The sequence below is a fragment of the Sphingorhabdus sp. genome (assembly GCF_040079335.1).
Classification (GTDB): domain Bacteria; phylum Pseudomonadota; class Alphaproteobacteria; order Sphingomonadales; family Sphingomonadaceae; genus Sphingorhabdus_B.
In genome coordinates this window covers 1-51,702 of sequence record NZ_JBEBKL010000016.1, presented here as the reverse complement: position 1 = coordinate 51,702, position 51,702 = coordinate 1, and the positions used below count along the sequence as shown (strand labels likewise).

42 protein-coding genes and 2 tRNA genes are annotated in these 51,702 nt (G+C 59.9%); 24 read left to right on the top strand and 20 right to left on the bottom strand.

The features are described from left to right. Window positions 1-731: hypothetical protein (locus tag ABL922_RS06755; protein WP_349023445.1), on the top strand; the 731-nt coding region annotated here is incomplete at its 5' end. A gap of 9 nt (window positions 732-740) precedes the next feature. Here the strand turns inward: ABL922_RS06755 and ABL922_RS06750 are convergent. Next, window positions 741-947, bottom strand: coding sequence for a hypothetical protein (locus tag ABL922_RS06750; protein ID WP_349023444.1), 207 nt, complete (start codon window positions 945-947; stop codon window positions 741-743). Between the two features lie 210 nt (window positions 948-1,157). Between ABL922_RS06750 and ABL922_RS06745 the strand changes: the two genes are divergently transcribed. After that, a tRNA-Leu gene (locus ABL922_RS06745) sits at window positions 1,158-1,244 on the top strand. A 54-nt stretch (window positions 1,245-1,298) separates the two neighbouring features. On the opposite strand, the gene ribB is transcribed toward ABL922_RS06745, so the two are convergent. From ribB to ABL922_RS06715, 6 genes are all read right to left on the bottom strand, one after another. Continuing rightward, complete coding sequence (gene ribB, locus ABL922_RS06740; RefSeq protein WP_349023443.1) at window positions 1,299-1,910, bottom strand: 3,4-dihydroxy-2-butanone-4-phosphate synthase; 612 nt, start codon at window positions 1,908-1,910, stop codon at window positions 1,299-1,301. After that, the gene (locus ABL922_RS06735) at window positions 1,907-2,485 is read right to left on the bottom strand and encodes an NAD(P)H-dependent oxidoreductase (protein ID WP_349023442.1); all 579 of its coding nucleotides are present in this window, start codon (window positions 2,483-2,485) and stop codon (window positions 1,907-1,909) included. The genes ribB and ABL922_RS06735 overlap by 4 nt, the downstream gene beginning before the upstream one ends. Further along, window positions 2,482-3,963: a glycerol-3-phosphate dehydrogenase gene (glpD, locus tag ABL922_RS06730; RefSeq protein ID WP_349023441.1), complete on the bottom strand. Its 1,482-nt coding sequence runs from the start codon at window positions 3,961-3,963 to the stop codon at window positions 2,482-2,484. Before glpD ends, ABL922_RS06735 begins: the two co-directional genes overlap by 4 nt. 23 nt (window positions 3,964-3,986) lie before the next feature. Continuing rightward, window positions 3,987-5,075, bottom strand: a complete 1,089-nt coding sequence (locus tag ABL922_RS06725) for an LLM class flavin-dependent oxidoreductase (protein WP_349023440.1) — start codon at window positions 5,073-5,075, stop codon at window positions 3,987-3,989. Window positions 5,076-5,102: 27 nt separating this feature from the next. After that, entirely contained in the window at window positions 5,103-5,990 is an 888-nt protein-coding gene (locus tag ABL922_RS06720; RefSeq protein ID WP_349023447.1) for an aldo/keto reductase, read from the bottom strand. A gap of 108 nt (window positions 5,991-6,098) precedes the next feature. Then, window positions 6,099-7,103, bottom strand: a complete 1,005-nt coding sequence (locus tag ABL922_RS06715; RefSeq protein ID WP_349023439.1) for a LacI family DNA-binding transcriptional regulator — start codon at window positions 7,101-7,103, stop codon at window positions 6,099-6,101. Window positions 7,104-7,224: 121 nt separating this feature from the next. Here ABL922_RS06715 and ABL922_RS06710 point away from each other — a divergent pair, with 121 nt between their 5' ends. From ABL922_RS06710 to ABL922_RS06690, 5 genes are all read left to right on the top strand, one after another. Then, window positions 7,225-8,328, top strand: a complete 1,104-nt coding sequence (locus ABL922_RS06710; protein ID WP_349023438.1) for a Gfo/Idh/MocA family oxidoreductase — start codon at window positions 7,225-7,227, stop codon at window positions 8,326-8,328. A 36-nt stretch (window positions 8,329-8,364) separates the two neighbouring features. Beyond that, window positions 8,365-10,722, top strand: a complete 2,358-nt coding sequence (locus tag ABL922_RS06705; protein WP_349023437.1) for a TonB-dependent receptor — start codon at window positions 8,365-8,367, stop codon at window positions 10,720-10,722. Between the two features lie 112 nt (window positions 10,723-10,834). Beyond that, complete coding sequence (locus ABL922_RS06700) at window positions 10,835-12,058, top strand: MFS transporter (protein WP_349023436.1); 1,224 nt, start codon at window positions 10,835-10,837, stop codon at window positions 12,056-12,058. A 13-nt stretch (window positions 12,059-12,071) separates the two neighbouring features. Further along, window positions 12,072-13,190, top strand: coding sequence for a putative sulfate exporter family transporter (locus tag ABL922_RS06695; protein WP_349023435.1), 1,119 nt, complete (start codon window positions 12,072-12,074; stop codon window positions 13,188-13,190). A gap of 81 nt (window positions 13,191-13,271) precedes the next feature. Next, a complete protein-coding gene (locus ABL922_RS06690; RefSeq protein WP_349023434.1) occupies window positions 13,272-14,183 on the top strand; it encodes a glutathione S-transferase family protein in 912 nt (303 codons plus the stop codon). 22 nt (window positions 14,184-14,205) lie between these two features. Here ABL922_RS06690 and ABL922_RS06685 read toward each other — a convergent pair. The 4 genes from ABL922_RS06685 to ABL922_RS06670 form a co-directional block, all read right to left on the bottom strand. Then, window positions 14,206-14,281 (bottom strand) — tRNA-Thr (locus tag ABL922_RS06685). Between the two features lie 73 nt (window positions 14,282-14,354). Beyond that, window positions 14,355-15,128 (bottom strand): enoyl-CoA hydratase, encoded by a 774-nt coding sequence (locus ABL922_RS06680; RefSeq protein WP_349023433.1) that lies wholly within the window; start codon window positions 15,126-15,128, stop codon window positions 14,355-14,357. After that, window positions 15,125-16,174: an enoyl-CoA hydratase/isomerase family protein gene (locus tag ABL922_RS06675; protein ID WP_349023432.1), complete on the bottom strand. Its 1,050-nt coding sequence runs from the start codon at window positions 16,172-16,174 to the stop codon at window positions 15,125-15,127. Before ABL922_RS06675 ends, ABL922_RS06680 begins: the two co-directional genes overlap by 4 nt. A gap of 46 nt (window positions 16,175-16,220) precedes the next feature. After that, window positions 16,221-17,708, bottom strand: coding sequence for a serine hydrolase domain-containing protein (locus ABL922_RS06670; RefSeq protein ID WP_349023431.1), 1,488 nt, complete (start codon window positions 17,706-17,708; stop codon window positions 16,221-16,223). A 101-nt stretch (window positions 17,709-17,809) separates the two neighbouring features. Between ABL922_RS06670 and ABL922_RS06665 the strand changes: the two genes are divergently transcribed. Beyond that, window positions 17,810-18,796, top strand: coding sequence for a quinone oxidoreductase (locus ABL922_RS06665; protein WP_349023430.1), 987 nt, complete (start codon window positions 17,810-17,812; stop codon window positions 18,794-18,796). Window positions 18,797-18,819: 23 nt separating this feature from the next. Here the strand turns inward: ABL922_RS06665 and ABL922_RS06660 are convergent, their stop codons facing one another. Both ABL922_RS06660 and ABL922_RS06655 read right to left on the bottom strand, forming a co-directional pair. Beyond that, entirely contained in the window at window positions 18,820-20,511 is a 1,692-nt protein-coding gene (locus ABL922_RS06660) for a class I adenylate-forming enzyme family protein (RefSeq protein ID WP_349023429.1), read from the bottom strand. A gap of 80 nt (window positions 20,512-20,591) precedes the next feature. Continuing rightward, window positions 20,592-20,756 (bottom strand): DUF1674 domain-containing protein, encoded by a 165-nt coding sequence (locus ABL922_RS06655; protein ID WP_349023428.1) that lies wholly within the window; start codon window positions 20,754-20,756, stop codon window positions 20,592-20,594. Window positions 20,757-20,831: 75 nt separating this feature from the next. On the opposite strand from ABL922_RS06655, the gene htpX reads away from it, so the two are divergent. From htpX to purH, 6 genes are all read left to right on the top strand, one after another. Then, window positions 20,832-21,692, top strand: coding sequence for a zinc metalloprotease HtpX (htpX, locus tag ABL922_RS06650; RefSeq protein WP_349023427.1), 861 nt, complete (start codon window positions 20,832-20,834; stop codon window positions 21,690-21,692). Between the two features lie 46 nt (window positions 21,693-21,738). Then, entirely contained in the window at window positions 21,739-23,013 is a 1,275-nt protein-coding gene (locus ABL922_RS06645; RefSeq protein ID WP_349023426.1) for an RsmB/NOP family class I SAM-dependent RNA methyltransferase, read from the top strand. 9 nt (window positions 23,014-23,022) lie between these two features. Then, the gene (locus ABL922_RS06640; RefSeq protein ID WP_349023425.1) at window positions 23,023-23,547 is read left to right on the top strand and encodes a GNAT family N-acetyltransferase; all 525 of its coding nucleotides are present in this window, start codon (window positions 23,023-23,025) and stop codon (window positions 23,545-23,547) included. Window positions 23,548-23,618: 71 nt separating this feature from the next. Continuing rightward, window positions 23,619-24,278 (top strand): ribulose-phosphate 3-epimerase, encoded by a 660-nt coding sequence (gene rpe / locus ABL922_RS06635; protein ID WP_349023424.1) that lies wholly within the window; start codon window positions 23,619-23,621, stop codon window positions 24,276-24,278. After that, window positions 24,278-26,002, top strand: a complete 1,725-nt coding sequence (locus ABL922_RS06630) for a heparinase II/III family protein (protein WP_349023423.1) — start codon at window positions 24,278-24,280, stop codon at window positions 26,000-26,002. The genes rpe and ABL922_RS06630 overlap by 1 nt, the downstream gene beginning before the upstream one ends. Before the next feature lie 7 nt (window positions 26,003-26,009). Beyond that, a complete protein-coding gene (purH, locus tag ABL922_RS06625; protein ID WP_349023422.1) occupies window positions 26,010-27,599 on the top strand; it encodes a bifunctional phosphoribosylaminoimidazolecarboxamide formyltransferase/IMP cyclohydrolase in 1,590 nt (529 codons plus the stop codon). 172 nt (window positions 27,600-27,771) lie between these two features. Here the strand turns inward: purH and ABL922_RS06620 are convergent, their stop codons facing one another. After that, window positions 27,772-29,292, bottom strand: a complete 1,521-nt coding sequence (locus ABL922_RS06620; protein ID WP_349023421.1) for a DEAD/DEAH box helicase — start codon at window positions 29,290-29,292, stop codon at window positions 27,772-27,774. Between the two features lie 380 nt (window positions 29,293-29,672). Between ABL922_RS06620 and ABL922_RS06615 the strand changes: the two genes are divergently transcribed. The 4 genes from ABL922_RS06615 to ABL922_RS06600 are packed head-to-tail and all read left to right on the top strand — an operon-like array spanning window position 29,673 to window position 34,834. Beyond that, window positions 29,673-31,259, top strand: a complete 1,587-nt coding sequence (locus tag ABL922_RS06615; RefSeq protein WP_349023420.1) for an NAD(P)/FAD-dependent oxidoreductase — start codon at window positions 29,673-29,675, stop codon at window positions 31,257-31,259. Window positions 31,260-31,264: 5 nt separating this feature from the next. Further along, complete coding sequence (locus tag ABL922_RS06610; protein ID WP_349023419.1) at window positions 31,265-31,675, top strand: GtrA family protein; 411 nt, start codon at window positions 31,265-31,267, stop codon at window positions 31,673-31,675. After that, on the top strand, window positions 31,672-33,048 hold the full coding sequence (locus tag ABL922_RS06605) for a sulfatase-like hydrolase/transferase (RefSeq protein ID WP_349023418.1): 1,377 nt from the start codon (window positions 31,672-31,674) through the stop codon (window positions 33,046-33,048). The genes ABL922_RS06610 and ABL922_RS06605 overlap by 4 nt, the downstream gene beginning before the upstream one ends. A gap of 4 nt (window positions 33,049-33,052) precedes the next feature. After that, on the top strand, window positions 33,053-34,834 hold the full coding sequence (locus tag ABL922_RS06600; protein WP_349023417.1) for a hypothetical protein: 1,782 nt from the start codon (window positions 33,053-33,055) through the stop codon (window positions 34,832-34,834). On the opposite strand, the gene ABL922_RS06595 is transcribed toward ABL922_RS06600, so the two are convergent. From ABL922_RS06595 to thrC, 4 genes are read right to left on the bottom strand one after another with little or no spacing between them, the layout of a single operon-like run. Next, a complete protein-coding gene (locus ABL922_RS06595; RefSeq protein WP_349023416.1) occupies window positions 34,831-35,586 on the bottom strand; it encodes an SDR family oxidoreductase in 756 nt (251 codons plus the stop codon). The two genes, ABL922_RS06600 and ABL922_RS06595, sit on opposite strands and share 4 nt — an antisense overlap. Beyond that, window positions 35,583-35,951 (bottom strand): dihydroneopterin aldolase, encoded by a 369-nt coding sequence (locus ABL922_RS06590; RefSeq protein WP_349023415.1) that lies wholly within the window; start codon window positions 35,949-35,951, stop codon window positions 35,583-35,585. Before ABL922_RS06590 ends, ABL922_RS06595 begins: the two co-directional genes overlap by 4 nt. Before the next feature lies 1 nt (window position 35,952). Beyond that, entirely contained in the window at window positions 35,953-36,843 is an 891-nt protein-coding gene (locus tag ABL922_RS06585) for a class I SAM-dependent methyltransferase (protein WP_349023414.1), read from the bottom strand. After that, window positions 36,827-38,221 carry a threonine synthase gene (thrC, locus tag ABL922_RS06580; RefSeq protein ID WP_349023413.1) on the bottom strand — a complete coding sequence of 465 codons (1,395 nt, stop codon included), beginning with the start codon at window positions 38,219-38,221 and terminating at the stop codon, window positions 36,827-36,829. The genes ABL922_RS06585 and thrC overlap by 17 nt, the downstream gene beginning before the upstream one ends. 98 nt (window positions 38,222-38,319) lie before the next feature. Between thrC and ABL922_RS06575 the strand changes: the two genes are divergently transcribed. From ABL922_RS06575 to ABL922_RS06555, 5 genes are all read left to right on the top strand, one after another. After that, window positions 38,320-41,148 (top strand): valine--tRNA ligase, encoded by a 2,829-nt coding sequence (locus tag ABL922_RS06575; protein ID WP_349023412.1) that lies wholly within the window; start codon window positions 38,320-38,322, stop codon window positions 41,146-41,148. A gap of 291 nt (window positions 41,149-41,439) precedes the next feature. Next, complete coding sequence (locus tag ABL922_RS06570) at window positions 41,440-42,354, top strand: sulfite exporter TauE/SafE family protein (protein ID WP_349023411.1); 915 nt, start codon at window positions 41,440-41,442, stop codon at window positions 42,352-42,354. Continuing rightward, entirely contained in the window at window positions 42,354-43,124 is a 771-nt protein-coding gene (locus ABL922_RS06565; RefSeq protein ID WP_349023446.1) for a TIGR02186 family protein, read from the top strand. Before ABL922_RS06570 ends, ABL922_RS06565 begins: the two co-directional genes overlap by 1 nt. Window positions 43,125-43,211: 87 nt before the next feature. Continuing rightward, the gene (locus tag ABL922_RS06560; protein WP_349023410.1) at window positions 43,212-45,125 is read left to right on the top strand and encodes a DUF87 domain-containing protein; all 1,914 of its coding nucleotides are present in this window, start codon (window positions 43,212-43,214) and stop codon (window positions 45,123-45,125) included. 29 nt (window positions 45,126-45,154) lie between these two features. Further along, window positions 45,155-45,574: a hypothetical protein gene (locus tag ABL922_RS06555; protein ID WP_349023409.1), complete on the top strand. Its 420-nt coding sequence runs from the start codon at window positions 45,155-45,157 to the stop codon at window positions 45,572-45,574. Window positions 45,575-45,591: 17 nt separating this feature from the next. Here the strand turns inward: ABL922_RS06555 and ABL922_RS06550 are convergent, their stop codons facing one another. Further along, on the bottom strand, window positions 45,592-46,536 hold the full coding sequence (locus tag ABL922_RS06550; RefSeq protein ID WP_349023408.1) for a right-handed parallel beta-helix repeat-containing protein: 945 nt from the start codon (window positions 46,534-46,536) through the stop codon (window positions 45,592-45,594). A 179-nt stretch (window positions 46,537-46,715) separates the two neighbouring features. Here ABL922_RS06550 and ABL922_RS06545 point away from each other — a divergent pair, with 179 nt between their 5' ends. Then, window positions 46,716-47,927: a cation:proton antiporter gene (locus ABL922_RS06545; RefSeq protein WP_349023407.1), complete on the top strand. Its 1,212-nt coding sequence runs from the start codon at window positions 46,716-46,718 to the stop codon at window positions 47,925-47,927. A 1,128-nt stretch (window positions 47,928-49,055) separates the two neighbouring features. Here ABL922_RS06545 and metH read toward each other — a convergent pair. Next, window positions 49,056-51,692, bottom strand: a complete 2,637-nt coding sequence (gene metH / locus ABL922_RS06540) for a methionine synthase (protein WP_349023406.1) — start codon at window positions 51,690-51,692, stop codon at window positions 49,056-49,058. Between the last annotated feature and the right edge of the window lie 10 nt (window positions 51,693-51,702).

Below are 51,702 nucleotides of genomic sequence, written 5' to 3'. Positions count from 1 at the left end.
CCGCCCCGGCCATTGTTGCGCCACCGGTAGCGCCCCCGGCTGCGACCGACGTGGAACCGAACCCCCCTGCGCCAGAGAATTCCGAGGCCGATCAAGATTCCGTGGAAGAACATGCGGCCCCCGGCTTTGCCTCATTCGATACAGTCGAACAAACCGAAATGGATGACGATGAGCCGGTCATAGAAAAGCCTGACCTGCCACCCCGGTTCGAACCAAGCGTGGCCGCTCCGGCGCCCGAGCCTGCTGTATATGCCGAACCCGCACCCATTTCCGAATCGCGGAGCCAGTTTGCGCATGAGCCGCCATTCCGCCCGCGCCGCAATCCGGCCAAGCTCTGGACCTATGCGGCGATAGGCTTTGCAATCCTGATCGCGGCACTGGGGGCTGCCACTTGGTATTATGGCTGGCTGGATAACAGTTTTGGCGCGGCGGTTGCCGAACCCGACCTGAAAATCGTGCTCCACGATAATCTGGAACTGGGCCGCGATGCCGATGGCTCGCCCTATTTCATCGCCAGCGGGTCGATCGTGAATCCGACAGCGCAAACGCAGAAGGTGCCGGAAATGCTGGTGACGCTGAAAGATGCCAGCGGCCGACCGGTATATAGCTGGACGATGAAGGCACCGGTGCGCACATTGGCGCCCGGCGCAAAATCCGATTTCAGCCAGCTACGCCGCGACGTGCCGCTGGCCGCTTCGCGCATCAGCGTTGGCTGGGCGTTGGGCAGCTAAGCCAGTATTTCAGTAAAAATCGATTTGCGGCGCACCATCGCGTGTGCCTGACTGCCGCGCTGCGCCTTCCTTTTTGCGTTCCGCAGGCTTCGAAAAATCGATCCGTTCCAATTGCACGATAGTTACCGTCGCCGTACCGATCGCCTGCACGCGTGCGGGCGGCGGGGTCGGGGTGCTGCTGGCGGCAGCGGCAAGGGCGAGTATCCATCCGGTCACCCGACAGCTTTAACGATTTGTTAACCCTTGGGCGCAAGCCGCAAAGAGGGTTAATGGCGGACCGGTGCATGCCTAAAGAGCATTTTCTGATCCGGCAGCGAAAAACCGCCCCAGAACGCGACAGGTCAGGCGGCAGATATTATCGTGCAATTGCGGTTGCGTCTCCCAAAGCCATTTGCTAGGGGCCCGCTCCTACCTGTCAGGGCAAGTGCGGTCATGGCGGAATTGGTAGACGCGCAACGTTGAGGTCGTTGTGGGCGAAAGCCCGTGGAAGTTCGAGTCTTCTTGACCGCACCAGACAAGTCCCTGACCTGGAACTCCCTATTTTCATACTGGAACGGCCCGCAACGGTCAGGCTGTTGTTGGTGCTCTCAGGCGCAGTAGCAGATCGTCAATATCCGCAATCTTTAGGCCATGACTTTCGATCAGCTCACCAATGTCATTCAGCCGGGCCATTTCGCCGTCGTCGCGCATGATCGAACAGATAACCGCCGCATCCCCGCATCCGGCGAGGCGGCACAAGTCGATCGAGGCTTCTGCGGCTGCCGGTCGCTCCGCTGTGCCGCCGTCTGCTGCGATCAGCGGGAAGACATGCCCGGGGGAGACGAGATCATCGCTATTGGCGCCCTCGGCCACGGCCACTTCCACCGTTTTCGCACGATCCGCTGCGGATATGCCCGTGGTCACGTCAACACGCGCTTCGATCGATCGGCCGAAGGGACGGCCTGACTGGCGTTCGCTGCCTGGATTGATCAGGCTGATACCCAGTTTGACGGCGCGGGCCGGGGTAAGCGACAGGCAGATCAGGCCACGGCCATGCCGCGCCATGAAATTGATCGCGTCGGGGGTGATGTGCCTGGCGGCAATAGCGAAATCGATATCGCCCCGGCGGAACTGGTCGCCAGTGATGACGATGATTTCTCCCTTGGCGAGAGCATTGATGGCCGCGTCCAGATTGCTCATGCGGCGTCTCCGGCGGTCGCGGCGAAACTGCGCGCGCCTTGGACAACCTGTTTGCCGACAATATCGAGCTGCATCGAAATGCGGTCGTCGAGGCATTCGCCGTCCGGCGAGAACAGGTCGGGATAGGTGCGGACGGTGGCGCCCATCGGCGTCGGCCAGCCCCGCAGGGCGTGGACGATGCTGCGCAAGGTCTGCATCGTGCTCATGCTCGCCTGATCGCCAAAGGCAGTCGCAATCAGGCCCACGGCGCGGCCATCAAGATAGGGCCGATCATCTTTTGAGAGATCCTCAAGATAATCGAGCGCATTCTTGACCAGCCCCGAAATCGTGCCGTGATAGCCGGGGGCTGCAATGATGATGCCGTCTGCTGCGCGGACCGCCTCAACCATTTCCGATCCGTCTGCCGCGCTGTGCGCTGAACTTCGATAATGGGGGAGGGCCGCCAGATATTCGCCGCCGAAAAGCTTGACCTCGGCACCCTGGCCTTCGGCCACATCCAAGGCCGTGCGCAGCGCCATTTCGGTCGAGCTGCCGGGATTGATCGTTCCGCCGATGGCGACAATTTTGGGGCTCATGCGGCCACCGCCTTTCGTAAATGGTTTTCGATCTGCAATTGCTCTTCCTGTGTCATCCGGAGGCCCAGCTTGGTGCGCCGCCACAATATATCCTGCGCATCGTGCGCCCATTCGTTGCGGATCAAATGTTCGACTTCGCGTTCGGTGAGGCCATGGCCGAAATGCTGGCCGCAATCGGTAATCGACTTTGCGTCACCGAGTATAGCATAGCTGTCGAGGCCATAGTTTTTGAACAAGCGGTCTGCCCAATCGGGTTCGAGGAACGGGTAGCGGTCTTGCAACTTCCGCCTTTCCGCCGCCACCGTGTCGACGTCGAAATCGCCGCCGGGCAGTGGCTTGGTCGCAGTCCAATGGCTGTTCGCCGGCATAGGCAAACGCGCGGCGAGCAGATCAACTGCTTCTTCAGCCAGATGTCGGTAAGTGGTGATCTTGCCGCCATAAATGTTGAGGATCGGCGCGCCGTCTGCAGCATCGCTCAAGTCGAGGCGATAGCCGCGCGTCGCTGCCTCGGGTTTGCCGGAACCGTCGTCAACCAGCGGACGCACTCCTGAATAGGACCAGACGACATCTTCGGGGCGCACCGGCGTGCGGAAGAAGTGACTTGCGCCTTCGCACAGATAAGCGATCTCTTCACGGCTGGCTTCGATATGGTCGAGGCCACTCTTGTGGTCGGCATCGGTGGTGCCGATCAGGGTGAAATCATGCTCATAGGGGATCGCGAAAAAAATCCGGCCATCGGGAAGCTGGAAGAAATAAGGATAGGGATGATCGAACAATTTGGGCACGACAATATGCGACCCGCGCACCAGCCGCATGGCGTAATCCGCCTTGTCCGGGCTGTGGCTCAGCACCTGCAGCACCGATGGACCGGCGGCGTTGACGATCGCGCGCGCCTGAAACGCCCGCCCGCCTGCGTCGATAAGCCAGACACCATCCTTGCGTTCCAGCCGGGTGACCGGACAGCGCGTTACAACATGCGCGCCATGATTGGCAGCGTCGCGGGCGTTGAGCACAACCAGCCGCGCATCATCGACCCAGCAATCGGAATAGATGAAGCCGTTGGTGAATTCAGGCTTCAGCGGTACGCCTGCGGGGTGCTGTGACAGCTTGACACTTTGCGTTGCAGGCAGGCGTTTGCGCGCGCCCAGATGGTCGTATAGGAACAGCCCCAACCGCAGCAGCCAGCGCGGGCGCAGGCCCTTCACATGTGGCAGTACGAAACGCATCGGCCAGATGATATGCGGGGCAATCGCCCACAAAGCCTCGCGCTCGGTCAGCGATTCGCGCACCAGCGCGAATTCATAATGCTCCAGATAGCGCAGGCCGCCGTGGATCAGCTTGCTCGATGCAGAGGAGGTGCCGCTCGCCAAGTCTTTGGCCTCGAGCAGCAGTACGCTTGCACCCCGTCCTGCTGCATCACGCGCGATGCCGCATCCATTGACCCCACCGCCAATGACCGCGACATCATAAATCTCCATCCCTGCTCCCAATCTTGGCTGCGCTACAGCACCAGCGACCCGTGCTCGATATGCGGCAGGACGTGGCGCGCGAACATGTCAGCTTCCTGCATATGCGGATAGCCGGAGAGGATGAAGGCCTCAATGCCTTCTGCCTGATAGGCGCGCAATTTGGCGAGCACCTGATCGGGTGTGCCGACGATGGCAGCGCCACAGCCCGAACGCGCACGACCGATCCCGGTCCACAGATTGTCCTCGACGAAGCCGTCACCGCCCGCTGCTCCGCGCAGTTCCTGCTGACGCTGCACGCCGAAATTTTTGGCATCGAGTGACTTTTCGCGGATCGCCTTGCCTGTCTCCTCGTCCAGCTTGGACAGCAGTCTGTCAGCATAGGCGCGGGCTTCCTCTTCGGTCTCGCGCACCACGACATGGACGCGATAGCCGAATTTGAGGGCGCGGCCCTTGGCGGCGGCGCGCTGCTTCATATCGGTGATCGTTTCGCGCACCTTGTCCATAGTGTCGGGCCACATCAGATAGACGTCGCAACCTTCGGCAGCACATTCGCGGGCTTCATGGCTGAGGCCGCCGAAATAGAAGGCCGGGCAAGTGCCGGAAAGGGTCGTGATCCGTGCCGGATCGAGCTGGAGGTTGTAGAATTCCCCCTGAAAATCGAGATGCTCGCCATTCAGAAGCGTGCGGACGATCTTCATGATTTCGGTTGCACGGCGGTAGCGCGGGCCGCTCTCGATTTTCTCCCCCGGCATGTCGGATGAAATGATGTTGACGTTCAGCCGCCCGCCGGTTCCGGCTGCATTGGGGCCAAGGATGCGGTCGAGCGTAGCAATGCGGCGCGCGAGTTGCGGCGGCCAGTCTTCGCCCATGCGCGTCGCCCAGAGCAGCTTCATCCGCTTGACCTGCGTCGCAACCGCAGCGGCAAAGGCCGTGGTGTCGAGGCCCAGCTGATAGCCGGAGGGGAGGAGGATATTGTCGAACCCGCCTTCTTCCGCACGCATCACGATGTTGCGGCAATGCTCCCAGCTTGATTGCAGATAGGGGTCAGGCACGCCCAGAAATTCATAATCGTCGTCGCATAGCGCCGAAAACCAAGCGATTTCGCATTGTTGGCTGCTCATACATACTCTCCTTTGTCGACCGGCGCCTCAGGGCAGCCTTTCTCCACGTGCCGCGACGAGCACGGTATACCAGTCCTGCCTTGACCAGCGGACCTTGTAAGCATCGACAGCTTCGGCGATACGCGCCGGCTGCTGCGAACCGACAATAGGAATGATGCCGGCCGGATGCGCCATCAGCCAGCTATAGGCAGCGACGCTGCGCGACACGCCTTGCTCGCCGGCAACCCGGTCAAGTTCTGCTGCCACAGCCTTGTCGCGCGCGCTTTCCGGATTGGCGAGGCGCCCGCCGCCCAAGGGCGACCATGCGAGCGGAGTGAGGCCCATCATCATCGCCTGATCGAGCTCGCCACTTTCGAAACAGGTGATGCGCAGCGGGCTGATTTCCGGCTGCGTCGCCACCAGCTTGTGCCCCAGAAACTGGTTGAGGGCGGCAATCTGGTGCGTGGTGCAATTGGAGGCGCCCAAAGTGCGGATTTTGCCTGCCTGCACGGCATCGTCGAGTGTGCGGGCAACCTCTTGCGGGTGCGCGAGGATATCGGGGCGGTGGATCTGGTAGAGGTCGATCGTCCCGGTCTTGAGCCGTTGGAGCGACGCGTCAATTGCCGAAGATAGATAGGCGGCGCTCTGGTCATAGGGCAAAGGCGGCATGATTCCGCCCTTGCTGGCGAGCACCATGCGTGATCGAAGCGTGGGTTCGGCGGCCAACACTTCGCCCAACAGGGCTTCGGCATCGCCGAACCCGCCCACACCATTGAAGCCGTAAATATCTGCAGTATCGAGAAAATTTATCCCCGCATCGAGTGCTGCACGGACCAGTTTGGCCGCATCGGACCCAGTGCGGCCATTCTCCGCAAGGCGCCACATGCCCCAAGCAATGCCACTGACCTCAATCTCGCTATTTCCCAAACGCCGCATCTTTGCGGGCGCTGGCAATGTCAGGTTTGCGCTCATGGACGCTCCGTCTCCCATATGACAACGGTGTCTTATTGGACCCTGAAATGCCGCATCGTCAAGCCGGTAAAATCAGGATTTGCGCAAGGGCGCGGTCGACCCACGCACCATTACTTCGTGCTGCAGCCGCTGGTGCACGATGGCTGGATCGGCACAAAACAACTGGTTGGTCGCGGCATAAGCCAGCTCGCGCACGGGCTGGCGAACCGTCGTCAAAGGTGGCCATACCAATTGGGCCAAAGGTGTATCGTCAAAGCCCGCCACCGACAAATCCTGCGGCACATCAAGTCCGACACGGTGCGCATAGGACAGTACGCCTGCCGCCATATCATCATTGCTGGCAAAGATAGCGCTGGGCTTGTTGGCAAGCTTCAGAAGCGCTTCGGCAGCTGCCATACCGCTTTCGAAATCAAAGGTTCCCGGGCGCACCAATTCCGGTTCATAAGCGATTCCGGCCCGGTCGAGCGCGCGGCGATAGCCGAAATGGCGCTGGTCGCTCGCCATATGGTTTGGGTGACCGACAACGAAGCCGATCCGCCTGTGCCCCTGATTGATCAAGTGGGTGGTCATATCGTCCGCCGCCTGCACATCATCCATGAAAACCGAGCTTGTCAGCGCATGATTGGTGCCGGGCGAGATGCGGACGAAGCGGATGCGGCGCCGTTCCAGCTCGGCCAATGCGGCAGGAGCATCAGTCACCGGCGACGACAAAATCACCCCGTCGACATGGGTCTCATCGATCAAGCCGCCTATTTCCAGTGCCAGTGTCGGCGAGTCGATATCAACCGGCTGGGCGAGCATCCGTACACCCTCTTCGCGGCACCGGTTCCACACGCCCTCTTGCACGGCATGGATATAATAGGGGCTGTGATTGTCATAGATCAGTGCGATCTGGAACGAGCGTGAACCGGCGAGCGTGCGTGCCGCGAGGCTCGGGCTGAAGTTGAGCGCGGTGACCGCTTCTTCCACCTTGCGGCGGGTTATGTCGCTGACATATTTTTCCTTGTTGAGGACGCGCGACACCGTCTTGATCGAAACACCCGCAATTCGGGAAACATCCTTGATCGTTACGCGCATGGCATTTGGGTAACAGTCGGGCGAAAATCTGCAAGCGTCGAATCTGCCCTCTTGCCAAGCTGTCTATATTTTGTGACAAGGCTGTCATAGACACCGTTGTCAGACGGGATGGAGAGGAAATTTGACACAAACGGTTCGCTACGGCCTTGTCGGCTCTGGCATGATGGGTGTGGAGCATATCCAGAATCTGGCGATTACGCCGGGGGCCGTTGTCACGGCATTGGCCGATCCGACCGAAGGCTCGCTGGGCTGGGCCAAAAATTCGCTGGGCGCTGCGGCGGATGACGTGCAGACCTTTTCAAGCTCGGCGGAGCTGGCAGCTTCTGGTCTGTGCGATGCGGTCATCGTCGCCAGCCCAAATTACACCCATCGTGACGTCCTCGTGCCGCTGTTCGATGCCGGATTGCACATTTTGTGCGAAAAGCCGCTCGCCACAAAGATCGAGGACGCCCGATGGATTGTCGAGCGTGCAGCGCAATCGCCGGGCGTTTTCTGGACCGCGATGGAATATCGCTACATGCCACCTGCTGCCGAATTCATCCGGCAGGTGCATGCTGGCCGCACCGGCAGACTTCAGATGCTGTCTATCCGCGAACACCGCTTTCCCTTCCTGCCCAAGGTTGCCGACTGGAACCGTTTTGCGGAGAACACCGGCGGCACGATGGTCGAAAAATGCTGCCACTTTTTCGATTTGATGCGATTAATCACACAGTCAGAGGCGGTGCGCGTCTATTGTTCGGGCGCGATGGACGTGAACCATCTCGACGAAAGCTATGATGGCCGCCGCCCTGACATCATCGACAACAGCTACACCACGGTTGATTTCGCCTCAAAAGACGGAAATGGGGGCGTGCGCGCGATGCTTGATCTTTCGATGTTTGCCGACGGCGCCGAAAATCAGGAAGAAATCACCGCTGTGGGCGACAAGGCTCGGCTCGATTGTCTGATCCCCGACGGAACTCTGGTTTATTCACCGCGTGTCGGCTTTCGCCAACCCAAGGCGGTTGAGCGCAGCCATGTGGCCGTCGATGAAACCGCGCTCAAGGCAGGCAGCCATCACGGCTCGACCTATTACGAGCATCAGAGATTCAATGCCGCCGTGCGCGGAGAAGGCCCGGTCGAAGTGACCGCCGAAGACGGCATGCGCGCCGTCGCCATAGGCATGGCCGCAGAGATCAGCGCGCGCGAGAAGCGTGTCGTGGAAATGAGCGAATTGGGATTTTGAACGCCCGGTAACAGGGCGAATTAGGAGGACGTGGACATGAAGACATTATTATTGGCCAGCAGCGCGCTCGCGCTGATCGCAACATCCGCCCCCGCTTTTGCGCAAGAGGCAGAAGACGAAGGCGGCAAGGGTGCAGAAATCATCGTCACCGCGCAGAAGCGTGAGGAAAATCTGCAAGAGGTTCCGCTCGCAATCTCTGTCATCGGCGGTGATGCGATTGCCAATTCGGGCTCAGTAACGCTCGAAAATGCCCAATATCTGGTCCCCAGCCTGAACTTCCGCAAATCGGGCACGACGCTGAACCAAGCGCTGTTCCTGCGCGGCGTCGGCACAATCAACTTCTCGATTGCTGCCGAACCTTCGGTTGCCGCCGTTCTTGACGGCGTAGTTCTCAGCCGCGCAGGCGAAGGCTTTACCGATTTGGCCGATGTCGAGCGTATCGAAGTATTACGTGGGCCGCAGGGCACATTGTTCGGGAAGAATGCATCAGCCGGCGTGGTCTCGATTGTAACCAAACGACCCACAAACGACTTTGAAGGCACCGTCGAAGCATCCTACTTCACCAAGGAAGAATATCGCGGTCGTGCGACGATCAACCTGCCACTGGGTGAAAATATCCGTTCGCGGTTCACCGGCTATTATAGCGAATATGATGGCAACATCCAGAACATCACGCTGAATCGCAAGGTCAACGGCTATAAGCATTATGGCTTTCGTGGCGCTATCGAAGCTGATTTAGGCGATACGGTAACACTGCTGCTGCGCGGTGACTGGCGGAAGGCTAAGGATGATTGTTGCGCCGAAATCATCGGAACGACGCCGACAAACTCTGCCGCCACCGCGCTTGTAGCCACCGGAATTGCTGGCGACCGTACCCGCCGCGTCGCGCAAAATCTGATGACCGCTACAAATGAAGAAAGCTGGGGCGTATCGCTGCAAGCAGATATCGAACTGGGCGAGCATGTGCTGACGTCAATCACCAGCTATCGCGGCTGGGATAATCAGGAAATCCGTGACGGTGACTGGCTCGACCGCCCCTATGTCGGTTTGAACCAATTGCATGACGATGGCCCGCAGACCTCGAACACCTTGTCGCAGGAACTACGCATCGCATCGCCGACCGGCAACTTTCTCGAATATGTGCTCGGAGCCTATTATTCGAAGGCAGAATCTGACCGGACTTTCGCGCGTTCGGTTGTCACCTGTTCGGCCTCGACCCTCCCCGCAGTAGCCCCGGGTCTGACGCCATGCTCGACCGCGCCGGGTGTTTCGACGATCACAACGCCCTACGGCATCGCCGACTTTGGTTCGGTCTTCAAGAATTTCGCGGTGTTCGGGCAGGCGACGCTCAACATTTCGGATGACCTGCGCTTCATTGGCGGTCTGCGCTGGACGCAGGACAAGTTGAACATCTATCACATCCGTCGCACGACCTTGTCGGGTCCGGGCGTAGGTGCAAGCTTCGACTCAGGTGTTTACAATAATGGTGCTTTGGTCCCCTCGCCGGGGACCGGCTTCCTCGCCGGCGCGCCTAACGGCATTCCGTTCACCGCCAATACGAAGAATGACAATTTCTCCGGCAAGGCCGCCGTTCAGGTTGACCTGACCGACGACAATATGGCTTATCTGAGCTATACCCGCGGCTATAAGGGCCCCGCCTATAATGTGTTTTACAATATGGCGACGGTGCACACCAATGTGATCGAACCCGAAACGGTGAACGCGTTTGAAGCTGGCCTGAAGAACAGCTTCCTTGACGGAGCCTTGATCGTCAATCTGGCGGCTTATTATGCGAAGTATAAAAATTATCAGGCCAACAGCCCAGACTTTGTCAACGGCGTTCGCACCACTCGCCTGATCAACGCAGGCTCGGTTTCCACGCAGGGCTTTGAGCTTGAACTTGTTGCCACACCAGCCGACAATTTCTCGGTCAATGCAGGGCTTGCCTATAACAAAGCGAAAGTCGAACAGTTCCGCCTTCCTCCTGGAGCAAACGCCGCTGACCTGATCCCTTCAGGCACGCCACTGGCCAATGCACCCGAGTGGAAATTCGCGACTGGTTTTGACTGGACCATCGAAGCCGGTGGTTTCGCCAATGTTGAACTGAATGGCCAGCTGGCGATGCAATCCGACCAGATCTACGAACTGTCCCCCAGCGCTGCTGTGCGTCGTGGTTCGACCGTAGATGGTTATGCGATCGTCGATCTGTCTGCTGCTCTGGTCGATCAGAATGACGGCTGGCGCGTCGCGCTTCAGGTGAAGAACCTGTTCGACAAGAGCTTTGCCTCGTCGATCGTCTCGGGCGGACCAGGTGGCGCATTCCGCTACATCATCCCGCGCGAGGCCGACCGTTATTTCGGCATCACCGCCCGCGTGAATTTCGGCGGGAATTGAGCCCGATCGGGTCGCAGCATGAATATGGGCCGGGCGGTAATTCCCGGCCCATATTGCTTTCAGGCCTGCAAAATAGCTGTAAACATGTAAGCCGGATCGGGGAGAGAAGCGCATGAAAGTCATCACGCCACAATTGCGCTGGACCCTGTTCGGGCTGCTCTGTGTCGCGGGCATCTTCAACGCGATGGACCGACCGATCATCGCGATATTGAAGCCCGATATGTCGGCCGATTTTGGCTGGACCGACGAGGATTTCGGCAATCTCGCTTTCGTCACCCAGATGGCGGCGGCCTTCTCTTTCCTGTTTACCGGCTGGCTGGTCGACAAACTCGGCGTGTGGCGCTCGATGATTGCGGGAGTCACAACCTGGAGTATTGCCGCAATGGCGCATGGCTGGGCTATGGCGGCGTGGCAGGTCGTTGGCGCGCGCATCGGGCTGGGCGCCACCGAAGCGGTGCAGACGCCGCTGACAATCAAGACCGTCGCCACACTCTTCCCGCCCGACAAGCGCAGTTTCGCATTTGGCGTCGGCACCGCGATTGCCGGACTCGGCACGATCAGCATGCCCTTTTTCATCCCAGTGATGGCTGCAACCATGGGTTGGCGCGGGGCGCTGGTCTTTGGCGGGATCGCAGGCTTTATCACGCTCGCGCTCTGGCTGTGGTTTGCGCGCGGCATCAGCTTTGACGACAAGGCCGAGGATGAAAAACTCGATTTCTCCGACGATGGCGCGCCTTATGGCCCGATCCTCACTGACCGCCGCACTTGGGCTATCGTGATCGCGAAGGCGCTCTCCGACGCGACCTGGTGGCTGATGGGCTTCTGGCTGCCCGATTTCTACCGCAAAACCTATGGCCTCAGTTCCGAAGAACTGGCGATACCGCTCGCCATAGCCTTTCTGGGTTCCGGTGCAGGCGCGCTGTTTGCGGGCTGGATCTCGACCCGGTTGCTTGAAAAGGGCTGGAGCGTCAACCGGGTGCGCAAGTCTGTCATGCTGGTCTCGGCGCTGATCGTCACCCCGCTGCCCTTCGTGTTGCAGCTCGACAGCTTCTGGCCAGTCGCGATCATGATGGGCGTGGTGATGGCGGGGCATCAGGGTTTCTCGCTGTCTATCTTCTCGACAATTACCGATATCGTGCCTCGGTCAAAAGTCGGCCGCGTGACGGCCTTTGGCGCTTTCATGGGCAATATGGGCGGGGCACTGATCCAGCTTGTCACGGGAATGGTGCTGACTGCGGGGCTCGGCTTCACACCCCTGTTCATCTTCGCCGCCATGTCCTATCTGTTGGCGCTCGCATGGCTACATACGCTGTTACCGGAAATCCGGCGCAGTTGAATCTGGACGAAAGATGACCGAACCCAACCCGTTCGACCAACAGCCCCCACAGAGACCGCGCCCCAATTGGGATGCGATACCCTATGGCGGGGATCTTTTCGGCGAAATGCATCTTGCCGAACAGGGCCAGCCTTCGGATGAGCCACCCGTCAAGGATTCGCTCTTCCCGGGGCTTGCCATTTGCGGGGTGGCAGCGGCGGCGGCGGCGTGGCTTTCGGAGCATTATCATTTCCCGATCATCCTGCTCGGACTGCTGGTTGGCCTGTCGTTGAGCTTCATCGCCCGCGACATACGGACGCATAAGGGCCTCGATTTCGCCTCGCGCACCTGCCTGCGCTGGGGCATTGTGATCCTCGGTTTTCAGGTCACCTTCATGCAAATCGGCGCGCTGGGCATCGTTCCCTTTCTGGCGCTGGTCGTGGTGATGGGCCTCACCTTGTTTGCCGGTATCGCCAGCGCACGCCTGTTCGGCCAATCGAGCTATGCCGGCTTGCTGGCGGGTGGCGCAACGGCGATTTGCGGGGCCAGTGCCGCGCTCGCGCTCTACGGCGTGATTGGCAAAGACCGGCTGTCGCAAGCGCAATTTGCGCTGACGCTGGTTGGCATATCGCTGGCGAGCGCGCTCGCCATGTCGGTCTATCCGATCCTTGCCTCCTATTTCGCCCTGAGCGATCAACAGGCGGGCTTCCTCATCGGCGCCTCGATCCATGATGTCGCGCAGGCAATTGGCGGCGGCTATGCCTTTTCCGATCCGGCGGGCAGCTATGCGACCATTGTTAAACTGGCGCGCGTCGCGCTGCTTGCCCCGATTGTGGCGCTGGTTACATTGGCCATCGGATCGGCTGGAGCACCTGCCGGACAGGCGAAGTGGCGTCGTCTGGCTTTGCCCTGGTTCATCACGGCATTTCTGGCGACTGTGGCGCTCAACTCGCTGATTGCCATTCCACCCACAGTTGCCGAATATGCGCTTTCTGCCTCAAAGGGCCTGTTATTGCTCGCGGTCACAGCTACCGCTATGCGCAGCCGGATGGACCTGCTGCTCGACATGGGTTGGCGGGCGACCATGCCGGTGCTGAGCGCAACTCTGATCAGCTTCCTGTCAGCTTTGGCCTTTGTGCTGATCTTTATGTAAGCCCTGCCGCGCGATTGACTCACGACGCGCGGCACTGCAACCCGGTGGCAGAATCCCCCGGCACGCAAGGAACCCAAGGCCATGTCCGATATCATTCTCCACCAATATGATAGCTCGCCCTTCTCTGAAAAGGTGCGCATCTGCCTTGGGATAAAAGGTCTTTCGTGGGCGGCGGTGGATCAGCCTGTGATCATGCCCAAGCCCGATCTGGTCCCGCTCACCGGTGGCTATCGCCGCATCCCCGTGCTGCAACTCGGTGCCGATATCTATTGCGACAGCGCGCTGATCGTGCGGGAATTGGATCGCCGGTTTCCCGAACCCTCACTTTTCCCGGGCGGCAATCGGGGCACGGCGAATGCTTTTGAAATCTGGGCCGACAAGACGCTGTTCCAGTCTGCCGTGCTGGCGATTTTCGGCACCTTGGGCGATGGCGTCGACCCGGCCTTCATCAAGGACCGCGAGGCATTGAGCGGCCAGCCGTTCAATGTCGCCGCAATGAAGGCGCTTTCCCCCTTTGCGCTCACCCAGATCAAGGCGCAGGCCGCGTTGCTTGCCGAACAATTGACCGACGGGCGGGATTTCCTCGAAGGAGCAAAGCCGGGGCTGGCCGATGCGGCGGCCTATTATAATTTCTGGTTCATCCGCACCTTCTGCCCCGGGCTGATTGATCGCCTTCCCGATGTGCCTTTTCTGGATGGCTGGTATGATCGCGTCGGCGCCATCGGCCACGGCGCCCGTTCGGCAATGTCGCCTTCGGATGCACTTGCGGCGGCAAAGGCAGCCAATCCCATCGCACTCGACACACTGCCGGGTGATGCGCCGATGATCGGCAAGCGAGTCACGCTGGCGGCTGCAGATTATGGGCGCGATCCGATTGCAGGGATATTTGCCGGCTCGACACATTACAGCCTGTCGGTTGTGCGCGACGAAGCCGAACTCGGCGCAATCGCGGTGCATGTGCCAAGGCTGGGCTATTCGATTACGGTCGTTTGACCGGGCAAGATATGCAGGAAAATGGTGCCGCTTAGGTGATTCGAACACCTGACCCCATCATTACGAATGATGTGCTCTACCGACTGAGCTAAAGCGGCGACGGGCGGGCGATTACCAGTGTGTGGCGCGTAAGACAAGCCCCGCGCTGCGCAATCGACCAGCGCCCTTCAATTACTTGCCGGTCCAGTTGCCGGGGCGCTTTTCGATAAAGGCGGCCATGCCTTCCTTCTGGTCTTCGCTGCCGAACAGGCCGTGGAACAGGCGGCGTTCGAACACGACGCCCTGTTGCAGCGTAGTTTCAAAGGCGGCGTTGACCATTTCCTTGGCGGCGATGGCAGCGAGCGGCGCCATGCCCGCGATGGCTTCGGCAGACTTCAGTGCTTCAACGACTAGGTCCGCTGCGGGAACAACGCGCGCCACAAGCCCAGCGCTTTCGGCTTCAACGGCGTCCATGTTCCGTCCGGTCAGGCACATTTCCATAGCTTTCGCCTTGCCCACCGCACGGGTAAGCCGCTGCGATCCGCCCATTCCGGGGGTGACCGCAAGCTTGATTTCGGGCTGACCGAATTTGGCACTATCCGCCGCAATGATGAAGTCGGCCATCATCGCGAGCTCGCATCCGCCGCCCAAGGCCCAGCCAGAAACCGCTGCGATCCACGGCTTGCGCGTCGCGGTGACGCGATCATAGCCTGCGAAGAAGTTGCTGCCATACATGTCGGCGAACGACTGGCTCGACATTTCCTTGATGTCCGCGCCTGCCGCAAAGGCCTTTTCGCTGCCGGTCAGCACGGCGCAACGCTGGCTGTCATCGGCGTCGAATTTGGCGAAGGCGTCGGTCAGGTCGGCCAGCACCTGACTGTTGAGCGCGTTCAGCGCCTGCGGGCGGTTGAGCGTGATCAGGGTGACTGCACCCTTTTGTTCAACCAGGATGGTTTCGTAACTCATAGCGGTTTCCATTCTTCCTGTGTCGGCAAGGACGCAAAAATGGCGTCGAGCAGTTCGTCGCTCACGCCCTCTGCCGTTGCCGGATTCCAATTGGGGTCATTGTCCTTGTCGACGATCACCGCGCGCACGCCCTCGGCAAAATCGGGGCGGACCAGCACGCGGCTACCGATGCGATACTCCATCGCCATATTGTCGGCGAAGTCGCCAAGGCCCGCGCTCATCGCCAGTTGGCGCAGCGCGACCTTGCAGGTTTGCGGGGATTTGGTGCGCAGCGTGGCAAGTTCCTTCATCGCCCAGTCGCTGTCATCCGCCTCCAAACTCGCCAATATGTCTTCGTAGCGGTCGGAGGCGAAGTGGCGGTTGATGTCGAACAGATTGCCGACGATCCGCGCTTCAGGGGCCTTTGCCGCCAGCGTACCCAATATGCCGTCGATACGCTCGACATCCTCGGTCGCAATCCGTGCCTTGGCTTCGGCCAGTGACTCGCTGGAAAGATAATGGGTGGCTAATCCAAGCTCGAGGCATTCTGCGCCATCAAGCCGCGCACCGGTGAGCGCAAGGAACTGCCCGACGCGGCCCTCAAGCCGGGAGAGATACCATCCGCCACCCACATCGGGAAACAGACCGATGCCGGTTTCGGGCATGGCGAAGCGCGTGTTCTCGGTCGCAATGCGGAACCGAGCAGGCTGGCTGATGCCCACGCCGCCGCCCATGGTGATGCCGTCCATGAAGACGACCACCGGCTTCGGATATGTGAACAGCAAATGGTTCAATTGATATTCGTCGTGGAAGAACTTGCGACCACTCTCGCCATTGTCGTTGAGCGCTGAATTGCGCAGGAAGGCGATGTCGCCGCCTGCGCAAAAGCCGCGCCCTTCGGCATGGTCGATGATGACGCATTTGGCTCCGTCGTCATCCTTCCACTTCAGCAATGCTTCGGTCATGGCATGTACCATGTCCAGCGTCAGCGCATGGATCGCACCGGGCCGGTTGAGGCTGATTATGCCCGCATGCCCTTCGATTCGAGTCAGGATATCGTCTGTCATCGCCGCCCCTATGCCGATGCCCGTGGCCTGAGTCGAGTGTCTGGCGTCAGGGTTTCGGGATCAGTTGAAAACCCAGCGCCTGGATTTGCGGGGTTGGCGTGGGTGCCAGCAGCACATTGCCCTCCACGACACCTCCGGCGCACGTCCAGCTGAAGCGTCCGGACAGCAGGCTAGAGGCGATGATCGCCGGGCTGTCGTCACACGCGCCGCTTTTGGTTGAGAGTTCGATAAGATGTTTGCGCCAATTGGCATCGCTGCGGTCCATCGCGAAATTCATCGCGAGATACTTACCCTCGCCCTCTACCCCGCCAGCCTTCCAGATACGTCGTGCAGCGGCATAGCCAGTGTCGAGCGCTGGGGTGGATGCAAGGGCGCGCGGAGCGATGAATCCGGCCTTGAGCAAAGCCGTCGCGGCATCCCAGACCGGTGCGCTGGGCCCTGCATAGGTGCGGTTGGTCAGCGCAAACACACCGACGCCCGCTTCGGGAAGCAGCAGCATATGGCTGCCATAGCCGGGGAAGCCGCCGCCGTGGAACAACACATTGCCGAGGATGCAATCATTGGCCTGCACCAGCCCCGCGCCGTAAATAGCGGACAGACGGCAATTGTCGCCCTCCTTGCCCGGGCGACGGCGGCTGTGGAGTATCCCGCCGCCATATTGCATCGCGCGAATCGTCTTGGCGCTTTGCGGTGCGCCGTCTCTGGCGGGCCATGCCGACAGCAGATAGCCGATCCATTTGGCGTAATCCGTGCCGGTGGTGACCAGCCCGCCCATCGCCCCGAACGCCCCGTGCGGCATCACCGGCTCGCGCGACCATTCATCATTTTCCCAGCGATAGCCCATGGCGAGTTTGTCTGGCGGCACATCGCGCACTTCATAGCGGCTAGACGCCATGCCGAGCGGCTTCAGCACCGTTGCTTCGACGCGCTTGGCATAATCCTGTTTCGACACATTGCTGACGATGCGGCCGAGCAACGCGAAACCTAAATTGGAATATTCATAGCGCGTGCCAGGCGTGGTTGAAAACGGCACGCCGGCTTTCAGCATTTTGGTGAATTCCGCCTCAGGCAAAGGTTGTTGCCGGTCACCCCAGGGATCATCGGTCACGAACCCGGCTGTGTGGTGCAGCAGGTCGCCGACAGTGATACCCTTTGCCCAGCCCTTGGTTTCGGGCACATATTGGCTCACCGGATCGTCGAGGCGCAACTTGCCCTCGTCACGCAGCTTGAGGATCGAATAGCCGGTAAAGGCTTTGGTCATGCTCGCGATGCGGAAAGCGGTGTCGGGCGTGACTGGCGCCTTGTCTTCGACGGTCTGCACCCCCATCGCTTTTACATGAACGAGCTTGCCGTCCTTGACCACGCCCCAGACAAGGCCAGGCACATGCGCCTCGGCCATCCATTTGGCAAAATCGGCATCGAGTGCTGGGAAAGCGGGTGTCTGACTATGGGCTGGCGTGGCGGCAGCGGCTGTTAACGGAGCCGCAATAGCGGCCAGTGCCAGCAGGGCGGCATATTTGGCAAATCTGTTCATGGGGTGCACGCTAACCGTCCTGCGCTGCGGGTCAAGCGCGGCGCTTTCCGGTTGCCCGCGTGCCGGGCAAGACATAGGTGATTGGCCAAAGGAGTTTGCCCATGTCATCCGATACCGCCCGCCGTGCCGTCGTCCGCGCCTTTGGTGGCCCCGAAGCCATCGAATTCGAAGATGTCGTGCTGCCGCCCCCGGGGCAAGGCGAAGTGCGGATGCGCAGCACGGCAATCGGGCTGAACTTCATCGACACTTATCACCGCAGCGGCCTGTATCCGATCGAGCTTCCCAGCGGCCTGGGGGTGGAGGCGGCCGGCGTGGTTGAAGCCGTCGGTGAAGGAGTGAGCGATTTTGCAGCGGGTGACCGGGTCTGCACTTTCGGCCCCCAACGCGGGGCCTATGCAACTGCCCGCAATATTGCGGCCTCGGCCTTGCTAAAGACACCCGAGAGCATTTCAGATGAACTGGCCGCCGCCGCGCTTCTCAAAGGCTGCACCGTCGAATTTCTGGTCGAACGTTGCGCGCAGGTGCAGCCGGGTGAGCATGTGCTGGTGCACGCGGCGGCAGGCGGGGTCGGGCTGATGCTGGTGCAATGGCTGAAGGCGGTTGGCGCGCATGTAATCGGCACGGTTAGCTCAGAGGAAAAGGCTGTGCTCGCCAGACAGGCCGGGGCCGATCATGTCATCCTCTATGGCAACGAAGCGGTAGCCCCCAAGGTGCGCGAACTGACTGGCGGAAAGGGTGTGCGCGTGTCTTTCGACGGCGTGGGCAAAGATACATGGGCGGCCTCGCTCGATTCGGTCGCGCGGCGCGGGCTGATCGTCAGCTACGGCAATGCCAGCGGCCCGGTGACGGGCGTTGCTTTGGGGCAATTGGCGGCGAAGGGTTCGTTGTTTGTGACACGTCCCGGCCTCTACGACTATTATCGCAACCCCGGCGAGCGTGCCGCTGGTAGCGCGCGGATGCTCGAAATGTTGGATAAGGGCGCCATCTCGGTTTCGGTCGGGCAGCGTCACCCATTGTCAAACATCGTGCAGGCGCACACCGACCTCGAAGCGCGCAAGACTGTTGGATCGACTATCCTGCTGCCCTGATTGCGGACCAGCGTTTACATAGGTCAGCTGTTCACGGGAACCAAAGTCTCTCTCAGCTCGCGCCGCAGGAATTTCCCACTGGCATTGCGCGGCAATGGCACGTCAACGAAAAAGACGAAACGCGGCAATTTGTGCTTCGCGATATGCTTCGCCATCTCCTCGCGCAGGCTATCCGCATCGAGCGTTTCGCCCTCTTTCAGGAAGATCGCTGCCGCTACTTCCTCACCCAGCCGGTCGTCGGGAACGCCGAAAACGCTACACTCTGCAACCGCCGGGTGGCGATAGATGGCGGCCTCAACTTCGACGCAATAAACATTCTCGCCACCGCGCAGCACCATGTCTTTCTTGCGGTCGACGATATAGATGAAGCCATCCTCATCCATCCGCGCGATATCTCCGGTGTGCAACCAGCCATCGGTGATCGATTCGGCAGTCGCATCGGGGCGATTGATATAGCCCTTGATCACGGCGGCGCCGCGCACCCACAATTCGCCGGTCTCGCCGAGCGGCACTTCATTGCCATCATCGTCGACGCATTTCGCCTCATAGACCGGCATCGCGGGGCCCGCGCTATCCGGCCGGTCGACATAGAAATCGCCGCCGAGCGAGGTGATGATACCGCAGGTTTCGGTCATGCCATAGCCGGTGGTCGGTCGTGCGGTTTCCACTGCTTCGTCGATTTTCAAAACCTGGTCAGGCGGAACCTGCGCCCCGCCACCCGACAAGGCGAGCAGGCTGGAGGTGTCGGTATCGGGGAAATCAGGGTGGTTGATCAGTTCGCGCGCCATGATCGGCACGCCGCTCATGCCCGTCACCCGCTCGCGTTCGATGATCTTTAGTGCGTCGCCTGCATCCCAGCGATACATCAGCACTAACGCCCCGCCGGCAGCGGTTACGCCATAGGCCGCGCAATTATTCGCCGTAACGTGGAAGAGTGGCGTCGTCACCAAAGTCACAGGGACGGGCGGTGTTGCCGGAGGTGCTACGCCGGTCGCCCGTTCGACTGCAAGCGTTGAAGATGACGCTGCGTAGAGCATGTTGAACAGATTGGCGACGCAGCCACGGTGAGTCAGCTGCGCGCCTTTGGGAAAACCGGTGGTGCCAGAGGTGTAGAAAATGCAGGCATCCGATTCAGGATCGACGGTGACAGCGGGCATCTCGCCGCCATGCGCGATCACTTCGGACCAGGGCGTGATATCCGGCACCGCTTCATCGAGCCGCACGCCGACCAGTTTCACGCTTCCAGCGATTTCGGGCTTTTCGCGAAAACGCAGCAGTCTTTCTGCATCAAGGAAGAGGATCTTGGGTTCCGAATCCTTGAGCGCAAAAGCCATTTCTTCGGTCGTCCACCAGGCGTTCATGCCAACAGCGGTGACGCCGCTTGCAACACAGGCCCAATAGATCAGCATCCATTCGGGATAGTTGCGCATCGCGATTGCCACGCGATCGCCCGGCTGAACGCCTTGCGCTGCCATCCATGCGGCGATTGCATTCACCTGAGCATGCGCCTCGGCATAGGTCATCCGCTCGTCTTGGTAGATGAGGTAGGGGCGCTCGGCGAACAGCACCGTCGGCAGCCATACTTCGCGGACGCTGGGCGGGGCATTTTTGTAGGTGCGGATGCGGTTGCCTAGGATATCGGCTTCGATGATTTCAAAGGGCCCGCCTGGGCCCGTCAACTCATCGCGCGCCTGGCGCAGCTCGGAATAATACATGCCTCTCCTCACATTCTTCTTGAGGGAAAGGCATAAAGGCGAACGCAGCGAGCGCAAGCCCCATTTAATCGCGTGATTAATCAGAAGTCGACGGCGATGCCTTTATGCTCCCAATCGCCATAACGCACTGGATCAGGCCGCTCCTCGTCGGGTAGCGGCTTATGCTCGACGGCTTTGGGCTCCGGAACAGGCGGGTTTTTCGAAAGATAGGCTGGTGGTTTTACATGCGGCGGGCGCTTGCCCATGACGGGGCTCCTGAAGACATTCTTGAAAGCGGGTCTGCGTCCTCCCACATTGGGCTTCATACGGAGGATATCAAGATGAATATGCTCAAGACGACAATGTTGCTCGCGGCGCTCACCGCGCTGTTCATGGCGCTGGGCTATACGCTCGGCGGCTCGGGCGGGGCCATGATATCGCTGCTAGTCGCGGCGGGGATGAACCTGTTCACCTTTTGGAACGCCGACAAGATTGTCCTCAAAATGCACAATGCGCGCGAGGTTGATGCGCAGAGCGAGCCAAATTTTTACGGGCTGGTCGCCAATCTGGCACGCCGTGCCAATATGCCGATGCCGCGCGTTTATATTGTCGATAATCCCAACCCCAATGCCTTTGCGACCGGTCGAAATCCGGAAAATGCAGCTGTCGCGGCGACGACCGGCCTGCTGTCGATGCTCAGCCGCGACGAGGTCGAAGGCGTAATGGCGCACGAACTGGCGCATGTGAAGAATCGCGACACATTGATCATGACGATGGTGGCGACGATAGCAGGGGCGCTGTCGATGCTCGCCAATTTTGGGATGTTCTTTCGCAGTGAGCGCAACGGTTTGGCGACATTGCTCGCCGTGCTGATCGCGCCCTTCGCTGCGATGATCGTGCAACTGGCGATCAGCCGCACCCGCGAATATGGCGCGGATCGAACGGGGGCGGAGATATCCGGCAAGCCGCTTGCCCTTGCCGCCGCGCTTGCAAAAATTTCGGGTGCTGCACAGGCGATCCCCAATCCGGTCAGCGAACGCAACCCGTCGGCGGCGCAGCTATACATTGTGCCGACGCATATCTCGGAGATGTTCTCGACCCACCCCGCGACCGAAAACCGCATCGCCGAACTGGAGGCATTGGCCGAGCAAATGGGTTCGGGCCCCCGCCGTAGCGCGCTCGATCCTTTGAGCCGAGGCTGAACACAAGCGGATTGTAGTCGCTCTGCCACACGACTAAGGCGCGGCAATGAACACCCGTCCTACCACCGCCACCGGCCTTGCCGCGCGCCGCACCGCGCTGCGTATGCTCGACGCTTGCCTGCGCACCGGCCAACCACTCGATCAGGCGGCGAGCGCGATGGCGAAGGGGCTTGAGCCTTCGGACCGGGCGCTATCGATTGCGATCGCGCAAGAGGTGCTGCGCTGGCTTCCCGATCTCGACCTGCTGATCGACAGCCAGACCAGACTCCCATTGGCGGATGACGCCAAGGCGCGGATGGTTTTGCGCATGGCGCTGGCGCAGATGCTGCGGCTGGGCACACCGCCGCATGCAGCGATATCGACGGCCTTGCCGCTGCTCGACAAAGGGCCAAGGCGGCTGGTGCATGGCGTTCTGGGTTCACTCTGGCGTCTGCAACCGAAATTGCCCGAGGCACCGAGCCTGACACATCAAGTGGCCGACCGCTGGAAGGCAGCATGGGGTGCCGAAATGGTTGAGGCTGCGCGGATTGCCCTGGCCGAACCGCCAGCGCTCGATCTGGTGCTGGCCGATCCCTCGCAGACCGCCAAATGGGTTGAAGAACTTGAAGGTGCCAGCCTTGCACCGGGCCATATCCGTTTGGCGCGCGGGTCGGCTATCGAGATGCTTCCGGGCTATGCCGAGGGCGCCTGGTGGGTGCAGGATCTGGCGGCGAGTTTGCCGGCGCGATTGCTGGGGCAGGGGCATCATTCAGAGATAGCTGACCTATGTGCGGCCCCCGGTGGCAAGACGATGCAGTTGGCGAGTCAGGGTTGGAATGTCACCGCGTTGGACAAATCGGCGAAGCGGATGGAGCGGCTTTCGGCTAATCTGGAGCGGACCGGGCTTACGGCGAAATCCAACATTGGCGATGTGCTGACATGGGAGCCGGAAGCGCCGTTCGACGCGGTGCTGCTCGATGCACCATGCAGCGCAACTGGCACCTTCCGGCGCCATCCCGACGTGCTCCACCGGATCGGGCCGAAGCAGGTCGCCGAACTGGTCGAGCTGCAGGCGGCGATGCTCGACAAGGCGGCGGCGATGGTCAAACCCGGCGGTACGCTGGTCTATGCCACCTGCTCGCTCGAACCCGAAGAAGGCGAGCAACAAGCCGACGCCTTCCTCGCGCGACACAGCCATTTTGCCAAAGCCAAAATCGACATCACATTGCTTCCCGAAGGCATCACGCCGACGGACGGCTATGTCCGCACACTGCCCGGCATGCTCGCCGACAAGGGCGGGCTCGACGGCTTCTTCATTGCCTACTTCACCCGCGCGCAATAAGGTCGGGCGATGCATGCGCCTACCCTCACCACCGACCGCCTGATCCTCGCGCCCATCAGCCTCGATCATTGGGAAGCCTATGCCGACGCATGGGCCGATCCGGCGATGACCGAATTTATCGGCGGCAAACCGCGCACCCGCACCGAAAGCTGGGGCAAGTTCCTCGCCGCCGCCGCGCTATGGCAGTTTATAGGCTATGGCTATTGGTCGTTCCTGGATCGCTCGACCGGAAAATTCCTTGGTAATGGCGGGCTATCCTGGTTCGAACGCGGGGTCGCCGGGCTTGAAGGCGTGCCAGAAGCAGGCTGGGCCTTCATACCCGATGCATGGGGCAAGGGGTTGGCCACCGAAGCGATGGCGGCAGTTTTAAAATGGGCGGACGAGGAACTCAAAGCCCCCGAAATTCGCTGCATCATCGATCCGGGGAATCAGGCTTCGCGCCGCGTTGCCGACAAGCTGGGTTTCCGTTTTCTACAGGTTACTGACGAAGCGATGGGCCGTATCGAGCTGTTTGCACGACAACGCGGTGGATAAATCAGTGGATTAGTTGTGTATGAAGCGGTGCTCACCTTGCCCCTGCCGCCCAGTCTCGCTAAGCGCCAGCCATGAACGCTCCCGTCCGCATTGCGCCTTCAATCCTCTCCGCCGATTTCGCGCGTCTGGGGGAAGAGGTGCGCGCGATTGACGAGGCAGGGTGCGACTGGATCCATGTCGACGTCATGGACGGCCATTTCGTCCCCAACATCACCATCGGCCCCGCTGTCGTGAAGGCACTGCGCCCGCACAGCGCAAAGCCGTTCGACGTCCATCTGATGATCTCGCCGGTCGACCAGTTTGTGAAGGATTTTGCCGACGCTGGTGCCGACATCATCTCCTTCCATCCAGAGGCAGGTCCGCACCCGCACCGCACGGTGCAGCTGATCCATTCGCTCGGCAAACAGGCAGGCATCGTGCTCAACCCGCATACCCCTGCCAAGATGCTCGACTATCTGATCGAGGATATCGACCTTGTGCTGGTGATGAGCGTCAACCCCGGCTTTGGCGGGCAAAGCTTCATTTCGAGCCAGCTGCGCAAGATCGAAGCGATTCGTAAGATGATCGAAAAAACCGGCAAGGATATCCGGCTGGAGGTTGATGGCGGCATCACCGTCGAAACCGCCCCACTCGCCATATCGGCGGGTGCGGATACGCTGGTCGCCGGAACTGCGACCTTCAAGGGCGGACCAAGCGCTTACGCTTCCAATATCGCAGCCCTGAGGGGGTAATGGCCGAAGCTGACCGCCCGGACGATAAAGCAAGTGCCAATGCGCTTGTCGTGCGTCCGGCAGGTCGTCTGGAGAATCTGGCCGCGCGTGTCTCGTTGATGCTCTACCAGCTGAGCTGGCGCACCCCGCTGCACACAATGCGGATCACCGGCAAGCTGCCGATGAAACTGCTCGCGGCACCTACCAATCCGATTCCGGGCGACGAGGCGCGCGGCACCGCGATCCGCATCGGCAAATTCCTGTTTCAGGGGATGGAGCAGTCGATCGACGCGATCGATTATGACAAGCCCACGCTTCCTCCGGCATTTGCCGATTATGTCCACCGTTTTGACTGGCTGCGCGACCTCGTCGCCACCGTCAATCGCGGCGAAGGTGCGCCGCTTGCCGCATCGATTGCAGAAAAATGGCTTGCCGCTAATGGCGACCGTCCGCGTATGCCCGCATGGCGTATCGACAATAGCGCGTGGCGCTTTCTCAACATGGCGAGTGCCGCGCCCTATCTGCTGACCAGTAGCGATCTCATCTATCGCTCCAAAATCCTCAACCATTTTGCCCGCACCGCCCGGCATCTTGACCAGTCGGCGGTCCGTGCGACCAAGCCTTTTGACAAGGTGTGCGGCTGGGCAGGCGTTGTTGCCGCCTCGCTGTTGCTCCCCGAAGGTAAGGCACGCCGGGCGATGGGCGAGCACAGCCTGGAAGCGGCTCTTCGTGACCTTGTTTTTCCCGATGGCGGTGTATTGTCGCGCGCGCCGCAGCAATTGATGGAACTGATCGCTTTGCTGTCGACATTGCGCGAGTGCTATCTGGCGCGGCAGGAGGCTGTTCCCGAATTCCTCACCGATACACTCGGTCGCAACGTTCCCGCGCTATTGGGGCTGACGCACGCCGACGGCGGGCTGGGGGCGTGGCAGGGTTGCGGCCATGTCGGCTCCGAACGGATCGAGGCCTTGGTACAAGCGAGTGGCGTGCGCGCCCGTCCGCTGCGGCAGGCGCTCGATTGGGGCTATCAGCGGGTGAGTGCAGGGCCTGCGGTGTTGCAGGTCGATGCCGGGCCACCTCCGCATGCGAAACAGGCGCTGGTTGGCTGTGCCTCCACCCTCGCCTTCGAATTCAGCTTTGGCAAACAGCGCATCGTCATCAATTGCGGCGGCGCGGGCCTTGCCGGGGCGAGCATCCCGGCGGCGCTGGCGCGCGGCCTGCGCACCACGGCGGCGCATTCGACCCTGTGCGTTGACGACAGCAATTCGACCGCGCTGCTAGTCAAAGGCCAGCTGGGTGCAGGTGTGGTCGATGTTGAGCTCGAACGGCGCGATATTGAAAAAGCGACGCGGATCGAAGCCAATCATGATGGCTATGCCCGTTCCTATGGTTTCATCCACAACCGCGTATTGATCCTGCGCTCGGACGGCCTCGAGTTGCGCGGTGAAGATACGCTGCTTCCGCACGCCAAATATAAGGGCCGCGAAGAGGTGCCCGCGCATCTGCGCTTCCATCTCGGACCCGATATCGAATTGCTGCTTGCTGACGATAAACGCAGTGTCGTCATGCGCCTTGAAGATGGCAGCAGTTGGACCTTTATGACCGCGCTCGGCACGATCGAGGTCGATGACAGTATCTGGGTGGATGAAAATGGCCGGCCAAACCCCACCCGCCAGCTCGTGATTGGTGTCAACGCGCCACGCGGAGGTATGACGATTGGCTGGGCTTTGAAATTCCTAGGATAATTAGAAAATGAGCGATGTGAAGATCAAACGGGCACTGCTTTCGGTGTCGGACAAGAGCGGGCTTGTCGAACTGGGCCATGCGCTGGCGAAGCGCGATGTCGAGCTGGTATCAACCGGCGGTACGGCAAAGACGCTGCGCGAGGCCGGTTTGAAGGTGAAGGATATTAGCGAACTAACCGGCTTTCCTGAAATGATGGACGGCCGCGTCAAGACGCTACACCCCAAGGTGCATGGCGGGCTGCTCGCGGTGCGTGACAATGCCGAGCACGCGGCTGCGATGAAGGAACATGGAATTGGCGCGATCGATCTGGTCGTGGTCAACCTCTACCCCTTTGCACAGACAGTGGCCAAGGGCGCGAGCCGCGACGAAATCATCGAGAATATCGACATTGGTGGCCCGTCAATGGTGCGCAGCGCGGCCAAGAACCACGCCTTTGTAACCATCGTCACCGACCCTGCGGACTATGACGATCTGGTTGCCGAAATGGAGGAATCGGGCGGCAAGACCAGCTATGATTTCCGCCGCAAATGCGCGGCAAAAGCCTATTCGGCGACCGCCGCCTATGACAGCATGATCAGCCAGTGGTTCGCCTTTGCCGACCAGCAGCAATTCTTCCCCGACATGCTGGCTATCAATGGCCATCGCGCCGAAGAGCTGCGCTATGGCGAAAATCCGCACCAGCGTGCCGCGCTCTATCTGCCTATTGGCCCGCACAGCAGCGGCATTGCCCAGGCCGAGCAGATTCAAGGCAAGGAACTGAGCTATAATAATTATAACGACGCCGATGCCGCGCTCGAACTTGTCAGCGAATTCCGTGATGGCCCGCCGACGGTGGTCATCGTCAAACATGCCAATCCGTGTGGCGTGGCGACCGGCGACACGCTGATCGAGGCCTATCGCGCTGCGTTGGAATGCGACAGCGTTTCGGCCTTTGGCGGGATCGTCGCGGTGAACCGTCCGCTCGATGGTGCGACCGCAGAAGCGATCACCGAGATTTTCACCGAAGTGGTGGCAGCCCCGGCAGCAGACGATGCGGCCAAAGCAGTGTTTGCGAAGAAGAAAAATCTGCGCTTGCTGCTGACCGGCGATCTGCCCGATCCGAAGCGCGGCGGCTTGATGGTCAAACCAATCACCGGCGGCCTGCTGGTGCAGTCGCGCGATAACGGCTTTGTGCCCGACAGCGACTTCAAAGTGGTGACCAAGCGCGCACCTTCGCCGCAGGAACTGGCCGATTGCCGCTTTGCCTGGACCATTGCCAAGCATGTCAAATCGAATGCGATTGTTTATGCGAAGGATGGTGCGACTGCAGGGATTGGCGCAGGCCAGATGAATCGCCGCGACAGCGCGCGCATCGCCGCAATCAAGGCGCAGGAAGCCGCTGAAACCTATGGTTGGGAGAGCCCGCGGACAGTGGGATCCGCAGTAGCCTCCGATGCCTTTTTCCCCTTTGCCGACGGTCTATTGGCGGCGGCAGAGGCAGGGGCGACGGCGGTTATCCAGCCCGGTGGTTCGATGCGCGACGACGAAGTCATCGCCGCCGCTGACGAAGCAGGGCTGGCAATGGTCTTCACCGGGATGCGGCATTTTAGGCATTGAGGCTGTTACCCCTCTCCTATTGGGAGAGGGTTGCGCAGACTTGCAAGCTTGCTTGCTAGTCGCAGCTGGGTGAGGGGATATGCCCCTTCGATAGCGCAGAACCCCTCACCAACTCCGCCTAGGCGCTAACGCGCCGAGGCTTCATATCCTCTCCCAACGGGAGAGGATTTACTTACCGCGCCCGCTTAACCGCAGTCTTGAACTTGCCCACGCCCGAAGGCTTGGGGCCGTAATTGCGCGGGCGGTCACTATCGCGGCCTTGCGAGGCAGCGCTGATCGGCGGGCCACCGCGTTTGTGGTTGGGGCGGTTGTCGGCGCGGGGCGCACGCTGATCGTCACGACGTTCGCTGCTGCGATCATCGCGGACCGGGATTTCGTCACGGCCATAACCGTCGCGGCTCATCAATGGGCTGCCGAATGCAGGGCGCGCACGACCCGAGCCTTGGCGACCACCGGGGCGGCCCTGTCCTTGACGCTCGCCGCCGGGGCGTCCGCCTGCACGACGCGGTTGTTCCTCGCGCTTGGCGACAACCGGCTTGGGCATTTCGGCGACCAGCTGGCGGAAACCTTCGGGAAGGCCTTCTTGCATCAGGCGCACCTTGGTCAGCCGCTCGATATCCTTCAGATAGCCACGCTCATCATCGCTGACAAAGCTGACCGCGATGCCATCGGCGCCGGCACGCGCGGTGCGGCCGATACGGTGGACATATTGGTCGGGCACATTGGGCAGCTCGTAATTGAACACATGACTGACGCCGGGTACGTCGATACCGCGTGCGGCGATGTCGGTGGCGACCAGCACCTTCAGATGCCCGTGGCGGAAGCCCTGCATTGCGGCGGTGCGCTGACCCTGGCTCTTGTTGCCGTGGATCGCGGCGGCCTTGATGCCCGCGCCCGCCAGATGGCGAACGACACGGTCGGCGCCATGCTTGGTGCGGGTGAAAACCAGTGCGCGCTCCACCGCCTCATCCTTGAGGCGATAGTTGAGCAGGGCCTGCTTTTCGCCTTGGGTGACGAAGGTGACGAACTGATCGACGCGTTCCGCAGTCGTCGCCGCCGGCGTCACCGAGACGCGGACGGGATTGTTGAGGAAACGGTTGCCCAGTTCGGCAATCGCCTTGGGCATGGTGGCCGAGAAAAACAGGCTCTGGCGCTTTTTGGGGAGCATCAGGTCGATACGCTTCAGCGCGTGGATGAAGCCTAGGTCCATCATCTGGTCGGCTTCGTCGAGCACAAAGATTTCGACGTCTTTCAGGCTCAGTGCGCGCTGCTCGATCAGGTCGAGCAGGCGGCCCGGCGTGGCGACGAGGATGTCGGTGCCAGCTTGCAGCTTCTTCTTCTGCGTGAAGATCGGCATGCCGCCGAACACGCAGTTGACCGTGAGGCCCAGAAACTTGCCATAGTCGCGGAACTTTTCCGCAATCTGCGCGGCGAGTTCGCGGGTCGGCGAAAGCACCAGCATCCGGCAGCCATAGGGGACGCGCGGTTTGATGTTGGTGGCGAAATGGTGGAGTGACGGCAGAGCGAAGGCCGCGGTCTTGCCGGTGCCGGTCTGCGCGATGCCGCACAGGTCGCGACCTTCCAGCAGCGGCGGGATCGCCTGCATCTGGATCGGGGTAGGGGTATCATAACCCGAAGCGGCAAGCGCTTTCAGGAGGGGTTGGGCAAGGCCCAGTTCTTCAAAAAAAGACATAATAAACTCTCAAATATGCATGATGCAGCCCGCGCAGGCCATAGGGCAGCGCGCGGCGCACAAGCGGGTTTAAGGGTAAGCGAAACGCCGACCCCTTGGAAACCACCCCGCGTGAATTGGGAAGCCTCTTGGCTGCGCGCATCTCTCGATCGACGGAGCTTTTGAACAAGCTCTCACGCTGTCGATACTGCGGCGGTTATCTCCGCTCGCCTCATGCGCTTGGCGGCCATATGGGCGCGATGCACCGAAAAAGCAAGAAAATTTCGCAGTGCAGCAATTTTCACTTTTCGAGCACGTCCAATGCGCTCTGTTAACTTTTCATTATCCAATTTCGTTCAGAGATTTCGCGTGATCGCTCAATCGCTGGAGGAAATGCGAAAATGTCGGGGCAAAAACAGGGTTTGGTGGATGTTGCTATCATCGGTGCGGGGCCTGCGGGGCTGACCGCCGCCTATCTGCTCTCCAAAAAGGGCTATAGCGTCACCGTCATCGAGAAAGACGAACGTTATGTCGGAGGTATCAGCCGCACCGTCGAGGTTGACGGCTATCGCTTCGACATTGGCGGCCACCGCTTCTTTTCGAAATCGAAAGAGGTTGTCGACCTTTGGAACGAGATCCTCCCCAATGATTTCATCCAGCGTCCGCGCATGAGCCGCATCTATTATGAAGGTAAATTCTACAGCTATCCGCTGCGCGCCTTCGAAGCCTTGTTCAACCTCGGCATCATCCGTTCGACCTTGTGCATGGCGAGCTATGTGAAGGCGAAGGCTTTCCCGAACACCAAGGTGCGCAGCTTTGAAGACTGGACAGTCAACCAGTTCGGTCACAAACTCTATTCAATCTTTTTCAAGACCTATACCGAAAAGGTATGGGGCATGCCCTGTGACGAAATGTCGGCAGACTGGGCGGCACAGCGCATTAAGGGATTGAGCCTCGGAGCCGCCGTGATCGACGGGCTGAAGCGTTCGCTCGGCCTCAATAAAAAGCCTAATGACGGCATGGAAACCAAGACCCTGCTCGAAACCTTCCGCTATCCGCGGCTCGGGCCGGGCATGATGTGGGATGCCGCACGCGATTTTGTTGTAGCCAAGGGCAATAGCGTGCTGATGGGCCACAGCTTCAAGCAACTGGCGCAGGACGCCAAGGGCAATTGGCGCCTTTCGGCGACCAAGGCTGATGGCGGCGAGACCGTCATCCAGGCCCGCCATGTCATCAGTTCGGCACCGATGCGCGAATTGTCGGCTCGTATCCACCCGCTGCCGCAGACCTCGCTCGAGGCTTCAAACCTCAAATATCGCGACTTCCTGACCGTCGCCTTGATGATCAAGTCGGACGACCTGTTCCCCGACAACTGGATCTATATCCATGACAGCAAGGTGAAGGTTGGCCGCGTACAGAATTTCCGCAGCTGGTCGCCCGAAATGGTACCCGATCCGTCGATCGCCTGTGTCGGCCTTGAATATTTCTGCTTCGAAGGCGATGGCCTCTGGTCGTCGAGCGACGCCGATCTGGTCGAGCTGGCGAAGAAGGAAATGGCGATCCTTGGTCTGTGCAACCCCGACGACGTTATCGGCGGTGCCGTTGTCCGTCAGGAAAAAGCCTATCCGGTCTATGACGACAGCTATGCCGCCAATGTCGAAGCGATGCGTTCGGAGCTGGAAGGCAAATATCCGACGCTGCATATGGTCGGCCGCAACGGCATGCACCGCTACAATAATCAGGATCATGCGATGATGACCGCGATGCTGACCGTCGAGAATATCGAGGCCGGTGCCCGCGTCTACAATATCTGGAACGTCAACGAAGACGCCGAATATCATGAGGCAGGCGACGAGGGCGAGCAGGAAAAGATCGCGGTCAAGGTGACCGAAGATCAGGCGGCTGCGCTGACCTCGGAACGCGACGTGCCGACCCGCGTAGCGCCTGCAGCTGAGGCTGAGCCCCGCAAGATCGACAAGGCGGCCTAAACTTTATGGAGCGGGCCATTGCCTCCGCAATGCAGCTTTGGCAGCGGTTCACGATAACCCGCTACCTCGTTGCCAGCATCATCGCGCTTGCCTTTGACGTGGCGCTGTTTTCCAGCCTCGTCGCGGTCAAGGTCGACCCGGCGCTGGCTTCCGCAGCGGGCTATTGCGCTGGTATCATCGTCCACTGGCTGGTCAGTGCTAATCTTGTCTTCACGGGCAAGGCGCGCGAAGGTGCGGCACTCCACATTCAGCGCGCGCTGTTTGCCGGGTCAGCGATTGCCGGATTGGGCATAACGGTGGCGACGGTTGAGTTGCTCGGCCGCACAGGCGTGCATCCTATCCCGTCAAAAGGTGCCGCCGTCGCGATCAGTTTCTTCGCGGTCTATGCACTACGTAAATGGGGGGTTTTCCGGTGACAACGCTAACGGCTCAGGCCGTCCGCCCGCCATTCTGGGGCGTCGATGAGCAATTGAAAAGCTTTGGCCATTGGCTGCTGATCTGGGTTGTGCTGGCCAATGCCGGTTTTGCCTTTTTGTGGTTCTCCGGCGCCCCTCCGCGGCATATGGATATCGTTTACACCGGTATTATCGGCCTGTTGGTGATGCGCGCGGCGTTCTGGATACGCTATGCAGCCTTTGCCGGTAGCTTGATCTATTCGACGCTGAAATTTGTTGGCGGATTGTTCAATCTCGACATTTCCTCGCTCCTCTATTCGCTGAAGTTCTTTGCCGAGATCAAGCCTGCCAACTCCTATGATTATATCGGTGCTGCCGTGGCGATCCTTGCGATCATGGCCCTTGGCTGGCGTCTGCTCAAGCGTGAGACACGATTCTCGCGGCCACTGCTGATTGCAGGGGCGGGCGGACTCTTCTTCACCTTAGCTGGCGTCGATCTGTGGATGGGCAAGGACATGCGCGGCCATTATTTCCGCGCAGCGCCCGCAGGTGCAACCTTTGACTCGGCCACCAATAGCAGCGGTTTCGTTGCCCGTGCAGACGGCAAACGACATCTGATATTGATCGTTGTCGAAGCGATGGGGTTACCGCAAGGCAATCCCGAAATGTCGAAGCTGATGTTCGCGCCGCTGCTGCAAGACAAGGCTGTGCAGGCAAAATTCGATTTCAGCCGGGGGGCGTCGCCTTATTATAACAGCACCACCGCCGGTGAAATTCGCGAACTATGTGGGCGCTGGGGCGATTATTACGACCTCGTGGATCGCAAGGATGACGCATGCATTCCGGCACAGCTGGCCGCAAAGGGCTATGACACGCTGGCGATGCACAGCTTCACACCGAAATTCTTTGCGCGTGAAAAATGGTATCCCAATGTCGGCTTTCAAAAGATGGCCTTCAAAAATGATATGGTGGCCGAAGGGTCCGAAAAATGCGGGGGCGTTTTCCCCGGTGCCTGCGATCGCGATATCCCACGGCAGATTTCAGCGCGGCTGAAATCTGCGGAAAAACCGACTTTCCTCTATTGGCTGACGCTGAATTCGCACCTGCCGGTGCCTGCGGGGCTGAACCTGAATGTCGACAATTGTGAGCGCGTCTCGCCGCTGCTGAAAAGCGACTATCCGCAGATCTGCAGGCAGTTTGCGATCTATGACGATATCTTTACGGCACTAGGCAAAGAAATTGCGGCCTCGGACTTTCCCGAGGCGGATATCCTGATCGTCGGTGACCATATGCCCCCCTATTTCGACCGGCATCATCGCACCCAGTTCGATCCGGCAAAGGTGCCTTGGTTATATCTGAAGCATAAGCCGACTGTGCAGGTCGCATCGAATTGAACCGATGAACGGCATTCTCCAAAATAACAGCAAAGAGTCTTTGCCCAAGCTGGCAGCCATCGTCTGGCTGTTGGCCGCAGCCTTCCTGATCTATTCGAGCTGGCCCAATATTGTCTCGCGATCGGGGTGGGACCCCGATGATCAGCTGCGTATGGTGCAGCTGCGTGATTTTCTAGGCGGGCAGAGCTGGTTCGATACGACCCAGTACCGGTTAAACGCGCCCGAAGGTGGACCCATGCACTGGTCGCGCCTAATCGAGCTGCCGCTTGCCATTATTATTATCATGGCAGCACCCATATTTGGCCAGGCGGGTGCAGAAATGATTGCCGGCACGGTCATACCCCTGATGTGCTTCGCTTCGATCGCTTACATTCTCGGCCGCGTTGCAATGTCTTTGGGGGGAAGGCTGGCGGGCGGGATTGCTGTGGTCATGACCATGATGTCACCGGCCATATCGATGCAACTGCGCCCTATGCGGATCGACCATCATGGCTGGCAGCTGTTTTGCGCTGCCCTTACGCTCTGGACGCTATTCTGGCCCTCCGCGCGCAAGGCCGGGATCGTTATGGGAATGGCCATGGCCGTGTGGCTGCACATATCGCTGGAAGGTGCTCCTGCAGCAGCCGCATTCTTTGCGATACTGGGCTGGCGCTGGGCCTTTAAAGGCGATGACGCACAGCGACTGGGCTGGGCAGTGCTCGCATTTACTTCCGTTTCGCTCCTTCTATTCTTTGGCACGCAAGCGGCGGGACTGTCCGCAACCAATTTTTGCGATACCATCTCACCAGCGCATATTTATGCAATCGCAGCCGCAGGCATGCTCATTGCGCCGTCCGCCCTTCTCCTGCAACTTGGCCGAATTCCACGCGTCACTATCGTTTTGGCGGCAGCTGTTACGTCAGCTGTGATCTATCTGAATGCCGCGCCCGATTGTGCGCGAGGCGCCTTTTCGACGATGGATCCGGTCGTCCGTGCATATTGGTACGATATGGTTCGCGAAGGTTTGCCGGTGTGGCATCAGAAATGGGGCACTGCCATATTGATGCTTGCTCTTCCGGTAGTCGGCCTTGCAACACTTGCAATATTGCTGATCCGGGCGGACGTCGAGCAGCGTGCCAACTACGCCATCATCGCATTTCTCAGTGTCTATACGCTTCTTCTTTCGCTGCTGGTTTTTCGTACGGTTTCAACCGCTACGCTGGTTGCAACGCCTGTTGTCGCGATCGGTGTTGCAAAACTGTTCAGCCGCTACCGAACGGAGCCCGTGGCTCTCCGCAGAATAGGGCTGGTTGCACTTATGGTGCTGATGCTAATACCGGGGCCCTATTTTTCTCAGATTTTCAAAATGCTGTCGCCGCAGACAGCCAAGAACCAGCAAGAGGTTGCGGGTGAAAAAGGCAGCGAAGCTGGGCAATGTGAGTCCAGCGAATCGGTCCGTTCTTTGGACGCGCTGAAGCAGGCGAATATCGTCGCGCCGTTCGACATCGGCCCCAAAATCCTGCTGAACACCCCCCACAGCGTTGTCGCTTCCAGCCATCACCGCAATGAAAAAGGGATGCGCGCACATATCGACATTTACCGCCTGCCGCCCGCGCAGGCGCGCGCCATCGTGCAGCGCCGCAAGGTGACCCATATTGTCGCCTGCTCTGACGAAGCCGAAATGAAAGGCTATGCGAGACGCAACCGTGAAGGGCTTTGGGCGCAACTGGCAAAGGGCAATACGCCCGATTGGCTAGAAAAAATGCCTGATATGGGTGAAGGCCTGAAGGTTTGGCGCGTCCGTTAGAGGTGCATGAAGTCGCGCTTGTAGCTACGCAGATGCGCGCCGCCGTCGACGAAGACAATCTGACCCGTCACATGCTTGGCTTTGGCCAGATAGAGCACTGCTTCTGCAATCGCTTGCGCATCGGGTAGCTGGCCCAGTGGCATTTCATCGTTGAGCCGCGCCATCTGCCCATCGTCATAATCGTCGGTTGGAATCACCAGTCCGGGGGCAACGCCGTTGACCCGTGCCCGCTTGCCAAAGGCCGCTGCGAGCGAACGCACTGAAGCGGAAAGCGCCTGCTTCGAAAGCGTGTAGCTCAGCTGATCGCCATTAGGGTTTGTGATGCGTTGATCGACAACGTGAACGATGGCGGGCTGGGCTTGCTCATTCGATGACTGCACCAGCGCGCGGCTCAGTAGCACCGGTGCAAACAGGTTCAGGCGGAAATGGGCGTCGAGCGTATCGCCGGACATGTCGTCCCAGCTATCCTGCCCGAACTGTGCGGCGTTGTTGACCAGCAGATCGGGTGTGCGACCGAAATGGGCGATGACATCAGACATCACCCGGTCCACCGCGCCGTCCGCCGAAAGGTCGGAGGGGAAATGTTTCCAGTCAGGCGCGTTGTGTTCGAGCGCCGCGGCCAGCTCCGCATCGGGCGCGCCATCGCCGTGGCTGGTCAGCGCAAGGTCGTAACCGGCATCGGCAAGCTGCGCCGCGATCACCGCGCCCAGCCGCCGCATTCCGCCGGTGACGAGCGCCAGCGGGCGTGTCACTTGCGATGCCTTGTCAGCGTGATGCCGATCGATTCGCCATCTTCCGATATCGCCAGCTTGATGATCTTGACGCTGACATTCTGGACGCGGGCATCAGCGGCGAACAGCCGGTCGATGATATGGTCCGCGACCGCCTCGATCAGCGTGAAATGCACGCCCTCGGGAAAGACCGTCGCGGCTTCCTTGATCGCCATATAGTTTTTGGATGCCGACAGCGGCGTATCGGGTGCATAGTGCGGTGCGACCTCAAGGTCGGCGCTGACCGAAATGTGCAGCGGTTGCGGCAGGTGCGTTTCCTGGCTGTAAATGCCTGTGAGCACATTGACGTGCAGGTCGTGCACTTCGAGGGTGAGCAAGTCTGTCATCTTAATCCTGTTGCGACCATCTGGCGAAGATGGCGGTCGGTAGTAATAGCCCTCTTGCTTGTTCGCGAACAGCGAGTTCGCCAAATTCGACCTTGCCCGGCAGTTCGGCAAAATGCGCCTGTAGCAGGTTGCCGAGCGCAATTGCCGACATGCGGACGGCATAGACGGTGAGGAACAAAAAGCGCGAATTGGCGTCGAGCAACTGGCGGCAATCGGCGATCAGGCCGGGCAGATCTTCCTCCAGCCGCCACACCTCACCATCCGGCCCGCGGCCATATTTGGGCGGGTCGAGCAGGATACCATCATAGCGCCGTTCGCGCCGCACCTCGCGCGCGACGAATTTGGCGGCATCGTCGACGATCCAGCGGATGGGGCGATCGGACATACCGGAGAGCGCGGCATTCTCGCGCGCCTGTGCCACCGATTTCTTTGACGCATCGACATGCACCATCTGCGCGCCTGCCGAGGAAAGCGCCAATGTGCCAACGCCGGTATAGCCAAACAGGTTCATGCAATGCGGTTCGGAAACCCCCTCAATTTCCCGACGCATCCAGCGCCAGACGGGGTCCATGTCGGGAAAGAAACCCAGATGTCGGAAGGGGGTGCAGCTTGCGGTGAAGCTGACCTCGTCATTCCATTTCAGCGGCCAGCCATCTTGCGGCACCGGCTTTTCATAATACCAGCGGCCGCCGCCATCCTCGTCCGATCCGGGGACGAATTCGCCGTCGGCCGTCCAGTCGGCCGTTGCCGGCTCCCACATCGCCTGCGGTTCGGGGCGGATGAAGCGGCGGTTGCCATAGGATTCGAGTTTGCGGCCATTGCCACTGTCGATCAGCGTGTAATCGGGCCTCGGCTCGCTGACGAGGGTGACGAATTCAGGCTTGAGCGGCATGGCCCAGCACATGGTCGCGCACCGCGACATAATCCGAGGGCAGCACGATGAAGCGCTCCTCACGGTCAAACAGATTGCCGACGCGGGTGGGAAGCGAGGGACGCATGCCCGTGGCCCGTTCGACCGCATCGGGGAATTTCGCCGGATGCGCGGTCGCCAGCGTCACCACCGGAATGTCGTCCGCGATGCCCGAATTGCGCGCGGCGTGGAGCGCGATTGCGGTGTGCGGGTCGATAATCTCGGCACATTTCTCATGCGCCCAGCGCATCGCGCCCGACATTTCGTCGGCATCGGCGCGCATGCTTTTGAACAGGCTGGCACGCCCCCGCATATCTGCGGAAAGCGCTGTTTTGCCCATCTGCTCGAACACTTTCATCCGCGACGCGGTGGTTGTCCCGTCGCGGCCTTCAAGGTCGAACAGCAGCCGTTCGAAATTGCTCGACACCTGGATATCCATCGAAGGCGCCGCAGTCGGCGTGACCGTGCCGACCGAATAGTCGCCCTTCGCCAGCGCGCGGTGGAGGATGTCGTTGACGTTGGTCGCAACGATCAACCGCTCTACGCCCAAGCCCATCTTTGCTGCGACATAGCCGGCAAAGACGTCGCCAAAATTGCCGGTGGGAACCGAGAAAGCGATTTTGCGTTCAGGCGCGCCCAGTTGCAGCGCGGCCCAGAAATAATAGACGACCTGCGCCATCAGGCGCGCCCAGTTGATCGAATTGACGGCGGACAGCGTGATCGCGCTGGTCACTTCGGCATCGCCGAACATCCGCTTCACCATCGCTTGCGCATCGTCGAAGCTGCCTTCGATGGCGATGTTATGGACATTGGGGGCGAGCACCGTCGTCATCTGCCGCCGCTGTACGTCGGAGACCCGGCCTTGCGGGTGGAGCATGAATATCTCGATATTCTCGCGTCCGGCCACCGCATGGATCGCTGCCGACCCGGTATCGCCAGAGGTTGCACCAACAATCGTCAGCGCCTTGTCACCGCCGCTCAGAAAGCGTTCGAACAAATGGCCGAGCAGTTGCAGCGCGACATCCTTGAACGCCAGCGTGGGCCCGTGGAACAGCTCGAGCAGCCATTGCTGGTTATCGAGCTGGGTCAGCGGGGTCACGGCGGCGTGCGAGAAACTGCCATAAGCTGCGGCACACAATTCGCGGAGTTCGTCTTCCGAGAGGCTGCCTGTGGTAAAGGGCGCCATCACCTTGGCGGCCAGATCGACATAGGAAAGCCCGCGCATCGCCGCAATTTCGGCTTGCGTGAATGTGGGCCATGCGCCGGGGACGTAAAGCCCGCCATCGCTTGCGAGCCCCGCCAGCGTTACCCCCGCAAAATCGAGGTTCGACGCATTTCCCCTGGTGCTGATATAATGCATGACGCGCGCGGCGTTAGCGGGTGCAGCAATCTGGCGCAAGTGCGCGCGCGATTCCTAGGGGTTTTCCTTTGGCCAAAGCGCGGGTAAGGCGCGGGCCCATGACTATCGACAAGACATTCGACCCGGCGACAATCGAAACCAAATGGTTTGAGCATTGGGAAACGAGCGGCGCCTTCCGGCCCGATCGCCCCGACGCGCAACCCTTCACCATCGTCAACCCGCCGCCGAACGTTACGGGTAGCCTGCATATCGGCCATGCGCTTGATAACACGCTGCAGGACATATTGATCCGCCATGCCCGTTTGCAGGGCAAGGATGCACTGTGGGTGGTCGGCATGGACCATGCCGGCATCGCGACCCAGATGGTGGTCGAACGCAAGCTGGAGGAGCGTCAGGACAAGCGCACCAATTACAGCCGCGACGAATTTGTCGACATCGTCTGGAAGTGGAAGGCCGAAAGCGGCGGGCAGATTACCCGCCAGTTGCGCCGCCTTGGCTGTTCGATGGACTGGGCGAATGAACAGTTCACCATGGACCCGCATTTCAACCGCGCGGTGCTTAAGGTCTTTGTCGACCTCTATAACCAGGGGCTGATCTATCGCGACAAGCGATTGGTCAATTGGGACCCGAAGTTGAAAACCGCGATTTCGGATCTTGAGGTCGAAACCCGCGAAGTGAAGGGCCATTTCTGGCACTTCCGCTATCCGCTGGCGGATGGGGTCAAGCTCGACAATGGCGCTGACCATATCGTTGTCGCCACCACCCGCCCCGAAACGATGCTTGCCGATATGGCGGTCGCCGTGAATGCCGATGATCCGCGCTACAAAAGCGTGATTGGCAAATTTGTCGAGCTGCCGATTACCGGCCGCCGTGTGCCGATCGTCGCCGATGAACATGCCGATCCCGAACTGGGCTCGGGCGCAGTGAAGATCACGCCGGGGCATGATTTCAACGACTTTGAAGTTGGAAAGCGTGCAGGGATAAAGCCCGGCGAGATGCTCAACATGTTCGATGCAGAGGCGCGCGTGGTGCAGACCGCAGACGATCTGATTCCGGCTGATTTTGTCGGCATGGACCGTTTCGATGCGCGCGCAGCGGTGGTCGAAAAGATGAAGGCGCTGGGCCGTCTCGTTCCGCATATCGTCAAATCGGCGGATGGCGAGGAAACCGAACTCGATGCCGAACCGCGCAACATCCAGACACCCTTTGGCGATCGCGGCGGCGTGGTGATCGAACCCTGGCTGACCGACCAATGGTATGTCGATGCAGAGACACTGGCACAGCCGCCGATACAGGCAGTGCGTTCGGGCGCGATCGAAATCGTCCCCAAAAGCTGGGAGAAGACCTTCTTCAACTGGATGGAGAATATACAGCCCTGGTGCGTTTCGCGCCAGCTTTGGTGGGGGCACCGGATTCCGGCTTGGTACGACGCCGATGGCAAGGTCTATGTCGCCGAAGACGAAGCGGCTGCTCAGGTGCTGGCGGGCGAAGGCGTTGCGCTGACGCAGGACAATGACGTTCTCGACACCTGGTTCTCCTCTGCACTCTGGCCCTTCGCAACCTTGGGTTGGCCGGATGAAAACCCCTCTCCCCTTGCGGGAGAGGGTGGCGAGCGCAGCGAGCCGGGAGAGGAAGTGCCTGATTTCACCCCCTCTCCTTCCGCCGCTGGCGCGGCTCCCCCCTCTCCCGCAAGGGGAGAGGGATTATTGGCCCGCCATTACCCCAATGACGTGCTGATTTCAGGTTTTGACATCCTTTTCTTCTGGGATGCGCGCATGGCGATGCAGGGGATGCACTTCATGAAAGAGGTGCCGTGGAAGACGCTCTATCTGCACGGGTTGGTGCGCGCCGCGGACGGGCAGAAAATGTCCAAATCCAAGGGCAATGTCGTCGATCCGCTCATCCTGATGGACAAATATGGTGCCGATGCGCTGCGCTTCTTCATGGCGGCGATGGAAAGCCAGGGCCGCGACGTGAAGATGGATGAACGTCGCGTCGAAGGCTATCGCAACTTTGCGACCAAGCTGTGGAATGCCGCGCGTTTCTGCCAGTCAAACGGGATTGGCGCGAGCACGACGCTGCGTGCGCCAGAGGCAAGCCTTGCGGTCAACAAATGGATCATCGGCGAGGTTGTCGAAACGCTGGCCAAACTTGACAAGGCCTTTGCCGAGTTCCGTTTCGATGCGATGGCCGATGCGATTTACCAGTTCAGCTGGGGCACCTTCTGCGACTGGTATCTGGAACTGATCAAGCCGGCCTTCGTTGATGGCGAAAAGCAGGAGATGGATGAGGAGTCCAAGACTGTTGCTGGCTGGGTGCTCGACCAAATCCTCGTCATGCTCCACCCCTTCATGCCCTTCATCACCGAAGAATTGTGGCATGCGATGGGTGAGCGACAGTACGACCTGATTGTTGCCAAATGGCCTGAGCCAAAGGCTAAAGTTGATGCCGTGGCCAAACATGAAGTTGACTGGCTTATTGATCTGATCAGCGAAATTCGCTCTGTTAGAACTGAGTTGAATGTGCCGGTCGCGTCTAAGGTTGATCTCGTCGGCTGGGCTGACTTGTCGCCACAATCGCAGCAGCGCCTGAAGAGAAACGAACCGACTATTGAGCGCTTGGGGCGTATAAGAGAAATTCGTCAGACAAATTCCGAGTTGACCGGTGGAGTTGCGCAAATCGTCGTTGAAGGCGAAACATATGTGTTGCCACTCGAAGGCATTATCGATCTCGACGCCGAGCGCACGCGCATATCGAAGGCGATCGAAGCTGCGTCAAAAGAAGCCAAGTCTTTGGAAGGCCGTCTTTCAAACCCGGCCTTTGTCGAAAAGGCGAAACCAGAAGCGGTCGAAAAGGCCCGCGCCGACCACGCCGAAAAGGCCGCCGAAGTCGAGCGCTTGAGCGCGGCGCTGACACGGTTGGGGTAAGAAGGATTTCACGCGAAGGGCGCGAAGATGCGAAGAAGCGCGAAGGGGTTTGTGCCGTTAGGCACCTTCCAATAATCACCTTTCAGCACTTGAGCGCCTTCTGATTAATCCGGCTTCGCCGGTTAGTCATCTTCGCGATCCTTCGCTCCTTCGCGGACTTCGCGTGAAATCTAAAATCCTGAACGTGCAGCTCGTCACCTCCCGCCTTGTGCGGAACTGCCAATTGGGTTTAGGGTCGTTCCTGCGTCGCCATTCGTGCGGCGTTCAGGGGAAGGGATTTAGCGCGGCGCGATGGATATCTACCTGCCTATAGCCGGGCTGTCGGTAAACATCGTTGTGATCATCCTGCTCGGTGGTGCGGTGGGCATGCTGTCGGGCATGTTCGGCGTCGGCGGCGGCTTCCTGACCACGCCTCTGCTCATCTTTTACGGTATCCCGCCGACCGTGGCCGCGGCCTCGGCCTCTACGCAGGTGACAGGGGCGAGCGTGTCGGGCGTGTTCGCGCATATGCGGCGCGGCGGGGTCGACTTTCACATGGGTGCGGTGCTGGTGGTCGGCGGGCTTTTGGGCACGCTGTTCGGTGCGGTGCTGTTCGAACTGCTCGAGGCATGGGGGCAGGCGGATACCGTCATCAATATCCTCTACACGGTGCTTCTGGGTGGTATAGGCGGGCTGATGGCGAAGGATGCCTGGCAGAGCCTGTCTGCCAAACGCAGTGGAAAGCCCCTCCCGCCGAGCAAGCGGCGGCACCATCCGCTGGTCGCTAGCCTGCCGGGGCGTTGGCGCTTTTATCGTTCGGGGCTCTATATTTCGCCGCTCGCCCCGTTGATCCTCGGCTTTCTGACTGGCATTCTCACGATGTTGCTAGGCGTTGGCGGTGGCTTCATCATGGTGCCCGCCATGCTCTATATCTTGGGGATGAGCGCCAATGTCGTGGTCGGCACCTCGCTGTTCCAGATCCTGTTTGTTACCATGTCCTCAACGATGGTGCACAGCCTGACGACGCGGGCGGTCGATATTGTTCTCGCGATCTTCCTGCTGATCGGCAGCGTCACCGGTGCGCAGATCGGCGCGCGGCTGGCGCAGCGGATGCGGCCTGACTATCTGCGGTTTTTGCTGGCGGCTATTGTGTTGATCGTTGCCTTGCGCATGGCCGTTGGCCTTGGCTGGCAGCCCGATGAAATCTACACGGTGCAGTTCCTGTGATCATTCGGCTGCTCCTGCTCCTCGCCTTTCTCATGCCGCTGCCGGCGCTTGCGCAAAGCGCGGGTGAGCCAAAGCTGGTGCCCGATGTTTCGCAGCGCAAGATCAATATCCAGTCGCGCTTTACCGGGGCTGAGTTGCTGATGTTCGGCGCAATCATCTATCCGCGCGGCGTGGCGCCCGAGGGGCAGGTCGATGTTGCCGTCGTGCTGCGCGGACCGACGCGGCCGATCATATTGCGTGAAAAGCAAAAGGTGGCGGGCATCTGGGTCAATGCCGAGAGCATCGATTTCCGCTCTGCCCCCGCCTATTACGCGATCGCCTCTTCGCGCCCGATCGAGAAAATTGTCGATGCACGAACGGCGGCAATCTACGAATTGGGGCTGAAAAAGCTGCAGCTTTCGCCCACGGGAGAAATCCAGACCCGCGAGGTGCGGCGCTTTACCAACGGGTTGGTGGAACTGAACCGCAAGGGCGGCCTGTTTGCCGAAGCGCCTGGTGAAGTCGATATCACCGATCAGGTGCTCTATCGCGCCCGCCTGACCTTGCCCTCCAGCGTGCCCGAAGGCCGCTATGTCGCCGAGACGCTGCTGATCCGCGACGGCCGGGTGATCATGGCGGATGACAGCGTGGTGGTGGAAATCAGCAAAACCGGTTTCGAGCGCTTTGTGACGATCATGGCGCAGGATTACGGCCTGCTTTATGGTGCTTTTGCCGTGCTGATCTCGCTCTTTCTCGGCTGGTTTGCGGGCTATGTCTTTGGCCGGTTGTAACGTGCTATCCTGGCATGAAACGCGCAGACTTTAGCGAAAATTAACCTCGTGCGCATAGTCTGGCGCCCTAACCAACAGGGTGACCAGATGACCGACAATTATTCAGGCCGTACTTTCGGGCAAGGGCAGCCTTATCAGCCCGGCGAACCCGCACAGGATTCGGCGTCTTCGGGATCGGTGCCCCATCAGCCGCCTGTCAGGCCTGCAGTGCAGCCGACCGCACCCTATACCGCCGCTCCGCAGGCATCGCGCATAGCTGCGCCGCCCGCACCGCAATCTGCTCCTGCAGCTGCACCCGTTGCGCAATCTGCGCCGCAGTCCTTTGCACCCGCCGGTCGTCCGGAAAGCGCCGAGCAGGTCGGCGTTCGTCAGGCGCAACGCAGCCATCAGGCAGCGGGCGGCGGTTTGTACAAGATCGGCACTGTGATCGAAATCGCAGGCTCTGGCTCGCAAGTCAGCCTCAATGCGCAGCTTATCAATTCGCTGGTCGATAACCACGACCCTTCGATCGCGATGGCAGGCCAGGTCGGGAGCCAGATCAAGATCCGCGTCGGCAATGTCTGGCTGCTCGCCAACATTCGTACCCAAAGGCTCGACCTGACCGATGCCAAAACCATCCTTGCACAGGTCGACTTTCTTGGCGAAGGCGATGAAGAGAAGCTGACCGGCAAAATCTATAATTTCCGCCGCGGTGTGACCCGCTATCCGGTGCCCGGTTCGGAGGTTTATGCTGTTTCAAGCTCTGACCTAAAACAGGTTTATGCCGCTGACGGCCGTGCGAGTGTCAATATCGGCACGGTTTTCCCGACCCGCGACATCCGCGGCTCGCTCTATGTCGATGCTATGCTGGGCAAGCATTTCGCGCTGCTCGGATCGACCGGTACCGGTAAATCGACCAGCGCCGCGCTGATCCTCCACAAAATTTGCGATCTCGCGCCCGAAGGCCATATCGTGATGATCGACCCGCACGGCGAATATAGCGCCGCATTCAAATGCAATGGGGCGCTGTTCGATGTCAACAATCTGGCCATGCCCTATTGGCTGATGAACTTTGCCGAGCATTGCGAGGTGTTCGTCACCTCGTCGGGTGATGAGCGCCAGGCCGACTGTGATATTCTCGCCCGATGCCTGTTGCAGGCGCGTTCAAAGAACCGGCTCGCCGAAGGTATTGGCAAGCTCACCGTCGACGCGCCCATTCCCTATCTGCTTTCAGACCTGACCACGATCATCCAGAATGAAATGGGCAAGCTCGACAAGGCAACCAACACCGCACCATTCATGCGGCTGAAGGGCAAGATTGAGGAACTCAAGGCCGATCCCCGCTACAGCTTTATGTTCTCGGGCATGCTGGTCGGCGATACGATGACCGACTTCCTCAGCAAGATTTTCCGCCTGCCGAGCGACGGCAAGCCGATTTCGATCATCGACGTTTCGGGCGTGCCTTCCGATATCACGTCAACGGTGGTCGCAGTGCTCTCGCGTCTGGTGTTTGACTATGCGATCTGGTCGCGCAACGAACCGCAGCGCCCGATCCTCCTCGTCTGCGAAGAAGCGCACCGCTACATCCCTTCTGACCGTGTGACGGGCGGCAGTGCGGTTCGCACCATCCTTGAACGTATCGCCAAGGAAGGCCGTAAATATGGCGTCTCGCTTGGCCTGATCACCCAGCGTCCGTCGGATTTGGCCGAAGGTGTGCTGTCACAGTGCGGCACGATCATCTCGATGCGTTTGAACAACGATCGCGACCAGGCCTATGTCCGCGCCGCGATGCCCGAAGGCGCGCGCGGCTTCCTCGATTCAATTCCAGCGCTCCGCAACCGCGAATGCATCATCTGCGGCGAAGGTGTCTCGATCCCGATCCGTGTCGCGCTTGACACGCTCGAGGAAAACAAGCGCCCCGCTTCGGAAGATCCGCTCTTTTCCGAACTGTGGCAAGATGCAGGCGGCGAAGAAGAATTGCTCGACCGTGTCGTCCGCCGCTGGCGTGCGCAGGGACGGTAAATTTTAAATTTTTGTCAGGAGTATCGCAAATGGGGCATGGTGCCTTCAGAGGTGTTTTGATTGGCGTGGGCTTGATCGTTTTCGTCATTTTTTCATTTAAGTTGGCCGTTGGCGGGATCGGCCTATTCGCGGCGTCCAAACTGGATTCGCGGGCCGAACAAATCGAAGCGCAAATGATTGCCGAACTGCCCGCCGACATATCGGAAGCCGAACGCGAGCATTTTAAAGAGAAAGCCAAGCTTCTCGCACGATCGGCAGCTGAGATGGAAGCATCGGGAATGATCAGCGGTAAATCCGCAATTCCCAAGCTGACAAGTTCAATCTCGAAGAAGTCGGTTGAGTCTGATTCCTTCGACTCTAGCACAGCGGATTCGACGGACTTTAATGATGACACCGATGTGGGCGGCAAGAATTGGGAATTTGGTGACCCGTCGAGTGAAATTCAATAAAACTGGCTGACCGGAGCCTAGCGTTTCTCAAACGGCTTCAGACCCCTGCCGAGCCGGTTGGCGCCCAATACGATCGAATCGCCCGACCAGTCGGCGAGGAACACCGTGTTCCTGTCGACATCGGTGCCAAGGCTCGCATCGTTGCCGCTGATCGCAAGGCCTGCGCTGCTGCGCTGACGGCCTTCGGCGGCAACCGCGATGAAGGCGCTGTAATTTTCCTTGTCCTTGCCCTGCACGAACACATTGCCACTGATCATGCCGGTGGCACCGCCGGGGAGGTCGATCATATAGTTGGTTGCTTGCCCGCGCGTATCGTCAAAGGCGTTGTTCTGGATGATCGCGGTGGCGGCGCGGCTTTTGACATAATGCCCGCCATTGCCACGTTCGAAACGGCTGCGGGTGACGGTCAGCGAAGCGAAATCGCCGATATAGATGCTGTGCGCACAGGATAGCCCACGGTCGCAGCGGCCCAGTTCGCTGAATGTGGTCTGGTCGATCACAATCTCGCCCGCCGGATCCTGTGCGGTTAGAATGCCCTGTTCGCTGTTGCGAAAGACCGAACGGGTGACCGCCAGATTGCCTTTTTCAAGCCGGATGCCCGCGCCATTGCCATCGGGCACCGCCATATTCTGGAAGATCAGGCCGTCGACCGCAGCCGATTGTCCGCGCAGCACGAGCGCCGCCTTGCCCTCGCAAATGCCGCCGTCAAAGACTGAGCGCCCGGCCACTTCGGCCTTGAACGAGACGTGCCCGGCCGATTGCACCGCGCATTCGCGATAAGTGCCGGGGGCAATCAGGATGGTCCCTTGCGCGTCGCCAATCGCCTCTACGGCATCGGCCAGACGCGAATAGGTCCGCCCGGTTTCGGCGACCTGAAACGGCGCCATGCCCTGCTGGGCCGTTGCAGACACGGTCGACAGGGCGGCGATGGCCGGGATGAGGAGAAGCGGGATTCGGTTCATGGTCGCACTTTCGCTTTGGCTTTGATGCAAATTTGCCTGCTTATCGTGATTCCCGCCAGCGGGTTAACCACAGATGGCGCTGCCTGTCCGTTTCGGGGACATAGCTATGCGACTTGCGAGGCCGGGAGGGGCGGGGTATCGCAAGGCTATAACGGGTCCAGTGCTGCACAGAGGGGCATATGCACAGCGTAACCACCACCGAAGTCTTCCTGCTGGCGATGCTGATCATCTTCACTTTGCCCTATCTGGTCTGGCGGCTGGGGCGCACCGAATATTATGCGCCTTTGGTGGTGGTGCAGATCATTGCCGGCATTTTGCTTGGCCCCGGCGTGCTGGGGGCGGCGTTTCCGGATTATTATGCCTTTGTCTTCCGCCCCGAGGTGGTCACCGCGCTGAATGGTGTCGCTTGGTGGGCAGTGATGATGTTCGTCTGGGTGGCGGGCATCGAGCTCGACCTTGACGAGGCCTGGAAGCGGCGCCGCGAAACCGGGATCACGGCAGGCTTTGCACTGTTCACGCCGCTGCTGTTCGGCAGCATCGCCGCCGTCCTGCTGCTCCAGACCGGTGATGGTTGGGCGGGGGCAAAGGGCGCGCGATGGCAGGTGATCGTCGGCATCGGCATGGCCTGTGCGGTGACGGCGCTACCGATCCTTGTGCTGTTGATGGAAAAGCTCGAAATATTACGCGAGCCGATTGGCCAGCGCATCCTGCGCTATGCCAGCCTTGACGATATCGCGATCTGGGGCGTGCTCGCGCTCATCCTGCTCGATTGGGAGAGGATCGGGCGGCAGGGCGCGTTCCTAGTCCTGTTCGCCGCTCTAACCTTTGCAATCCGCTGGCTGATGGTGCGAATTCCCGAACGGGATCGCTGGTATGCGGGGCTGATCTGGCTCGCAGCATCCGGCCTCGCGGCGGACTGGGCGGGGCTGCACTATATGGTCGGCGCGTTTCTGGCAGGCGCTGTGCTCGACAGCAAATGGTTCACGCTCAAGGATATGGACAATTTCCGCAACACGATATTGCTGGCGGTGATGCCGGTCTTCTTCCTGTCGACCGGCTTGCGCACGCAGTGGGATGTTGGCGGGGTCTCGGTGTTCGGTGCGGCGGCGTTGCTGCTGGTCGCGGCGGTCGTCGGCAAGCTGGCGGGCATCCACATCGCCGGGCGTATCTTGCATTGGGAGAAAGGCGAGGCGTCGATCATCGGCTGGCTGCTGCAGACCAAGGCGCTGATCATGATCATCTTCGCCAATATCCTGCTCGATAAGGCGATCATCACCAACGAAACCTTCACCGCGCTGCTGCTGATGGCGGTGGCTTCGACGATGCTGACCATCCCGGTGGTGACGCCGAAACTGAAGGCGCTGGCGGGGGTGATCGGGAAACGGGGCTGACGTCGAAACGTCGTGCCAATTTGGTTCACGCGAAGGGCGTAAAGGAGCGAAGAGCGCGAAGAATCTCTGCCGATAGGCAAAATCAAACTCGCTAAGCTTTACGTTCACCTGAAGCTGTTCGGCAGAAGGCGGCTTCGCCGCGATATGCCCTTCGCATTCTTCGCTCCTTCGCGAACTTCGCGTGAAATTAAATCCCGAAGTTGACAAAACTGACGCCACGTCACGTTCAAACATTCCATCCCCGCGACAGGAAATTTCCAACATCTGGTGCGACGGGTGCGGCAGCGATTTTGGGAGAAAGGGCTCACACTATCAAAGAGCCAGCCCCACCGCATCGGCGGCGGGCAAAGACAGGCTGGCAAGGAAAGTCCTACATTTCAAGCGAGAACATCATGTCCCTCTCCCATAGGGAGAGGGTTGCGAAGACTTACCGCCTTGTGCGGTTAGTCGCAGCTGGGCGAGGGGTTCCGCCCTGCCGATGACCCACACCCCCTCACCAACTCCGCCTAAGCCTTGCGGCTAAGGCTCCATATCCTCTCCCTATGGGAGAGGGGGCGGCATTTCATATTTTACCGGCTGGCCGAGGATCGGCTCGACGTAATCCGCATCTTGCATCAGCAGATGGATGTTGATGCGCGGTTGGGGGAGTGAACGGGGGCTAATGGGCATAGTGTCCCGGAATGCCCGAATTTAATTAGTCCACAGTCCTGTCCCCACATAATTTTTTCGAGACCCCTTGCAGATCGCCTTGTCGCAATGGCATCATTAGAAAAATGAAAACAACGTAGGATATAAAATTGTGTTGGATGAATACACATACGTTGACGGACGTAAGGTCTCGTTTGATCGCACAAAGGTCGTTCATTTGGAGCCGCACGTTAGTGGGATAGGTTCGCTAATCCGTCTGCAGGTCGTTGATAGCTCGGCTGAGATGCATCTAGCTGAGGAGTACGCATTCTTAAGAGACCGTATATCTGAGAGCTGGATTGAACGGGGTTTTCGTGAAATGCACGAAAAGAAGGAGTTGCAGGGCGCTTCAGAGGAACTCCTGAATGACATCGAAGTGCCGTTTTAGTTCTTAAGTTGGAGCACCGTGGGCCAATATTTTCGCTGCAAATGCTGCCCCCCTCACTCATTCAAATTCGGCCTTAGATACTGCCGCGCCTTGTCCATCGCCAACCCGCGCCGTGCGGCATAATCCTCCACCTGATCCTCGCCAATCCGCGCGACGCCGAAATATTCGCTTTGCGGGTGGCCGAAGTAGAAGCCGCTGACCGCAGCGGTCGGCAGCATCGCGAAGCTTTCGGTGAGGGTGATGCCGGTGCGGTGGGTCGCGTCTAACAGGTCGAACAATATCGGCTTCAGGCTGTGGTCGGGGCAGGCGGGATAGCCGGGCGCGGGGCGGATGCCGCGATATTGTTCGCGGACCAGCGCCTCGTTGGTCAGTTGCTCGTCGGGGGCGTATCCCCATAGCTCCTTGCGCACATGTTCGTGCATGCGCTCTGCAAAGGCTTCGGCCAGACGGTCGGCGAGCGCCTTCAGCATGATGTCCGAATAATCGTCGATATGCGCCTTGAACTCGGCGAGCTTGGTGCCGATGCCATGGCCGGTGGTGACCGCAAAGCCGCCGATCCAGTCGCCATCGGGGCTGATGAAATCGGCCAGGCACATATTGGCGCGGCCTTCGCGCTTGGCTACCTGTTGGCGCAGGAAGGGCAGGCGGATGTGTTCTTCGTCGTCAAGGTAAATGACGACATCGTCGCCTTCGCGCGCGCAAGGCCATAGCCCCGCAACGCCCTTTGCTCGCAGCCATTTCTCCGACACGATTTTGTCGAGCATCGCCTGCGCGTCGGCGAACAATTGTCGCGCGCTTTCACCGACCACATCGTCGTCGAGGATCGAGGGATAATTGCCGTGCAATTCCCATGCGCGGAAGAAGGGCGTCCAGTCGATATAGTCGCGCAGATCGGCGAGCGGCCAATCGTCATAGACATGCACACCGGGCTGCAGCGGGGCGCCGGGTTTCAGGCTCACGTCGATTTCGAAGCCATTGGCGCGGGCTTCTTCGAGCGTTGCCAGCGGCTTGGCGGTCTTGCCAGCGCGGGCATCGCGGATATGGCCATATTCGGCGCGGGTGTCGGCGACGAATTTCTCGGCGAGCGTATCGCTGACGAGGGTGGAGGCAACGCCGACCGCGCGGCTGGCATCAAGCACATGCACCGTCGGCCCGGCATAGACCGGTTCGATGCGCAGCGCAGTGTGCGTCTTTGACGTCGTGGCTCCACCAATCAGCAGCGGCATCGTCATCCCTGCGCGCTGCATTTCTTCGGCGACTGTCACCATTTCATCGAGGCTGGGGGTGATGAGGCCAGACAGCCCGATCATGTCGGCGTCATGTTCGACCGCGCTTTTGAGGATTTCCTGCCATGGCACCATGACGCCAAGGTCGATGACTTCAAAGCCGTTGCATTGCAGAACCACGCCGACGATATTCTTGCCGATATCGTGAACGTCGCCTTTGACGGTGGCCATGATGATCCGGCCCTTGCCTTTGCTATTCTCGTCCTTCTCCGCCTCGATATAGGGGAAGAGGTGGGCGACGGCTTTCTTCATCACACGAGCCGATTTCACGACTTGCGGCAGGAACATCTTGCCGCTGCCGAACAGATCACCGACGACATTCATCCCGTCCATCAGCGGGCCTTCGATCACCTCGATCGGGCGTCCGCCGCGTTCCTTGATGGCGAGGCGTGCCTCCTCGGTATCCTCGACCACATGCAGATCGATGCCTTTGACCAGTGCATGTTCTATCCGGCGTTCGACCGACCAGCCGCGCCATTCGGCGGCGGCCTTTTCCTGCGCGGCGTCGGTGCCTTTGTACCGTTCGGCAAGTGCGATCAGGCGCTCGGTCGCGTCGGGGTCCTTGTTCAGGATCACATCTTCGCAGGCTGTCCGCAATTCGGGATCGATGGTGTCATAGACATCCAATTGCCCGGCATTGACGATCGCCATGTCGAGTCCTGCAGGGATGGCATGATAGAGGAAGATGCTGTGCATCGCCCGGCGCACTGGCTCATTGCCGCGGAAACTGAAGGACAGGTTTGAGAGACCGCCCGAATAATGCGCATGCGGGCAGAGGACGCGCAGTTCCTTGACCGCCTCGATAAAGTCGACGCCGTAATTATTATGTTCCTCGATGCCGGTCGCGACCGCGAAGATATTGGGGTCGAAGATGATATCTTCTGGCGGAAAGCCGATGCCGACCAGCAGGTCATAAGCGCGCTTGCAGATCGAAACCTTGCGTTCCTTGGTGTCGGCTTGGCCCGTCTCGTCGAAGGCCATCACGACCACAGCCGCGCCATAGGCCATGCACAGACGGGCGTGGTGGAGGAAGGCTTCTTCGCCTTCCTTCATGCTGATCGAGTTGACGACGGGTTTGCCCGACACGCATTTCAGCCCCGCCTCGATTACGCTCCATTTGGAGGAGTCGACCATTATGGGCACGCGCGCGATATCGGGTTCGGCACCAATACGCTTGATGAATTTGGTCATCGCCTCTTCGGCGTCAAGCAGGCCTTCGTCCATGTTGATGTCGATAATTTGTGCGCCATTTTCGACCTGATCGCGCGCGACCTCGACCGCGGCTTCATAGTCGTCGGCGAGGATCAGTTTCTTGAACTTCGCACTGCCGGTGACGTTGGTGCGTTCGCCGATGTTAACAAACGAGGAACCGGTCGGGCGGGTGGTGTTGGCGGTCTGTGTCATTCTACATTTC

Excerpts from the sequence above, each read along its gene's own strand:
- ribB (WP_349023443.1), bottom strand. The coding sequence starts at position 1,910 with ATGAGCAATCTGGACGCGGCCATCAATGCTCTCGCCAAGGGAGAAATC.
- ABL922_RS06735 (WP_349023442.1), bottom strand. The coding sequence starts at position 2,485 with ATGAGCCCCAAAATTGTCGCCATCGGCGGAACGATCAATCCCGGCAGC.
- glpD (WP_349023441.1), bottom strand. The coding sequence starts at position 3,963 with ATGGAGATTTATGATGTCGCGGTCATTGGCGGTGGGGTCAATGGATGC.
- ABL922_RS06725 (WP_349023440.1), bottom strand. The coding sequence starts at position 5,075 with ATGAGCAGCCAACAATGCGAAATCGCTTGGTTTTCGGCGCTATGCGAC.
- ABL922_RS06720 (WP_349023447.1), bottom strand. The coding sequence starts at position 5,990 with ATGCGGCGTTTGGGAAATAGCGAGATTGAGGTCAGTGGCATTGCTTGG.
- ABL922_RS06715 (WP_349023439.1), bottom strand. The coding sequence starts at position 7,103 with ATGCGCGTAACGATCAAGGATGTTTCCCGAATTGCGGGTGTTTCGATC.
- ABL922_RS06705 (WP_349023437.1), top strand. The coding sequence starts at position 8,365 with ATGAAGACATTATTATTGGCCAGCAGCGCGCTCGCGCTGATCGCAACA.
- ABL922_RS06700 (WP_349023436.1), top strand. The coding sequence starts at position 10,835 with ATGAAAGTCATCACGCCACAATTGCGCTGGACCCTGTTCGGGCTGCTC.
- ABL922_RS06695 (WP_349023435.1), top strand. The coding sequence starts at position 12,072 with ATGACCGAACCCAACCCGTTCGACCAACAGCCCCCACAGAGACCGCGC.
- ABL922_RS06690 (WP_349023434.1), top strand. The coding sequence starts at position 13,272 with ATGTCCGATATCATTCTCCACCAATATGATAGCTCGCCCTTCTCTGAA.
- ABL922_RS06680 (WP_349023433.1), bottom strand. The coding sequence starts at position 15,128 with ATGAGTTACGAAACCATCCTGGTTGAACAAAAGGGTGCAGTCACCCTG.
- ABL922_RS06675 (WP_349023432.1), bottom strand. The coding sequence starts at position 16,174 with ATGACAGACGATATCCTGACTCGAATCGAAGGGCATGCGGGCATAATC.
- ABL922_RS06670 (WP_349023431.1), bottom strand. The coding sequence starts at position 17,708 with ATGAACAGATTTGCCAAATATGCCGCCCTGCTGGCACTGGCCGCTATT.
- ABL922_RS06665 (WP_349023430.1), top strand. The coding sequence starts at position 17,810 with ATGTCATCCGATACCGCCCGCCGTGCCGTCGTCCGCGCCTTTGGTGGC.
- ABL922_RS06660 (WP_349023429.1), bottom strand. The coding sequence starts at position 20,511 with ATGTATTATTCCGAGCTGCGCCAGGCGCGCGATGAGTTGACGGGCCCA.
- ABL922_RS06655 (WP_349023428.1), bottom strand. The coding sequence starts at position 20,756 with ATGGGCAAGCGCCCGCCGCATGTAAAACCACCAGCCTATCTTTCGAAA.
- htpX (WP_349023427.1), top strand. The coding sequence starts at position 20,832 with ATGAATATGCTCAAGACGACAATGTTGCTCGCGGCGCTCACCGCGCTG.
- ABL922_RS06645 (WP_349023426.1), top strand. The coding sequence starts at position 21,739 with ATGAACACCCGTCCTACCACCGCCACCGGCCTTGCCGCGCGCCGCACC.
- ABL922_RS06640 (WP_349023425.1), top strand. The coding sequence starts at position 23,023 with ATGCATGCGCCTACCCTCACCACCGACCGCCTGATCCTCGCGCCCATC.
- rpe (WP_349023424.1), top strand. The coding sequence starts at position 23,619 with ATGAACGCTCCCGTCCGCATTGCGCCTTCAATCCTCTCCGCCGATTTC.
- ABL922_RS06630 (WP_349023423.1), top strand. The coding sequence starts at position 24,278 with ATGGCCGAAGCTGACCGCCCGGACGATAAAGCAAGTGCCAATGCGCTT.
- purH (WP_349023422.1), top strand. The coding sequence starts at position 26,010 with ATGAGCGATGTGAAGATCAAACGGGCACTGCTTTCGGTGTCGGACAAG.
- ABL922_RS06620 (WP_349023421.1), bottom strand. The coding sequence starts at position 29,292 with ATGTCTTTTTTTGAAGAACTGGGCCTTGCCCAACCCCTCCTGAAAGCG.
- ABL922_RS06615 (WP_349023420.1), top strand. The coding sequence starts at position 29,673 with ATGTCGGGGCAAAAACAGGGTTTGGTGGATGTTGCTATCATCGGTGCG.
- ABL922_RS06610 (WP_349023419.1), top strand. The coding sequence starts at position 31,265 with ATGGAGCGGGCCATTGCCTCCGCAATGCAGCTTTGGCAGCGGTTCACG.
- ABL922_RS06600 (WP_349023417.1), top strand. The coding sequence starts at position 33,053 with ATGAACGGCATTCTCCAAAATAACAGCAAAGAGTCTTTGCCCAAGCTG.
- ABL922_RS06590 (WP_349023415.1), bottom strand. The coding sequence starts at position 35,951 with ATGACAGACTTGCTCACCCTCGAAGTGCACGACCTGCACGTCAATGTG.
- ABL922_RS06585 (WP_349023414.1), bottom strand. The coding sequence starts at position 36,843 with ATGCCGCTCAAGCCTGAATTCGTCACCCTCGTCAGCGAGCCGAGGCCC.
- thrC (WP_349023413.1), bottom strand. The coding sequence starts at position 38,221 with ATGCATTATATCAGCACCAGGGGAAATGCGTCGAACCTCGATTTTGCG.
- ABL922_RS06575 (WP_349023412.1), top strand. The coding sequence starts at position 38,320 with ATGACTATCGACAAGACATTCGACCCGGCGACAATCGAAACCAAATGG.
- ABL922_RS06570 (WP_349023411.1), top strand. The coding sequence starts at position 41,440 with ATGGATATCTACCTGCCTATAGCCGGGCTGTCGGTAAACATCGTTGTG.
- ABL922_RS06560 (WP_349023410.1), top strand. The coding sequence starts at position 43,212 with ATGACCGACAATTATTCAGGCCGTACTTTCGGGCAAGGGCAGCCTTAT.
- ABL922_RS06555 (WP_349023409.1), top strand. The coding sequence starts at position 45,155 with ATGGGGCATGGTGCCTTCAGAGGTGTTTTGATTGGCGTGGGCTTGATC.
- ABL922_RS06550 (WP_349023408.1), bottom strand. The coding sequence starts at position 46,536 with ATGAACCGAATCCCGCTTCTCCTCATCCCGGCCATCGCCGCCCTGTCG.
- ABL922_RS06545 (WP_349023407.1), top strand. The coding sequence starts at position 46,716 with ATGCACAGCGTAACCACCACCGAAGTCTTCCTGCTGGCGATGCTGATC.
- metH (WP_349023406.1), bottom strand. The coding sequence starts at position 51,692 with ATGACACAGACCGCCAACACCACCCGCCCGACCGGTTCCTCGTTTGTT.